Genomic DNA, 55,362 nt, shown 5'->3' on the forward strand with positions numbered 1-55,362 from the left:
CCCTTCTTGGAGGGGGGCTGGGGGGAGCTCAACGGAATAGGGCTCTGCCCACAGCGGCCTACGGCCGCTGTGGGCAGAAGCCAGCCACTGAGGACGCAGCCAGCGTGAGGGACAACTCAAGGGAAAACCCTTGTAATCAAGTGCATTCCCGTGCGACTGAAGAGGTGTCAGGCGATGTCTGGCATCCCTTCACTTCCTTCAGGAGATTCGCATGCAAGTCACCAAGACCACGTCGGCCGTTGCGCTGGCCGCCACCTGTGCCGCGTTGTTCGCCATGGGCGCCCCCGCCACGGCCCAGGCCGCCAGCGACAAGGGCGTGCAGTGTGCCGGCGCCAACAGCTGCAAGGGCCACTCCGAGTGCAAAACCGCCACGAACGAGTGCAAGGGCATGAACGGCTGCAAGGGCCAGGGCTGGACCCAGGCCAAGTCGGCCGAGGCATGCACCAAGGCCGGCGGCAAGCCGATGGCGGCCAAGTAAGCCGTTGACCATGGGCAGCGGTTTCGGCCTCGGCCTGCGCACCGAGCACTATGCTGACTTCCGTGCCCGTCCGCCCCGCGAGTGGGGGCTGGACTGGCTGGAGATCATCTCGGAGAACTACCTGGTGCCGGGAGGCCGCCCGCTGGCCCACCTGGATGCGATCCGGCGCGACATCCCGATCGCGATGCACGGCGTCTCGCTGGCGATTGGCAGCGCCGATCCGCTGGACCGTGGCTACCTGCGCGAGTTGCGCGCCCTGATCGACCGTGTCCAGCCCTGCCGCGTGTCCGACCACCTCTGCTGGGGCCGCGTCGACCACCGCTACCTGCATGATCTGCTGCCACTGCCCTACACCGAGGCCATGCTGCGCCATGTGGTGGACCGGATCGCGCAGGCCCAGGACCTGCTGGGACGGCGCCTGCTGCTGGAGAACGTGTCCAGCTACGTGGGCTGGCAGGCCGACGAGATGGACGAGGCGAGCTTTCTGGCCGAGGTGGCCCGTCGCGCCGACTGCGAGATCCTCCTTGACGTCAACAACGTCTGGGTCAGCGCCCAGCACCATGGCTTTGACCCCCGGGCCTTCATCGACGCCATGCCCGCCGCGCGCGTCACCCAGTTGCACCTGGCCGGCCATCAGATGACCGAGGACGGCCCGATCGACACCCACGACCACCCGGTCAGCGAGCCCGTCTGGGCGCTCTACGCCCACACCGTGCGCCAGCTGGGAGAGGTGCCGGTGATGATCGAGCGTGATGACCACATCCCGCCGCTGCCTGCGCTGCTGTCCGAGCTGGACACCGCCCGCCGCGTGGCCCGCGACGCCCTGTTGGAACCGGTCACCCCATGAGTGGATCACTCGAGCCCATGCTTCGGGCCTTCACCCGCGGCCTGACGGGCGACGATCCCGCGCCCGCGCTGGCGCTGCTGCGCCCGCTGCGTGGCCGCGCGCCGCTGCTGGGCGTCTACCGTCATGCCTACCGCGCCCGGATGAGCGCTGCGCTGCGCGACAACCACCCGGTGCTGCACCGGGTGCTGGGCGATGAGGCTTTCGACGCGCTGGCGGCCGACTACCTGGCGGCCCATCCCAGTCAGCGCGCCTCGATCCGCTGGTTCGGCGACGGCCTGGCCGAGGCCATCGCCATGGGCGGGATGCCACACGCGGCCGCCCTGGCCGACCTGGCCCGCTTCGAGTGGACGCTGGGCCAGGTGCTGGACGACCCGGACGCGCCAGCGCTGGATGCCCAGACGCTGCAGTCGCAGCCGCCCGAGGCCTGGGCCACGCTGCCGCTGCGCCTGCACCCGGCCGCCCGGCTGCTGGCGCTGGACTGGGACATCACGCCGCTGTGGCAGGCGCTGCAGGCCGATGAGCAGGCGCAGACCGCGCAGCCGGCGGCGCGCCCTCACCAGGTGCTGGTCTGGCGCCAGGGCCTGGCGCGCCACTGGCGCATCGTCGACGAGGACGAGGCCCAGCTGCTGCACACCCTGGCCGAGGGCACCAGCATCGGCGCACTGTGCACGGTGGCCGCCGCCCACAGCCCGGACGCCGCCGACGCGGCGCCGGCACGGGTGGCCGCCAGCCTGCACCGCTGGCTGGCCGACGGCGTGCTGACTTGACCAGCAGCAAGCCACGCGCGGGCAGGCCTCTGGTTAACCCTTAACCGGAGTATGCTGGCCAGATCGTGTCTCCCAGGGCCCTTCAACGCCCTGCCGCCGACGTGGACCAGCATTTCCTCACGCCGCTCTTCTCGCCCCGCTCGATCATCGTCTTCGCCGGCAACCCGGAGGATCTTGACAGCCAGGCGCCCATGGCGCGCGCCCTGCTGGCCGAGCTGACGACCAATGGCTTCAGCGGCCAGATCAGCTTCCTCGACACCGAGATGACCGGCACGCTGTCCGACCTGGCGCACACCCGGGCCGATCTGGCGGTGATCGCGCTGCCGCACGAGCAGATCGAGGCCGCGCTGGAGATCGCCGGCCGCATCCGCTGTCGCGCGGCGCTGGTGCTGTCGGCCAACCTGCCGGCACCGGCCTGCGCCAACCTGCACGCGGTGGCCAAGCGCCATGGCGTGCACCTGCTGGGCCCCAATTCGCTGGGCTTCCAGCGGCCGCTGCTCAAGCTCAATGCCAGTGCCGCCGGGCCGCTGGCGGCACCGGGGCCGCTGGCGCTGGTGTCGCAGTCGGGGGCGCTGACCTCGTCGATCCTGGACTGGGCGCGGCGCAATGGCGTGGGCTTCTCCACCGTGGTCTCGCTGGGCGCCAACACCGCGGTCGACCTGGCCCAGGTGCTGGACTTCCTGGCCACCGATGGCAGCACGCACAGCATCCTGGTCTACATGGAGGGCATCACCCACGCGCGGCGCTTCATGAGCGCGCTGCGCGCTGCGGCCTCGGTCAAGCCGGTGGTGGTGATGAAGGCCGGACGCATGCCGGCGGGCACCACCGCGGCGCTGACCCACTCGGCCGCGATCGTGGGTGCCGATGATGTGTTCGAGGCCGCGCTGCGCCGCGCCGGCGTGGTGCGGGTGCGGGCCTTCACGCAGCTGTTCTCGGCGGCGCGCTGCCTGGCCTCGCGCTACCGGCCGGTGGGCAAGCGCCTGGCCATCGTCACCAACGGCGGCGGCCCGGGTGTGCTGGCCGCCGACTGGGCCAACGACATCGGTCTGGAAGTGGCGCGGCTCGATCCGCAGAGCCGCAACACGCTGGCGCCGCTGCTCTCACCCAACGCCACGCTGAACCAGGTGCTGGACCTGGGCGAGGACGCCACCGAGGCCCACTACAGGGCCGCGGTCGAGGCCTGCGGCAAGGACAGCCACGTCGACGGCGTGCTGGTCATCTACGCCCCCAAACCCGCCTGCTACCCGGGCGCCGACCCGGTGGTGATCGCCCAGGCGGTGATCGACGGTTCGGCCCGGCTGGGCAAGCCGGTGGTGGCCTGTTGGATGGGCGACGACAGCGTGCGTCCGGCGCGCGAACTGCTCAATGCCAAGCCGCTGCCGAGCTTCCGCACCCCCGAGGCGGCGGTGGACGCCTTCGGCAACATCGCCAGCTTTTACCAGAACCAGCAGCTGCTGACGCAGACGCCGCCGCCGTTGTCCACACTGGCCACGCCCGACACCGAAGGCGCACGCCTGCTGATCGAGGGCGTGCTGGCCGAGCGCCGCCGGGTGCTGACCGAGATGGAATCGAAGGCCCTGCTGGCCGCCTTCCACATCCCGGTCACCCGCACCATGCTGGCCCGCACCGCCAACGAGGCGATGCTGATCGCCAGCCAGCTGGGCTACCCGGTGGCGCTGAAGATCGACTCGCCCGACATCAGCCACAAGTCCGACGTGCAGGGCGTGGCGCTGGGCGTGATGACCGCCACCCAGGTGCGCGACACCTTCAACGACATGCTGGCCCGCGTGGCCAAGGCCAAGCCCGGCGCACGCATCAATGGCGTGACGATCCAGCCGATGAGCGGCAAGCCGCGCGGCCGCGAGCTCTACATCGGCCTGACCACCGACGACCCCTTCGGCCCGGTGATCACCTTCGGCGCCGGTGGCACGATGATCGAGCTGATCAACGACCAGGCGATGGAGCTGCCGCCGCTGAACCAGTTCCTGGCCCGGCGGCTGATCGAGCGCGCCCGCGTGGCCGAGACCCTGGGCCACTGGCGCGGCGCGCCGCCGGTGAACATGGAGTCGCTCGAGCAGGTGCTGCTGCGCCTGTCCGAGATGGTCTGCGCCCTGCCCCAGCTGCAGGAGATGGACATCAACCCGATCATCGTCGACGAGGACGGTGCGGTGGCGGTGGACGCGCGCGTGGTGATCGAGCACGCCGGCCCGCAGAACCAGGCCTTCCACCACCTGGCCATCCTGCCCTACCCGGCCGGCCTGGAGCGCGAGTGGCCGATGAAGGGCGGCGGCCTCTACACCATCCGCCCGATCCAGCCGGATGACGCCGAGATGCTGCAGGCCCTGGTCAAGGGCCTGTCGCCCGAGAGCCGCTATTTCCGCTTCGTCAGCTCGATGCAGGAGCTGCCGGCCAAGATGCTGGCGCGCTACACCCTGATCGACTACGACCGCGAGATGGCCCTGGTCGCCGTGCACACCGACCGCGTGCTGCAGGACGACGGCAGCTTCGTGGAAACCGAGCAGATCATCGGCGTGTCGCGCTACATCACCAACCCCGACCAGACCAGCTGCGAGTTCTCGCTGGTGGTGTCGGACGCCTATGCCGGCCAGGGCCTGGGCTCGCGGCTGATGCTCAGCATCATGGACGTGGCCCGCACCAAGGGCCTGGCCGAGATCGAGGGCCTGGTGCTGGCCAACAACGACGGCATGCTGCGCCTGATGCGCAGCCTGGGCTTCCAGATCAAACCCTTCGCCGACGACGCCGACTTCAAGCTGTGCACCAAGACGCTGTAAGCGAGGTGGCGCCCGGCCCGCCTAGAATCCGGGGCTGACCCGAACGAAGAACCCCGGAGGATTTCCATGCTCGACGACATCGACGACGGCGCCCGTGTTGGCGTCTGGACCACCATCGGCATCATTGCGCTGCTGCTGTTCGGGCTGATCGGCGGCCTGGGCATCCGCCAGCTGCACAAGTCCGCCGCCGCCCAGGCCCCGGCGCCCGCGGTGGCCGCTGACGAAGCGCTGATCGACGGCCCGCTGACCGGCGAGCTGGCCGGCACGCTGTTCTTCGCCGTCGGCTCGGCCGAGCTGCCCGCCGAGGCCGCCGCCGAGATCACCAAGGCCCAGGCGGCCGCCACCGCGGCCGCGGGCAAGAAGCTGGTGCTGTCGGGCTTCCACGACGCCAGCGGTGACCCCGCCAAGAATGCCGAGCTGGCCAAGAACCGCGCCAAGGCCGTGCGTGCCGCGCTGGTGGCCGCCGGCGTCGATGCCGCCCGCATCGGCCTGCGCAAGCCCGAGTCCACCACCGGTGACGGCACTGCCGACCAGGCCCGCCGCGTCGAGATCCGACTGGTCGACTGACAAAGCACCCCGCGCACCGCGGGTCGAGCCAACCCGCTACCATCGCCAAGCCGCCCGCCGAGGCGGCTTTTTCGTCTGCATCCTCGCCCATGGCCGGCATCCACATCACCGACATCGAGCGCGCCATCAACTGGTGGCGCGCCCGCCAGCCCTCGCCCGACGGCCTGCAGGCCTGCGCCGAGGTGCGTGCGCTGGCCGAGGTGTATGCGCTGATGGTCTACTACCGCGAGTCCGAGGCCGACGAGGCCACGCTGCCCGCCGCCGCGCGCGAGGCCTGGCTGGCCTGGTACCGCAGCACCCCGGATGCGCCCTGCATCGCGATCTGCTCCACCGCCCAGGGCGATGCGCTGTGCAAGGGCTGCGGCCGCACCGAACACGAGGTGCAGCACTGGCCGCAGATGTCGCCGGGCGAGAAGCGCGCGGTCTGGCGGCGCATCAGCCTGGAGGCCACCGCCTGGCGCTTCAACCGCTATGCCGAGCGCGCCCGCCTGGCCACGGGCAGTGACCATCCGGACCCGCACAGCCTGGACGGCACCGCCCGATGATCCGCTTCAGCGACAGCGTCCGCCGCCTGGTGCCGCTGGCCTGGCCGGTGCTGGTGGGCCAGCTCGCGGTGCTGGCCTTCAGCACCATCGACACCTTGCTGGTGGCGCGCCACTCGCCCGCGGACCTGGGGGCCTTTGCCGTGGGCGCCGCGGCCTACATCACGGTCTTCGTCGGCCTGATGGGCGCGGTGCTGGCGGTGTCGCCGGTGGTGGGCCAGCTCTTCGGCGCCGGCCGGCTGGAGGCCGCCGGGGACGAACTGCACCAGGGCATCTGGCTGGCCCTGGGCCTGTCGCTGCTGGGCTGCACGCTGCTGCTGTTCCCTCAGCCCTTCCTGGCGCTCTCGCGTGCCACGCCCGAGATGGAAGCCAAGGTGCGCGGCTACCTGCTGGCGCTGGCGCTGGCGCTGCCGGCCTCGCTGCTGTTCACCGTCTACCGCGCCTTCAACACCGCGGTGTCGCGGCCCAAGGCGGTGATGGTGCTGCAACTGGCCGGGCTGGGACTGAAGCTGCCGCTGTCCACCGCGCTGGTCTTTGGCTGGCCGGCACTGGGCCTGCCCGCGCTGGGGGTCACCGGCGCCGGCCTGGCCACGGCGGCGGCGATGTGGTTGCAGCTGGCCGCCGCGGCCTGGATGCTGCACCGCGACCGCTTCTACGACCGCTTCGCGTTGTGGGGCCGCGGCCTGCACCCGCCCAGCCGCGCCGCCATCCTGGGCCTGCTGCGCCTGGGCGTGCCGATGGGCATGGCGGTGCTGGTGGAGGTCAGCGCCTTCTCGTTCATGGCCTTCTTCATCGCCCGGCTGGGCACGGTGCCGGTGGCGGGGCACCAGATCGCCATCAACCTGGTCTCGCTGATGTTCATGCTGCCGCTGTCGCTGGCCAATGCCGGCAGCACGCTGGTGGCCCAGCGCGTGGGGGCGGGTGATCTGGCGGACGCCCGCCGCCTGGGCTGGCATGCGATGGCGCTGGCCCTGATCACCTCCGGCGTGCTGGCCGCGGCGGTCTACCTGGGCCGGGTGCAGGTGGTGGGTCTGTACACCGGCGACGCCGCGGTGGCGGCGGTGGCGCTGTCGCTGCTGTCCTGGCTGGTGGTGTTCCATGTCTGCGATGCCGCGCAGACCATGGCCGCCTTCGTGCTGCGCGCCTGGCGCGTGGCCACGGTGCCGATGGTGATCTACGCCGGCACGCTGTGGGGCATCGGGCTGGGCCTGGGCTCGCAGCTGGCCTTCGACGATGGCACCCGGGTGCCTGACACGCTGCGCGGTGCGCCGGGATTCTGGGCCGCGTCAACGCTGGCGCTGGTGCTGTGCAGCGTCTTCCTGGTGGTGTTCAAGGCCTGGGTGCTGCGCCGGCGCGGCTGATCACAGCCGGCGCGCCGCCGGCAGCGTCAGCACGAAGCAGCTGCCGCCGCCCTCACGCGGCTCGCAGCGCACGCTGCCCTGGTGGGCCTGCGCGATCTGCCGCACCAGCGCCAGGCCCAGGCCGACACCGCCCTCGCGCTCGGCATGACCGGGCAGGCGGTAGAAGGGCTCGAAGATGCGTTCGCGCAGGTCCTCAGGCACGCCCGGGCCGCGGTCGCAGACGCGCACGCGCGGGCCCTCGGGCGACTCGGCCAGCAGCAGCGTGACCTCGTCGCCGCCATAGCGGCGGGCGTTTTCCAGCAGGTTGCGCAGCCCCCGGCGCAGCAGGCGCTCGCTGCCGCGCACGCGCAGCGCGGCGCCTTGCACCTCGGCCTGCACCCGCGCCGCCTCTTCCGCGGCCAGCGCCGCCAGGTCGATGCTGTCGTCCAGCTCCTGCGGCGCGCCAGCCTCCAGGCGGCTGGACAACAGGACCTCTTCGACCAGCGCGTCGAGCTCGGCGATGTTGGTGTGGATCTCGCGGCCGAGCTTCTCGCGCATCGCCGGCGGCGCATCGTCCAGCATCGACACCGCCATCTTCAGCCGCGCCAGCGGCGAGCGCAGTTCATGGCTGGCATTGGCCAGCAGGCTCTGGTTGGACTGCAGCAGCGCCTGGATGCGGTCGGCCGCCTGGTTGAAGCTGGCCGCCACCGCCGCCACCTCATCGCGGCCCTGCACCGGCACGCGCTGGTCCAGCGCACCGCCGCCGAAGGCCTCGACGCCCTGGCGCAGGCGCTCCAGGCGGCGGGTGAGACCGCGCACCACCGGCCAGGCGCCGGCCGCCACGGCCACGAACAGCGCGGCCAGCAGCCCCGCCAGCGCGGCACCGGCCGGCCAGTCGCGCGGCAGCATCAGGCGCCACCACGCCGGATGGCGGTCGCCCCGGGGGCCGCGCGGGCCATCGGCCAGGTCGCCCTCTCCGGGCAGGCCGGGCGGACCGAAACGTCCCTCCGGGGGCTCCAGGCGAAGGGGCGGGTCGCCGCCCGGGTCACCCACCGGGCCACCACCCGGGCCGCCGCCGGGGCCACGTGGGGGTCCGCTGCCCGGATCGGCCAGGTCCGGCGGCGCATCGCCGCCGCCCAGCTCCGGCGGCCTGGGGCCGCGGCCGCCCGAGGCTTCGCGCAGCAGGCGGTCCAGGTTGGGGCGGATCAGCCACAGCGTGCGGCCATCGTCCAGCCGGGTGCTGATCGCGTTGCGCGGCACCTCGCCGCGGTTGGCCGCCTGGCGACGCTCGAAGCTCTCGGACGCGGCGATGCGCCGTCCATCGGCGGCGTCCAGCGCCAGCGGCAGGCGCAGGCGCTGCGACCACTCGGCCAGCATCGCCGCCTGGACCGAATCGGGGGCGCCGGGCTCGGGCAAGGCGTTCTCGATCAGTTCGGCCCAGCTGGCCATGCGCTCGCGGATGCGCTGCTCGAACTGCGCCCGCTCCTGCTCCAGGTGGCGCTGCACCATCCAGCCGCCGGCCAGCGCGAACAGCGCCAGCGCGGCCACCACCGTGAGCCAGATGCGCAGGTACAGCGTCTTCACGCGCGCGGGGCTATTCGCCGTCCTGCTTGCGGGCGAAGACGTAGCCGGTGCCGCGCACCGTCAGCACCCGCTTGGGATTCTTCGGGTCTTCCTCGATCACCGCGCGGATGCGCGAGACGTGCACGTCGATCGAGCGATCGAAGGCCTCCAGCGGGTGGCCCTTCAGCGCATCCATGATCTGGTCGCGCGAGAGCACCCGGCCGGCGCTCTGCGCCAGCACCACCAGCAGGTCAAACTGGTGGCCGGTGAGGTCGCAGCGCTGGCCGTCCAGCCGCGCTTCGCGCGCACCCAGGTCGATCTCCAGCCGTCCGAAGGACAGCACCTCGTCGGGTTGGGCCTCGGGCGCGACGCGCCGCAGCAGCGCCTTGATGCGGGCCAGCAGCTCGCGCGGCTCGAAGGGCTTGGGCAGGTAGTCGTCGGCACCGATCTCCAGGCCCAGGATGCGGTCCATCGGCTCGCCGCGCGCGGTCAGCATCAGCAGCGGCAGACGGCGGGTGCGGGCATCGGCGCGCAGCTCGCGGGTCATGTCCAGGCCGTCGCCGTCGGGCAGCATCAGGTCCAGCACCAGGGCGTCGTAGGCGACGCGGCGCAGGCGCTCGCGGCCCTCGGCCAGCGAGGCAGCGGTGTCGACCTCGTAGCCGTGGCCGCGCAGGTAGTCGCCGACCATCGCGGTCAGGCGGCTGTCGTCGTCGATCAGGAGCAGGCGGGCAGGCAGCATCTCGTCGGCCCGCAGCGGGGCGCGCACACGGGCGGGGTAGGCGTGGGCCGAAGCATAGGTCATCGCGGTCTCCAGGCAGGCAATGCCCCGATGCTGGGGCCCGGCCGTTGGGCCCGCTTGGCCCGTGCGTGAAGAACTGTGAAGCGCTGGCCCAGCGGCGGTGCACCGCTCAGCGCGGGAAGGTCACCACATGCTCGACCCGCGGCCGGATGCCGATCCACTCGCCCGGCGCATGGTCGTGGTGCGAGGGCACATGGGCCAGCACCTCCAGGCCATCGGCCAGCGCCAGCGTGTAGAGGAACTCGGCGCCGCGGAAGTCGCGCCGCAGGATGCGCGCGCGCACCGGGGCGGCGTCGTCGTGCTCGATGTCGTCGGCGCGCAGCAGCACCAGGCACTCGCCGCCGGGGTAGGCATCGGGCAGCGGGCACTCGTCGGCGTCGGCCAGCAGGCCCAGGGGGGTGTCGACGCGGGGCCCCTGCGGCGTGCTGACAATGCGGGCCGGCGCCAGCACGCCGTGGCCGATGAAGTCGGCCACGAAGCGCGTGGCCGGGCGGTGGTACAGGTCGTAGGGGCGGTCCCACTGCTCCAGCCGGCCGGCCTGCATCACGCCCAGGCGGTCGGCCAGCGCAAAGGCCTCCATCTGGTCGTGCGTCACCACCAGCGCGGCGGTGCCGCTGGCCTTGAGGATGGCGCGCACCTCGTGGGCCAGGCGCTCGCGCAGTTCCACGTCCAGCGCCGAGAAGGCCTCGTCCAGCAGCAACAGGCGCGGCGCCGGGGCCAGCGCCCGCGCCAGCGCCACGCGCTGCTGCTGGCCGCCGGAGAGCTGGTGCGGCATCTTGCCGGCCACCTCGGGCAGGCCCACCAGCGACAGCATCTCCTGCACCCGCCGCGCGCGCTCGGCCCGGCCCAGCGCGTGCAGGCCGAAGGCCACATTGGCCGCCACGTCCAGGTGCGGAAACAGCGCGTAGTCCTGGAACACCATGCCGACGCGGCGCTGCTCGGCCGGGCGGTGCAGGCCGGCGGCCGGGTCGGAGACGATATCCCCCGCCAGGCGGATGCGCCCTCCGGCCAGCGGCTCCAGCCCCGCCACGGCACGCAGCAGCGAGGTCTTGCCGCAGCCCGAGGGGCCGACCAGCACGCCGATCTCGCCGGCGGCCAGGCCCATCGAGACCTCGCGCACGGCGTCGAGGTCGCCGCCGGCGGCCGCAGAGCCGCGGTAGCGCACCACGATGTGTTCAAGCAGCAGTGCCATGCGATGATCGTACCAGAATGACAATCATTCTTACTTAGAATGACTGGCATGCGCCTGCTCCTTGCCCTGGTCTGCGTTCTGCTGCTGCTGCCCCTGGCCGCGCTGGTGTCGCGCTGGGCGGCGCTGGACGCCGACGGACTGGCGCTGTGGCAGCACCTGGCCAGCACAGTGCTGCCGGGCTACCTGGGTCAGTCGCTGCTGCTGTCGGCGGCGGTGGCGCTGGGGGTGGCGCTGGTGGGCGGCAGCACGGCGGCGGTGGTCACGCTGTTCGAGTTCCCGGGACGGCGCTGGCTGTCGTGGGCGCTGCTCCTGCCGATGGCCATGCCGGCCTATGTGCTGGCCTACGCCTGGACCGACACCCTGCAGTACAGCGGCCCGCTGCAGACCGCGCTGCGCGCCGCCTTTGGCTGGCAGGGCGCGCTGTGGCCGGACATCCGCAGCCTGGGCGGCGCGGTGCCACTGTTCGTGCTGTGCCTGTATCCGTACGCCTACCTGCTGGTGCGCGCCGCGCTGGCCGAGCGCTGCGTGCCGCTGATGGAGGCCGCGCGCCTGCTGGGCGCCGGCTGGTGGCGCCGCGTCACGCAGGTGGCGCTGCCGATGGCCCGGCCGGCGCTGGCCGCCGGCGTGGCGCTGGCGCTGATGGAAACCCTGGCCGACTATGGCGTGGGCGCGTACTTCGGCCTGTCCACCTTCACCACCGGCATCTTCCGCGCCTGGCTGTCGATGGGCGACCGCGATGCCGCGGCCCAGCTGGCCACGGTCCTGCTGGTGCTGGTGGCGCTGCTGGTGTGGATGGAGCAGCGCGCCCAGGCGCGGCTGCGCTTCGCCGCCGCGCGCCAGGGCGCGCTGCATGGCGGCGACGCCCGGCCGCTGGCGCTGGGCTGGCGCGGCTGCGCGGCCGCCTGGGCGGTGTGCCTGCTGCCGGTGCTGCTGGGCTTCGTGCTGCCGGTGCTGGCGCTGCTGCGCCTGGCCAGCACCGAGGGTGATGCCGACGCCCCGGGCCTCGACCTCTCACGCTTCGCCGGCTGGGCCGTCAACAGCTTTGTGCTGGCGGCCGCAGCGGCCTGCCTGGCCGTGCTGCTGGCCATGGCCCTGGCGGCCGCGCGGCGGCGTCAGCCCGGCCGCTGGCTGGACGCGCTGGCGCGCGGTGTGGGCCTGGGCTATGCGGTGCCGGGCGCGGTGATCGTGATCGGTCTGCTGTGGCCGCTGGGGGCCTGGCAGGCGCGATGGCCCGAGTGGCCACTGGCCGGCTGGCTGACGGCCGGCGTGGCGGGCCTGCTGTACGCCTACCTGGTGCGCTTCTCTGCCGTGGCGATGCAGTCGGTGGATGCCGGCTACGCCCGGCTGCCGACCAGCTTCGACGAAAGCGCCCGCCTGCTGGGCCACGGCCCCTGGGCCACCTGGCGCCGGGTGCACTGGCCGCTGCTGCGCGGCGCCGCCGGCACGGCCTGGCTGCTGGTCTTCGTCGATGTCATGAAAGAACTGCCCGCCACGCTGGTGCTGCGCCCCTTCAACCACGACACGCTGGCCGTGGTGGCCAACCAGCTGGCGCGCGACGAGCGCCTGGGCGAGGCGGCCTGGCCCTCGCTGGCCATCGTGGCGGTGGGCCTGCTGCCGGTGCTGCTGCTGGGCCGTGGCCGCGGCGCCACCGGCTGCTGAGCGCCGGACCGGACGCTGCTGGAGCCGCATCAATATGTGATTGCGAATTGTTCGCGTTTGCTATTACACTCCAGTGCATCGTTGACCTTCCCGTGAGCCGACCATGCGTCCGACCCGCCTGCTGCCCGCCCTGCTCGCCGCCTGCCTGCTGCCCCTGGGCGCCGCCGCACAGGACAAAGTGCTGAACCTGTACTCCGCCCGCCACTACCAGACCGACGAGGCGCTCTACAAGGACTTCACCGCCGCCACCGGCATCACGATCAACCGCGTCGATGCCGACGACGCCGGCATCCTTGAGCGCCTGCGCACCGAGGGCGCGGCCAGCCCGGCCGACGTGATCCTGCTGGTGGATGCCGCCCGGCTGTGGCGCGCCGAAGAAGCCGGCCTTTTCCGTCCGCTGAAGTCAGCGGTGCTGGACAAGGCCATCCCGGCCCGGCTGCGCGGCGCCGACAAGGGCGACGGCCCGTCCTGGTTCGGCTTCTCCACTCGCGCCCGGGTCATCGTCTACAACAAGGCCAGCGTCCAGCGCGCCGATGCGGACACCTATGCCGAGCTGGCCGACCCGAAGAACAAGGGCAAGGTCTGCACCCGCTCGGGTGCCCACCCCTACAACCTGAGCCTGTTCGGCGCGGTGCTCGAGCACATCGGCCCGCAGGCCACCGAGACCTGGCTCAAGGGCGTGGTCGACAACATGGCCCGCCCGCCCAAGGGCGGGGACACCGACCAGATCAAGGCGGTGGCCTCGGGCGAATGCCAGATCGCGCTGTCGAACAGCTACTACGTGGCGCGCATGATGCGCTCGACCAACCCGGCCGATCGCGACGTGATGGACAAGGTCGGCGTGGTCTTCCCCGACCAGGACGGCAAGGGCACCCACGTGAACATCGCCGGTGGCGCGGTCGCCCGCAACGCCCCGCACCCCGAGGCCGCGCGCAAGTTCCTGGAGTACCTGGCCAGCCCCTCGGCGCAGGCCTACTTCGCCAACGGCAACAACGAATACGCCGTGGTGGACGGCGTGGGCGCCGACAACCCGGCGCTCAAGGCCCTGGGCCCGTTCAAGGCCGAGGTGATCCCCGTGGCCACGATCGGCACCAACTCGGCCAAGGTCCAGCAGATGCTGGACCGTGTGGGCTACAAGTGATCAGCGCGGCGCGAGCAGCTCGAAGCGGGCCTCGCCGCAAGCCAGTTCAGCGCTGCTCCACGGCTGGCCCAGGCGCGGCCCGTCGCGCCCCTGCTGCACCTGCACGTCGCCCAGCGTGATCGCCGGCTGCAGCAGATAGCTGCCGGCGCGCCGCAGGTCGAAGGCCGGCGACAGCGGCAGCGCCGCGCGCAACGCCTGGCCCGGCGCCAGGTGCAGGTAGGCTGAGGCGTCCGGGGCCGCCCGCTTGACCATCGCGCCCTGGTAGTCGAGTGGCTGGCCGTCGCGGCTCAGCGTGGCAAAGGGCGCCATCCAGCGCCCCTCCCAGGGCGTGTTCCAGCGCAGCACCCACAGCGGCTCGGCGCCGGTGTTGGTCAGCGTGAACTGCAGCAGCACGGCATGGCCCAGGGCCTGGCGCGGCGGCACCTGCAGGCTGCAGGCCAGCGTGGCCGCCTGCGCGCCCGCCGCCCAGGCCATGCCTGCCACCAGCAGCGCCAGCGTCCGCCGCCTCATCAGGGCTGCGCCGGGGTGTTCTCGGCGAAGTACTCGTGGCTGTCGGCGTTGTCGACCGCACGATCGGGGTTGCTGATCGCCAGGGCCTTGGCCGCCGTCTGGCCGTAGGCCCAGTCATTGGTGCCCGCCACCACGGTGAAGTGGGACATCTCGTGGATCAGCGTGCCGGCCTTGGAGTCGGTGCCGGTCATCGGTGCCGCCCAGAAGGCGCCGCACAGGTAGATCTTGTACGGATCGTTCGGGTAGACATAGGCGTAGACGCCGTTGTCGGTGCACGAGCAGTCCAGCGTCAGCGGCTTCTTCTTGAACGCCTGCGTGATCTTGTTGTAGTGGGTGCGCACGGTGTCGTAGCGCGTGGCGGTGTAGGCGCCGAACCAGGTGGTGTACCGCGTGGTCGGCGTGGTCATCACCTTCAGGTATTTCTTCGACTCGCTGGCGTAGCCGGTGGCCTTGCCCACCGCGGTGGTCAGGTCATTCTGCTCGCTGACGGTGCAGTTGCCGGTGAAGGTGATCGGGCCGCTGGTGGCCGCTTCCGGCGCCACGCGCTGCACCGCTTCGCTGCGGCCGGAGAGCCACAGCGACAGCGATTCCGTGGACGCCAGGTCGGCCCGGCCCGGCGCGCGGGCGCGTCCGAGGTAGGCCACCGAGTAGCGGCCATCCGGCAGCGCGTAGTGGCGCGACAGATCGACCCGGTAGCTGCGCTGCTCGCCCGGCGCCAGCACCACCTGGTCTTCAGGCCGGGGCGCGGCCCGCTTGACCAGCGGACCGTGGTAGGCGGCCTCGGCGCCATCGGCGCCGCGCACGCGGAACAGCGGGCCGTGCAGCGTGCCCTCGGGCAGTTGCCAGCGCAGCAGCTTCTGTGGCTGGGCGCTGGTGTTGCGCACCACCACCTCCACCGTCACCTCGGCATCGCCCTGCATCACCTGGGCGGGCGCCCGCAGCTCGACCTGCAGGCCCTGGGCGGCCAGCGCGCTGGAGCTGGCCAGCGCACAGGCGGCCAGCGTGGTGACGGACAGCAGGGAGGTGGGGGCGGCAAGGCGACGCATCGGCGGACTCCGGTCAGACAACAGAGCGGCGACTATCGCGCCTGTCCGGCGGGCTGTCGATCCCCAGTTGCGCGGGCGCGGAACGGGCGCGGGTGAACGCCGCCGGCCTGCTCAGCCGATCCGGATCACCTTGGCCATCGACGGCACGCCCGCCGCATCCAGCGCGAACAGCATGTAGAAGCCCGGCGGCGCCACCGCGGCCGAGGCCGGCAGCTGGTAGCTCAGCCGCTTGCCGCGCTGCGCGAAGCTGAGTTCCTGGAAGCGCTGGTCGCTGTGGAAGGCGTGGGTCACCGCGCCGAAGCGCACCAGGGTCAGCCGGGCCACCGGCCTCGGATCGGCCATCTCGAGCTGCTGCGCCTGCCCCCAGGTGCCTGCCTGAGGCGCCGACGCGATCACTGGGCGCCGCGCCGGGCGGCCGCTGCCGTCGGGGTGGTACAGGTAGGGCGGGTAGTAGATCTCGCCATTGAGGTTGTTCACCGGACCGGGCGCCCCGCCGCCGTTGGTCAGCACCGTGGCGTCGGGCAGCAGCATCGCGGTGGAGTGGTACAGCCGGGGCTTGGCCGCGCTGGCGGTGGTGGTCCAGGTGCCGGTGGCCGGATCCCAGGTCTCGGAGTGGTAGGCCGCACCGGCCAGGCTGTTGCCGGTGGACGAACCGCCGTTGACGAACACCTGCCCATTGGGCAGCACCGTGGCATTGCCGTACTGGCGCTCGAGAGACAGATTGGCCGTGGCGCTGACCACCGGCGGAGTCACGTTCAGATCCACCAGCTTCGCCACACCACCCACGCGCAGGCTCAGCACCTTGCCGGGCTGGTACATCACCGCCGGCAGGATGTGCCGACCGGCCCCCAGGCCGCTGGCCAGTGTGCGCTCCAGCGTGCCGCCCGCCTCGGTGTCCAGCGCGTAGATCTCGCCCTTGGGCGTGAGGATGGCAATCCGGCCGTCCGGCGCCAGCCAGGCGCGCGGATAGCTCCACGACGAGCTGATGCTGCCGTAGGCCAGGTCGCTGGTGGCCGCGTACAGCGTGCGCCAGCCGCCGCCACTGAGGTAGACCTCGGGCGTGGAGGCATGGCTGGCCACGGTGGAGGTGCCGTCGTCAAAGTTGTAGGCGCGGTCGATCAGGCCGCCCAGCGCCACCTGCTCGCCCTTGGTGTTCGTCAGCAGCGTCGCGTACCAGCGCTGCCAGACCATCGGCGACTCCTTGGTCAGGCTGTTGTTCAGCGGGCTGAAGCGGTTGACGTCGTTGTTGCCGTAGTTGCGCACGCCCTTGACGGTGCGGTCGCCGCCCACCAGCAGCACGTCGCCGCTGCCCGGCAACAGGGTCTGGCCGGCGCAGAAGATGTCGGTGCCGGTGCTGTTGGGCAGCAGTTGCATCGAGGTCTCACCCGTGCCCTGGGCCGGATCCCAGACCGCATAGTTCATCAACGCGCCCTGCAGGCCATCCGGGCCGGTGCCGAAGGACAGCACCCGCCCATCGGCCAGCAGCACGCTGTGCAGCGGAATCAGCGACCACGCGAACGCCGGGCCGAACACCCCCTTGAGGTGCGCGTCCGGCGGCCCGATGGGCACGGCAAACGGCCGCAGCACCGGTGTCTGCACCCCCAGGGCCTTGGGCCACCCCGGGCCCGGGCCCCAGTCCACCGGGCCATCCAGGCGCGGCGGCATCCATTCCGGCGCCTGGGACAGATCCCGCAGCGGCCCCGCCTGGGCGACGCACAGGCCCAGCAGGGCGCCAGCGAGCGCCAGCGCAGGCCCGGGCCGAGCCCCGAGCCCTGGCCGGCGACGGGCCGGCCTGGTCAAACGGTGCGCCGTCGTGGCGGCATGGTGCATGGTGCAGCTCCCTCTTTCGCGGGGATTCTGAGCCAGTAACGGCACCGCCGGGGGCCTCCCCGCTAGATCGTGGGGGACGCGCCGGCAGCCCGGAAAAGAAAAGGGCCTTCGCGTGGCGAAGGCCCTGATCTGGCGGAGAAGGAGGGATTCGAACCCTCGATACGGTATAACCGTATACCGGATTTCGAGTCCGGCGCATTCGACCACTCTGCCACCTCTCCTGGTAAGCGATGCACCCGTGGTCTGTCTGGGTGAAGCCTTGCATTCTAGCGCAACTTTTCGCTCACCCCGCCCGAGATGCCTGACACCCTCCCCACCGCGTGCCCCTGCGGCAGCGGCCGACCGCTGGCCGACTGCTGTGGCCGCTGGCACGCTGGCCCGCTGCACCTGCAGGCCCCCGACGCCGAGTCGGTGATGCGTTCACGCTACAGCGCCTATGTGCTGGACCGGCTGGACTACCTGAGGGACACCTGGCATCCGCGCACGCGGCCCGGTGACCTGTCGCCAAACCCGGCCGGGCTGCGCTGGCTGGGCCTGGAGGTGCGCCGGCACCGTGTCACGGCGCCGGACCATGCCGAGGTGGAGTTCGTCGCGCGCAGCAAGCTGGGCGGGCGGGCGCACCGCCTGCATGAGACCAGCCGCTTCGAGCGCGCGGCCCTGGAGGGCGCGCCGCGCTGGTACTACGTGGACGGCGACCTGCGCTGAGCGGGACTCAGGCGACGAACTGCTCGCGCACCGCGTCGGCCGCCAGCCGGCGCGCCAGCCAGGCCAGCGCAGCGGCCACCGGCAGCGCGGCCAGCAGGGCCCACAGCGCCTGGCCGGCCAGCAGCCAGACCAGGGCGGCGCTGCCCGCGCCCGCGGCCAGCAGGCAGGCCATGCTGGCCCGGCGCGCCCACTCCAGACGCCACCACAGGCCGGCACCGGTGACCGAGAACAGCGCGGCTGTCACGCCGGCGGCGGCGATCCACCACGCGGACGCGGTGCTGCCCCACCACCCCACCCAGGCGGCCAGCACGGTGGCCAGCGCCCAGAGCAGGCAGGCGGTCCAGGTCACGAGCGGCGTGCGGCCGCCGAGATAATAGGTCTGAGGCATGGTCGGTCCCTCCTTGCGCGGTCATGGTGCCGCGGTTCGATGACAGGCATTTTTCAAAAAGACCCGTGATCAGCGCCCTCCCCAGTTCATCGGGGCATCCCCAGCCTGTGGGACAGGCTGGCGCTGCACTGTCGCCCGTGCGCCACGACCTGGTGGTGCTGTGCGCGACCGAGGCGCTGCTGGTCGTCGACAAGCCCCCCGGTCTGCTGGTGCACCGCAGCGGCCTGGACGCCCACGAGACCGACACCGTGCTCGACCGCCTGCGCCCCGCGTGGGGCCCGCTGTCGCCGGTGCACCGGCTGGACAAGGGCACCTCGGGCGTGCTGGTGCTGGCCCGCCAGGCCGATGCCGCCCGGGCGCTGGGCCAGGCCTTCGAGGCCGGCCAGTGCCGCAAGCGCTACCTGGCGCTGGTGCGCGGCTGGCCGGCGGATGAATGGTCCGTCGATCATCCGCTGGCGCGCGACCCCGAACGCCCCAGCCAGGGCCAGCCGATGCTGGATGCCTGTACCCGGGGCCGCACGCTGGCGCGGGCCGAGTGGCCGCTGTCCACCCGGCCGGGCTTCGACGGCACCCGCGTCGCGCTGGTCGAGGCCTGGCCGGAAACCGGACGGCGCCACCAGATCCGCCGCCACCTGAAGCACCTGGGCCATCCGCTGATCGGCGACAGCACGCATGGCAAAGGGCCGCTGAACCGCGCGCTGGCCGACTGGCTGGGGGTGCAGCGGCTGTGGCTGCATGCGCTGTCGCTGGCCGTCCCGGCCCTGGACGACTGGCCGGCGCAGCAGTGGCTGGCCGCGGCCGGTCCGGAGTGGAAGTCCCTGCCCGACTTGGGCGCCGCCGTGCCGCCACAATAGGGCCCCGTTGTTCTGCCGCCGACCCTGCGGCCCGCCCATGCCGCCCGGTCTGCTGAGTGCCGCCACCGCCTACATCATCTGGGGCCTGTTTCCGCTGTACTTCCACCGCCTGGCCTCGGTGCCGCCGCTGGAGATGGTGGGCCACCGCTCGGTCTGGTCGCTGGTGATGGTGCTGGGATTGCTGGCCTGGCAGCGGCGCTGGGCCTGGTTGCGTCAGCTGACGCCCAAGGCCATGGGGGCCTTCGCCGCCAGCACCGCGCTGCTGGCCGCCAACTGGCTGCTTTATGTGTGGGCGGTGCAGCAGGGCCGCGTGCTGGAAGCCAGCCTGGGCTACTTCATCAACCCACTGTTCAACGTGCTGCTGGGCGTGGTGGTGCTGGGCGAGCGCCCCAAGCCGATGCAGTGGGTGGCCGTGGCCGTGGCCGGCCTGGGCGTGCTGTGGCTGGGCTGGACGGCCGGCGCGCCGCCCTGGATCGCGCTGGGCCTGGCGGCCAGCTTCGGCCTGTACGGCCTGCTGCGCAAGACCGCGCCGCTGGGTGCGGTGGAAGGCCTGGCGCTGGAAACCATGCTGCTGGCGCCGCTGGCCGTGCCGGCACTGGCCTGGCTGGTGGCCAGCGGTGGCGCCCCGCACAGCGGCGGCGACTGGTTCTGGCTGGTGCTGGCCGGCCCGCTGACCGCCGTGCCGCTGCTGCTGTTCGCCCATGGCGCGCGGCAGATCACGCTGGCCACGCTGGGCCTGCTGCAGTACCTGGGTCCGTCGATCCAGTTCATGCTGGGTCTGTGGGTCTTCCACGAGCCGCTGCAGCCGGCGCGGCTGCTGGGGTTTGGCCTGATCTGGGCGGCGCTGGCGGTCTACACCGCGGCGGCCTGGCGGCGCTGATCAGCGTGCAGTTGCAGCGGGCTCGCGGTAGGACGCAAACACGTCGCGCAGCGCGGCTGCAGCAGGCGTCTGGGCCAGCGAGCGAGCCAGCTCCTGCAGGTGGCGGCGCATCTCGGCCGCTGCGCGCGCCGGCGGGCCGCTGGCCAGCGCCTCGACCAGGTCCTCGTGCCGGTGCGCCACGCAGCCCGGGTGGCCGTGGCGCTGGTAGAGCATGATCAGCAGCGAGGTGATCGGCAGCAACTCGTCGATCCAGCGCAGGAAAACCGGGTTGCCGCCCAGCGCCGCCAGCTCGCGATGGAACTGACCCGACAGCCGCACCGCGGTGGCGTGGTCGCCTCGCTGCAGCGCCTCGGCCTCGGCGATCACCAAGGCGCGCAGGGCGGCCAGCTGCGCGGGCGTCAGTCGGCCCGCCAGCTGGCGCGCGATCTCGCATTCCACCACCTGCCGCGCCGCGAACACCGACGCCGCCTGCGCCAGGTCGGGCTGCGGCACCTGGGCACCGCGGTTGTGCTGCAGTTCGATCACCTGGTCGGCCGCCAGGCGCTGCAAGGCCTGGCGCACCACGGTGCGCGAGACGCCAAAGCTCTCGGCCAGTTCCTCTTCGCGCAGGCGCAGGCCGGGCGCCAGGCGGTGCTCGACGATCGCCTGGTAGATGCCTTGGTAGACGCGGTCGGTGGCGGTGTCGGCCGACCGGGCCCGCTTCAGCCGCGTCGCCGCCACAGCGCCACCAGGGCCAGGCTCAGGCCCATCACCGCAAAGGAAATGGCCGTGGTCACCGTGCCCAACGCATAGATGACCGGCGTGGTCACCGTGGTCGTCAGGCCCTGCAGCTCCAGCGGCAGGGTGTTGAGGTCACCCATGGCCTGCGAGCTGCGGGCGATCTCGTCCCAGCTGAGCGTGAAGCCGAACATGCCGATGCCCACCAGGCTGGGCGCGATCAGCGGCAGCACCACATGGCGCTGGGTCTGCCAGGCGCTGGCGCCCAGGTCGCGCGCCGCCTCTTCGTAGGCCGGGTTGAAGCGGTTGAAGATCGCGAACATGATCAGCAGGCCGAAGGGCAGCGTCCAGGTCAGCTGCGCGCCCAGGCCCGAGCTGAACATGCCCAGCGTGGTGGTGAAGCCCTCCAGCGCCTCGGGCGACCAGGCTTCCAGCGCCCACTTCACGCCGCCATCCAGCAGCCGGAACATCAGCCCGATGCCCAGCGACACGATGATGCTGGGCATGATCAGGCTGGCCACCACCACATAGAACAGCGGCGCGCCGCCGGGCAGGCGCTTGCGGTAGGCCAGGCCGGCCAGCAGCGACAGCAGCACCGTCAGCGTCATCACCACCGTGCCCAGCAGCAGCGAGCGGCGCAGCGCGGCGCCGATGTCGATCACGCCGATGCCCTCCCACAGCTGGCGGAACCAGTGCAGCGACCAACCGCGCATCGGGAAGGTCAGGCCGCCCTCGGGGCCCTGGAAGCTCAGCACCACGATGGCCAGCATCGGCCCGTAGAGGAACAGCACGAAGGCGCCGAACACCACGGCCAGAGGCCAGAAGCCTGGGGCGCGCGGTTCGCGGCGAGCGGCGCTGGCCATGTTCAGAGCTCCCGCCGCAGGTCGACCAGGCGCAGCAGCGCCACGATCATCATCAGCACCACCGCCAGCAGGATCACCGCATTCGCGGCCGCCAGCGGAAACTGCAGGTAGCTGGTCTGCACCTGGATGATCTTGCCCACCGAGGCGATCTGCTGCCCGCCCATCACGCCCACGGTGACGAAGTCACCCATCACCAGCGCCAGCACGAAGATCGAGCCGATGATCAGCCCGGTGCGCGACAGCGGCAGCACCACATGCCAGACGGTCTGCCAGGTGCTGGCGCCGTTGTCGCGCGCGGCCTCGATCAGGCTGCGGTCGATGCGCATCATCGAGTTGAAGATCGGCACGATCATGAACATCGTGTACAGGTGCACGAAGGCCAGCACCACCGAGAATTCCGAGAACAGCAGCCACTCCAGCGGCTCATCCACCAGCCCTGCCGCCTGCAGCCCCTGGTTGACCAGGCCGTGGCGGCCCAGCAGCGGCACCCACGAGATCATGCGGATCACATTGCTGGTCCAGAAGGGCACGGTGCAGACGATGAACAGCAGCGTCTGCATCCACTGGCTGCGCACATGAAAGGCCAGGAAGTAGGCGATCGCGAAGCCCAGCACCGCGGTGATGGCCCAGGTCAGCAGACTGAAGCGCAGCGTCGAGCCATAGGTCTTGAGCGTGACGCACAGGTCCTCGCCCGAGGTGACCAGGCTGCTGCCGCAGCCGCGGAACACGTCCAGGTAGTTCTGCGCGCTGAAGGCCGGGATCAGCTCGTAGTCGGTGGCCTGCCAGAAGCTGACCGCGACGATCAGCCCCAGCGGCACGACGAAGAAGACCACGAACACCGCCGCCAGCGGGGCCGCCTGCAGCCACGCCAGCAGGGAGGAGTTCGGGGCCTTCGACATCACCGCGCGGTGCTCAGGCAGCGACGAACTCGTTCCACTTCTGCACCATGTACGCGTTCTCGTCCATGATGGCGTTCCAGCAGGCGATGCCGCCCATGCGCTGCTCGTAGCTGCCACCGTCGCGCACCGCGCCCACCTTGGCCAGCACGTCGCCGTTGGGCGACAGGATGTCCTTGGTGGCGGCCTTGCCCTCCATCCAGTAGGCCCACTCGTAGGCCTCCATCTTGGCCTTGGCGGTCTCCAGCACCGCGCTGTAGTAGCCCTGGCGGTTCAGGTAGGCGCCGGCCCAGCCGTCAAGGAACCAGTTGATGAACTCGTAGACGCCATCGGCCTTGCGGCCGGTCACGGTCTTGGGCACGCCGAAGCCGGCGGCCCAGGCGCGGTAGCCCTCCTTCAGCGGCTGGAACACGCAGGGGATGCCCTTGGTGCGCACCGCGGTGACGGCCGGGCTCCACATCGACTGGATCACCACCTCGCCCGAGGCCATCAGGTTGACCGACTCGTTGAAGTCCTTCCAGAGGCTGCGGAACTGGCCGGCCTTCTTGGCCTCGATCAGGGTCTTGATCGTCAGGTCGATCTCGGCCTTGGTCATGTTGCCCTTGTCGGGGTACTTGTACAGGCCCATGGCCTCGACCACCATCGCCGCGTCCATGATGCCGATCGAGGGGATGTTCAGGATCGCCGCCTTGCCCTTGAACTCGGGGTTGAGCAGTTCCTTCCAGCTCTCGATCGGGCGCTTGATCAGGTCGGGCCGGATGCCCAGCGTGTCGGCGTTGTAGACCGTGGGAATCAGGGTCATGAACTGGGTGGGCTCCTTGGCAAAGTCCTTGGCCGTGGGGTTGGCCACGTACATCACCTTCTTCGGGGCCGTGCCCTGGTCACCCACCTTCTTGCCGGCCACCTCGCCCTTGGTGAACAGGGTGGTGATCTTGTCGGCGTTCTTGATGCGCCGGGTGTCGATGCCCAGCAGGTTGCCGGTGGGCAGGATCTTCTTGAGCGAGAAGTACTCGGTGTCGATCAGGTCGAAGCTGTTGGGCGCGGTGACGGCGCGCTTGGTGACGTCGTCGGTCGTGACCGGGATGTACTGGATCTTGATGCCGGTGTCGGCCTCGAACTTCTCGGCGATCTTCTTGTCCTGGTTCACCGCGGTGCCCAGGTAGCGCAGCGTGATCTTCTCCTGCGCATGGACGAAGGGGAAACCGGTGATGCCGGTGGCCGCCACGCCAACACTGGCGGCCTGGCGCAGAAAGCCGCGGCGGTCGCCGGCGGCAGGGGCTTCGGGCTTCTCGGGGGTGGGATCGATCGCGCTCATGGCAGGCTCCTCGTGGCGTGGGGGTGGACGGGATGGGTAGAGTGCTCAGCCCACCAGCAGGTGGGCGTCGGCCTCATGCCAGCGCAGGCTCAGGCGCTGGCCGGGTTCCAGGGGTTGGCGGTGGTACAGGTCGTCGGGCAGGCTGGCCACCCAGGCCGGCGGTGTGGCCTCGTCGTCGGCCTCGTCCGTGGCGGGCTGGTCGCCCGGGGGGACCAGGTGGACCAGCACCTGCTGGCCCTGGTACTCCACGGCCCGCACCTGCACGGCCAGTCCGTTCTCTTCAGGTGCGGCCAGCGTGCAGCGGTCGCTGCGCACCGCGATGCGCCCGCCGGGGGTGGCGAACACGTTGTGGGCGCCGATGAAGCGGGCAACGAACTCGGTGCGCGGGCGCTCGAAGACCTCGCGCGGCGGCCCGGCCTGCTCGATGCGGCCGTGGTTCATCACCACCACCAGGTCGGCCAGCGCCATCGCCTCTTCCTGCGAGTGGGTCACATGGACGAAGGTCATGCCCAGTTCGCGGTGCCAGCGCTGCAACTCGGCCCGCATGCGGATGCGCAGGAAGGGGTCGAGCGCCGACAGCGGCTCGTCCAGCAGCAACACGCGCGGGCGGGTCATCAGCGCGCGCGCCAGCGCCACGCGCTGCTGCTGACCGCCGGAGAGCGCCGCGGGCAGGCGCTGCGCGTAGGGCTGCATCGCCACCAGGTCCAGCAGCGCACGCGCCTGGGCCAGCCGCTCCTCGCGTGCCACGCCCTTCATGCGGGCGCTGAAGGCCACGTTGTCCAGCACGCTCAGGTGCGGGAACAGCGCATAGCTCTGGAACATCATCGCCGTGCCGCGCTCGGCCGGCGACAAGCGCGTGATGTCGCGGCCGCCCAGCAGCACCTGACCGGCGGTGGGCTGCTCATGGCCGGCGATCATGCGCAGCGTCGAGGTCTTGCCGCAGCCCGACGGCCCCAGCAGGCAGCAATAGGCGCCGGCGGGCATCGCCAGGTCGATGCCGGCCACCGCCACGGCCTCGCCGTAGTGCTTGCTCAGGCCGGTCAGGGCCAGGTCGGTGGGCTCACTCATGCCGCGGCGTGTATGCAATGCATGTGCCAAGTCCCACCACACCGCCGCCACCTGCGGCCCGTCTCTTGCAGCAGTGCTGCCAGACATGGCGCGGGGCGGATCGATGCACCAGCATCTGGCGCCGCGCACCAAAGTCCGCCGGATCACCCCGCCGTTTTGTATGCAAAGCGCACCAACATGAACCTGCTGCTGATCAACCCCAACACCACCGCCAGCATGACCCGCTCGATGGCCGAGGCCGCCCGCCGCGTGGCCCGGCCCGACACCCGCATCACCGCGGTCCAGCCCAGCTTCGGGCCGGTGTCGATCGAGGGCCACCATGACGAGGTGATCGCCGCGGCCGGCGTGCTGGAACAGGTGCGGCAGGCCGGCACGGGGGCCGACGCGGTGGTCCTGGCCTGCTTTGGCGACCCCGGCCTGGACGCCGCCCGCGAGGCCACCGAGGCGCCGGTGCTGGGCATCGCCGAGGCGGCCTTCCATGCGGCGTCCTTCGTCAGCACCGGCTTCTCCGTCGTGACCACGCTGGTGCGCACCTGCGTGATCGCCGAGCACCTGGTGCTGAAGTACGGCTACGAGCGTCGCTGCCGCGGCGTGCACGGCACCGACATCCCGGTGCTGGCGCTGGAGGAGGACGACGGCCTGGCGTGTGTGCCGGCCCTGGAGGACGCCTGCCGCGCCGCACTGGCGCGCGACCGCAGCGGCGCGATCGTGCTGGGCTGCGGCGGCATGGCACCCGTCAGCGCCGAATTGCAGCGCCGCCTGGGGGTGCCGGTGATCGATGGCGTGGCGGCGGCCGTGGTGCTGGCCGAAGCCCTGGTGCAGCTGGGGCTGCGCACCAGCAAGCAGGGCGACTACGCGACCCCGTTGCCCAAGCGCTACCTCGGCTGGGCCGGCGCGCTGGGCTGGTGAGGCTCAGCGCTCAGCGCTGGCTGTGGCAGACCGCGGGCACCGCATACTCGCGGCCGACCACGGCGCGGGCGTAGAGGTAGTTCTCGCGGGCGCGCTCGCTCAGCGCGTCCAGGTCCACATGGCCCTCCGCATCGCAGGGGAAAGCCATGGCGCGGCCCTGGTGGAACAGCGACTGGAAGCGCAGCTCGAAGCCCGCGTTGGCGGGCAGGGTCTGGCACTGGTAGGCGTGGTGCACGGCGATCTCCTGAAATGCACGGTCACCATGCTGCGCCGATGGGCCCGACGGCGCAGCCGGAGGACACCGGCTTGCACTGTCGGCGCCTGGCGCCGTGCCTTGTCAGAAAACGCCTGACGGGCTCGCCCGGTTGTCAGCGGCGCAGCCGCCGTGCGACTTCCACCACCGCCAGCACCACTGCGCCAGCCACCACGCCGAACAGGCCGTCCAGCACCCAGGTGGCGTGATCGCCCAGCGGCCAGGCGTGCAGCAAGGCGTGGTGCAGGCTCTCCCAGCCGTGCAGCGCGATGCCGCCGCCGACCAGGAACATCGCCACCGTGCCGACCACCGCCAGGGCCTTCATCAGCCAGGGGGCGAAAGCCAGCAGGCCGCCGCCCAGCCAACGCAGCAGGCGCGCCAGCGCCCCGTCGCCGCTCCGCCGCTGCCAGTGCAGGCCCAGGTCGTCGAGCTTGACGATGCCCGCCACCAGGCCATAGACGCCCACCGTCATCAGCACCGCAATGCCCGAGAGCACCAGCACCCGGGTCAGCATGGGCTCGCCGGCCACCGTGCCCAGCGCGATGACGATGATCTCGGCCGAGAGGATGAAATCGGTGCGGATCGCCCCCTTCACCCGCTCCTGCTCGAGCGTGGCCAGGTCCACCGCGGTGTCGGCCACGTGGGCGCGGAGTTCGGCGTCATGGGCCTCGGCTTCGTCGTGGTGCAGCCAGCGGTGGGCCAGCTTCTCCACCCCCTCGAAGCACAGGTACAGGCCGCCGATCATCAGCAGCGGCGTGATCGCCCAGGGCAGGAAGGCGCTGATCGCCAGCGCCAGCGGCACGAGGATGGCCTTGTTCATCAGCGAACCCCGCGCCACCGCCAGCACCACCGGGATCTCTCGCTCGGCGGCGAAGCCGGTGACCTGCTGGGCGTTGAGCGCCAGGTCGTCACCCAGCACGCCGGCGGTCTTCTTGGCCGCCACGCGGCTGAGCAGGGCCACGTCGTCCAGGACGGTGGCGATGTCGTCGATCAGGGCAAACAAGCTGGCGGCAGGCATGGCCTGACGATAGCCTATCGCTGCGGTCCACAAGACCCCACCCGCCACCCGGGTCCACCCACTCTGGAGAATGCCATCATGACCTGCCTGCCCCGCGCCGCCTGGCGCCTCACCACCGCCGCCAGCCTGCTGGCCCTGAGCGCCACGGCCAGCCTGGCCGGCGAGCGGCTGTGGATTTCGCTGGGCGACGATGCCTACCGGCTGCTACGCGCCGCCCAACCCCAGGCCGTCAGCGTCACCGAGGTGAGCGTGCCCGTGCGCGTCGGGCGCCTGGGGGCCACCGCCCAGGACCGGGTGCACGTGGTGCAGGTCGACGAGGACTGGCTGCCCGCGCTGTCCGACGCCGTGCACCGCGACCTGCACCGCTGCGGCGGCTTCATCGTCCACGATTCGCTGTCCAGCGCGCGTGCAGCAGTGCAGCAGGTGCAAGCGCGTGCTCTGCAGCCCGAGGCCGTGGCCGGCGGCACCTACCTGATCAACCAGCAGGCGCTGGTGCAGCCGATGGTGGCGGCGGTGCAGGACAGCCTGATCCTGCAGACCATCGACAGCCTGTCGGCGATCCAGAACCGCTACTACACCACCAGCCACGGCGTGAACGCCTCCAACACGATTGCCGCGCAGTGGGCGGCGCTGGCTGCCGGGCGCAGCGACGTGTCGGTCAGCCAGTTCAGCCACCCGAGCTGGCCGCAGAAGTCGGTGATCCTGACGATCCAGGGCACCACCAAGCCCAAGCAGCACGTCATTCTGGGCGGGCACCTGGACTCCATCCTCTCGGGCGGCACCACCGAGACCAGCCGGGCCCCCGGCGCCGACGACGACGCCTCCGGCATCGCCAGCCTGACCGAGGCGCTGCGCGTGCTGCTGGCCAGCGGACACCGTCCCCAGCGCACGATCCAGTTCATGGCCTATGCCGCCGAAGAGGTGGGGCTGCGCGGCTCGTCGGCGATCGCCGCCGACTACCTGGCCAAGGGCCGCAAGGTGACCGGCGTGCTGCAGCTGGACATGACCAACTACAAGGGTGGTACGCGCGACATCTACCTCTACACCGACTACACCAGCGCGGCGCAGAACGACTTCGTGGCCCGGCTGGCCGCCACCTACCTGCCCGACCTGACGGTGTCCACCGACCGCTGCGGCTACGCCTGCTCCGACCACGCGTCCTGGTTCAACCGCGGCTACCCGGCCTCGTTCCCGTTCGAGTCCGATTTCAACCACCACAGCCCCTTCATCCACACCACCAACGACACCCTGGCCAACAGCGGCAACCAGGCGGCGCACGCCGCCAAGTTCGCCCGGCTGGCCGTGGCCTTCGCGGTGGAACTGGCCAACTGAGCATGCACCACACCCCTGCCCTGTCGTCCTTCCGTCGCGTCGCCCTGGCGGCGCTGGCGGCCTGTGCACTGGCAACTGGCCCGGCCCAGGCCGCGCTGGCCGTGGGCGCCGCCACGCCCGACTTCACGCTGGACGCGGCGGTGGGCGGCAAGGCCTTCCGCTTCACGCTGTCCGAAGCGCTGCGCCAGGGCCCGGTGGTGCTGTACTTCTACCCCAAGTCCTTCACCAGCGGCTGCACCGTCGAGGCCCACCAGTTCTCCGAGGCCACGGCGAAGTTCAAGGCCCTGGGCGCCACCGTGGTGGGCGTGTCCAACGACAGCCTGGCCACCCAGCAGCGCTTCTCGGTCGAGGCCTGCCGCGGCCAGTTCGCGGTGGCGGCCGACGAGGGCGGCAAGGTGATCAAGCAGTTCGACGCCGGCTTCACGCTGGCGCCCGCCGTGGCCGACCGCATCTCCTACGTGATCGAGCCGCCGGGCCGGGTGCTGGCGGTGCACGCCAGCATGGACCCGGACGGCCATGTGGGCGCGGCGATGGCCGCCGTCCAGGCCTGGCAGGCCCGCCAGGGCAAGCGCTGAGCCCGGCCTCGCGCACAATCGGGGCGATGGACGAGATCGACTTTCAGCTGCGCGGTGACCACATTCCGCTCGATGCCCTGCTCAAGGCCACCGGCCTGGCCGACAGCGGCGGGCAGGCGCGTGCCTTGATCGTCGACGGCCAGGTGCGCGTGGACGGCCAGACCGAGCTGCGCAAGACCCGCAAGCTGCGCGCCGGCCAGCAGGTCAGCCTGGGCGATGTGCGGGTCAGCGTGCGCGGAGAGGCCTGATGCCGATGTCCCAGGGCGTGCATTGCCTGCTGGTCGATGACCATGCGCTGTTTGCCGATGCCCTCGGTCTGCTGATCGCCCACCGCCACCCGACGGCGCAGCTCAGCACGGCCAACCGCCTGTCCGGTGCGCTGGAGCAGCTGCGTCAGGCGCCGGACATCGGCCTGGTGCTGCTGGACCTGAACCTGCCCGACAGCCGCGGCCTGGACACCCTGGCCCAGTTGCGCGAGGCGGCGCCGATGGCACGCGTGATCGTGCTGTCGGCCGACGACCGCGCAGAGACCGTGATGGCTGCCCTGGACGGCGGCGCCAGCGGCTTCATTCCCAAGAGCGCCGATGCCTCCGCGCTGGACCAGGCGCTGCGTACGGTGCTGGGCGGCGGTGTCCATGTGCCGCCGGCGTTGACGCGCAGCGCCGAGAGCGCCAGCGGCAGTGAATTGCCGCCGCTCACCGCGCGCCAGATGGATGTCTTCCGCTGCCTGGTCGGCGGCCTGTCGAACAAGCTGATCGCGCGTGAGCTGGCGCTGTCCGACTCCACCGTCAAGACGCATGTGCAGGCCATCTTCGACAAGCTGGGCGTGACCTCGCGCGCCCAGGTGGTGCTGCACGCCGCGCGCATGGGCTGGCTGCCCTGAGCCGGCGCGGCCTCAGCGCCGCAGCGCCGCCACCACGGCCGAGAACAGGGCGTCGGTGCCGAAGGGCTTGTGCAGCACCGGCCAGCCCAGGGCCTCCAGCACGGCCAGATCGGCGGGTGCGGTGTCCCCCGTGATCACCAGCACCGGCACGTCGGCGTGGCGCGTCGCCAGGCAGTCGACCACAGCACGGCTGTCACCGTCGGGCAGGCGCTGGTCGGTCAGCAGCAGCGCCGGCGCCTCGTTCAGCGCGCCCCGACCCAGCGCCGCCCGCAGCGCGCCCAGGTCGCGGTAGGCCTGCACCAGCGCCCCCCAGCGCTCCAGGCGCAGGCGCAGGGTTTCACGCAGCGTGTCGTCGTCGTCCACCACCACCATCCGGCGGCCGCCCAGGCTGCGCACCGACAGGCGCTGCGGCACGGGCGGCGCCGGTGGCGCACCGACCAGCGGCAGCAGCAACCCGAAGCAACTGCCGCGACCCGGCGCCGAGCGCAGGTCCACCGACGTGCCCATCAGCGCCGCCGCGCGCCGCACCAGCGCCAGCCCGAGGCCCAGGCCGCCGGCATGGCCCTGGCCCGGTTCCAGCTGGACGAACTCCTCGAAGACCTGGGCCTGGCGCTCGGGCGCAATGCCCACGCCGGTGTCCCAGACCTGCAGCAGCACCGCCGAGCCGCGCCGCCGCGCCGACACCAGCACCCCCCCCTGCGCGGTGTGGCGCACCGCATTGCCCACCAGGTTGCGCAGGATCTGCTCCAGCAGCACCGGATCGGCCTGCACCGTCCAGCCACCGGCGCGCGCGCGCAGGCGCAGGCCGCGGGACTGCGCGGCCGCGGCCTCGTCGGCCAGCACCGACTCGACCAGGGCCTGCAGCGGCACGGCACGGGGCCGCGACTCGACCTGCCCGGCGTCGAAGCGCGACAGATCCAGCAGGCCCTTGAGCAGCCGCTCCAGCGCCTGGGCCGAGGCGGCCAGGCGGTCCAGCAGGCTGCGCTGCCCGGCATCGATGTCCTCGCGCTCGCGCATCAGGCCGGCCAGCAGGCCGATGCTGGCCACCGGCTGGCGCAGGTCGTGGCTGGCGGCGGCGATGAAGCGGGTCTTGGCGGCGTTGGCCGCCTGCAGGTCGCGGGTGCGTTCGGCCACCCGCAGCTCCAGCTGCTCGCCGTGGCGCTCGGCCACCTCCAGCGCGTGCACGAAGCGGCGCAGCAGCACCAGCGCCACACCGGCCATCAGCACCGGTGTCAGGTAGGGCAGCCAGAAGCCGTCGTCGGGCGACAGCCAGCCGGCGTAGTACAGGTAGTCGTGGCCGGCCGACAGCAGCAGCAGCGCCAGCGCCGCTTCGATCACCCGGCGTGGCCAGGGCGGCATGCGCCGCACCAGCGACCACAGCCGCCAGGCCGACAGCGCGGTCAGCACGATCGCGGGCGGGTACATCCAGATCCGCAGCTCGTCGAGCCGACCGCTCAGCGTGCCCGCCACACCGGCCAGCGCGTACAGCGCCCAGGTCAGCCCCACCACGCGCAGCGCGCGCCGATGGGGTGGTGGCTGGCTGGCCACCCAGGCGAAGGCGACGATCAGCGCCACCGAGGTGCCCTGCGCCAGGAAGAAGCCCAGCGAGCCCAGCATCGACGGCTGCGCGCTGGCTTCACCGTAGTAGGCCAGGTTGCGCAACGACACGATCAGCATCAGCAGGCCGAAGAAGCCCATCAGCCGCTCGTCGCGCCGCAGCCACCAGACCAGCAGCGTGAACAGCGCCAGGCCGCTGACCGCCAGGTTCATCGCATAGGGCAGCGACTCGCGCCACCAGCGCATCCGGCGGTCCAGCGGCTCCAGTTGCTCGGCCGGCCCCACCCAGGGCGCGCTCAGGCCGGCGGCCGACCGGTGCAGGTCGGCGCGCAGCAGGATCTCATTGGGCCCGGCCCGCAGCAGGCCGGATGGCACGGTGATCCAGCGCGAACTCACGGTGCGGGGCAGCGCCGGGCGCCGGCCGATCTCGCGGCCGCTGACCCGCTCGCCGTTGATCAGCAGTTCATGCTCGGTGGGCAGGCGGTCGAAGCGCAGGGCCCACAGGCCCTGGGGCCGGGCCTGCAGCGTCAGCGACAGGCGCAGCTCGATGCGCTCGGCCTGGCCGGCGCGCCACTGCAGCGGCAGCGCCACCGGCTGCCAATCGTCCTGGCCATGGCGCTGCTCGGCCTGCAGCAGTTGCAGTCCCGACGGCGCCTCGACCGCCTGGGGCCAGGCCATCAGCGGCCACATCAGCGCCGCCAGCACCAGCACCCAGGCGCTGCACCAGCCCTGCAGGCCTGCCCGGTTCATGCCGGGATTGTGCGCCGCAGGCGCCCCGCGGGCCATCGGCCCGATGGGTGAGGCGGGCGCGCTCTAGAGCTTCAACTCCAGCTGGGAGCGCAGACTGAGGTAGGTCTCGTTGCGCGACAGGCTGGTCTCGCCAAAGCTGGTGCTGCGGTTCAGCGCATCCTCGGCGGCCAGGTTGGCGGCGCTCAGGCGCAGCCGGGCCCACGGGGCGATCTGCCACAGCAGGTAGGCATCGACCGACTGCTTGCGGTTCTGGCTGACCCATTGCCGCTCGTCCAGGCGGGTGGCGTAGCCGGGGGTCCAGTTGACGCTGGCGCCCACCGTCAGCGGCGTGCCGGCGATGCGCCAGTCGGCGCCGGCATTGAGCGTGGCGCCGGGCTGCTGGTCCAGCCGGTTGTCGGGCCCGGGCACGCCGTCCACCTGCGAGCGGAACAGGCTGGCGTTGGCGCGCAGGTCCACGGCGGGCGCGTCGGGCCACCAGGTGCGCAGGCTGCCTCGCGCCTCCAGCTCCAGCCCGGTGGTCCAGGCGTCGCCCACATTGGCCGGCCGGGCCACCCAGCGCGGCTGGTCCGACCAGGGCACGGTTTCGAGCGTGGTCAGCGTGCGCATCAGGCCGCTGATGCGGCGGTGAAACAGGTTGGCACTGAGCAGCCCCCCCGCGGGCAGGTAGCGCTCGAGCGCGATGTCGATGCCCGACGCCAGTTCGGGCTGCAGGTTCGGGTTGCCGGCGCGGTCGGGGCTGGTCGGGGTGTTGGGCCCGGGTACCGGGTAGCGGTTCGACAGGTTGGGCAGGGCCATCAGCTGTCCCAGCTGGGGCGCCTTGTAGCTGCGGGTGATGCTGATGCGCAGTTGATCGCGTCCCTTGGGGTCGGGCTTCCAGACCGCATGCAGCAGCGGCGTCCACACCGAGGAGCGGTTCTCCGGGTCGCCGCCGCCGATGTCCTGGCCGCGGGTGGTGATGCCTTCCCAGCGCAATCCGCCGGACAGCGCCCAGTTCGGGTTCAGGTTGAACTCGTCCTGCACATAGGCCGCGGTGCGCAGCGAGCGCGCGCTGAGTTCGGTGCCCAGGGTCTTGAGCTGCGGCACGCCATCCTGCAGCGTCTGGCGCTCCTCGTTGCGCTGGGCGCCCTCCAGCTCCAGCCCGGCCACCAGCTGATGGTCGCCCTCGAGCAACTGGCTGAACTTGGCGTTCAGGTGCTGGCTGCGCTCACGGCTGTCGCTGCGTTCGTCGAGCGTGCGCCGCAGCTGTCCATCGGCCTTGAACTCCTGGCGTTGCGACAGACTCTGGCTGGTGTTCAGGCCCACGCCGCCACGCCACTCGATGCGCCCACCGCTGGCCAGGTTCTGGCGCCACTGGCCGTTCAGGCGCAGCATGCGGTGGGTGAAGTCACTGTCGGTGAGGCTGGTGGCGTAGCGTGGCGCATCGCCGTTGTCGTCGCGCAGCACCTGCAACTGGCTCTGGCGCAGGCTGTCATTGCCGGCCACCATGGCCGAAGGCATCAGCATCAGCTGGTCGCCGCCGGGCAGCTTCCACTGCAGGCGCGCGTTGCTCCACACACCGCGTCGGCGGCCATCGCTCTGGCTGTCTTCGAGCCACTGCTCACCGGTGGCGCTGGTCTCGGTGCTGCCGGCGTCGTAGCGCCGCGCGTTCCACAGCGAGACGGAGGCGCTGTAGGTGAGGTCCTCATCGATGCGGTCATCGCGCGACCACGAAACATTGCCGCCCCAGCGTCCGGCTTCAGTGCCCAGGCCCAGCTTGAGGTCGTTCAGGCGCTTGCGGTAGCCCTCTCGCGTGATCACGTTGATCGTGCCGGCGATCGCGCGGGCGCCGGTCTCGGCGGTGGGGGCGCGGATGATCTCGATGCGCTCGACCTGGTCCGGGTCCAGCTGGTCCAGCGACAGGCCGCCGCGCACCGCCTCGCCGTCGAGCAGGATCTGGGTGTAGCCGCCGCCCATGCCGCGCATGCGGATGTTGCCGCCGCGACCGCTGCGGCCATCCAGCGTGACGCCGGGCAGGCGCTTGAGCAGCTCGCCCAGGGTGCTGTCGCCATAGCGCTCGATCTCGTCGCGGCCGACGACGATCTTCGAGGCGGTCGAGCGCCGGCGCGCCTCCAGGTCCTCAGGGCGTGCCGCCTGCACCTCGACCTGCTGCACCGCACTGGCGGCCGGGGCCGGCTGGGGGACTGACTGGGCCAGAGCGGTGGACGACAGCAGCGGCAGCGCCAGGGAAGCCAGCGGCCAGGGTGTGGGACACGGACGGGGCATGCAGTTCGCCGCGGGGGCGGCACTCGTGACGGGGAGGGAAGGATGGGGCGACCCATTGTGTTCCAGCCGCCGGGGCAAAGTTCCGCCCGCTACCATCGGGCGGTGAACGAGTTCCCGCGCACGCTGAAACTGCTGACCATCTGGCTGCTGCTGGGCACCCTGGTCTTCCTGGGTGTCCAGGCGCTGCTGCACGAGCGCCAGCGCCCGCGGCTGACGATCAACGGCGGCCAGGTCACGCTGCAGCGCGGCCCGGACGGCCATTTCCACTGGCCCGGCACCGTGGACGGGCGCGAGGTGGTGTTCCTGGTCGACACCGGCGCCACGACCACCGCACTGCCCGGCGCACTGGCGGCCCAGCTGGGGCTGCGGCGAGAGGGTACGCTGCAATCGCAGACCGCCGGCGGCACGGTCATGGCCTGGCAGGCGCGCGCCGAGGTGGGCCTGGCCGGCGGGCTGCGCTTCAGCAACCTGACGGTCACCGTGATCGACCGCATGAACGGCCCGCCGCTGCTGGGCATGGATGTGCTCAAACGCCTGCGCCTGGTGCAGGACGGCGCCACGCTGCAGGCCAGCCTGCCATGAACGAGGCGGCGCTGCTGGCGGCATGCCGCCGGTTGGCGGCCACGCTCGGTCTGGGGGCCGTGCAGCCGCAGGTGATCGGTCGCCACAGCAACCTGGTGGTGCACCTGGCGCCCAGCCCCTGGGTGCTGCGGGTGGCCACCGGCACCGCCGGGCCGCGCGCCCAGGGCGGCCATGCCGAGCGCGAGTTGCGTCTGCTGCGCCACCTGGCCGAGCGCGGTGCCCCGGCACTGCCCCCGGCGCCGCGCGCGCTGGCCGGGCCGCACCGGGTGGACGGCTGGTCGATGACGCTGTGGCCGCTGCTGGCGCTGGCGCCGCAGCCGCCCGAGCCGCAGGCCGCCGGCCGCGCGCTGGCGCAGTGCCACGCCGAGCTGGCCGCCCTGCCCCACCGCGGCCGTGACGACGACCGGCCCTGGGCCCCGCTGGACGAGGCCCTGCGCCTGCTGGCGCACCCGCTGGTGCGCCAGCGCGCCGCAGCGCCTGACCTGGCCCTGGTGGGCCAGCGCCTGCAGGCCCTGGCCGAGCGACTGCGCGCCCACCCGGCGCCGCTGCAGTGGCTGCATGGCGACGCCCACCGGCAGAACGTGCGCCAGGGCACGGGCGGCGCCCTCTGGCTGGACTGGGAAGACGCCTGCCTGGGTCCGCTGGAGTGGGACCTGGCCGGTCTGGTGGCGGCCAGCCGCGTGCTGGGCCAGGAGGGCGACTGGCCCGAGGCCGCGCTGGCCGGCTGGCGCAGCGTCGGCCGGCCGGTGGACGAGGCGCTGCTGGCCGACTGCATCGAGGCGCGCACCGCGTTCGTCTGCGCCTGGATCTGGTGGCTGGGCCCCAACGATCCCCTGCGTGCGCCCCGGCTGGCGGGGCGCCTGCAATGGCTGCGTGCAAAAAATCCGGGTTTGTCCTAGAATGGCGGACTGCACTGAAAAAAGTCCTGTCGGATCCATCACCTCACCGAGCCTGCCGTCTTGCGGCCAGGCCTCGAGTGGCGGTGCCACCGCCGGTCAGCACTTTCCTCGTTGCTGATTCGCGCATTTCCCCTGACCTCCCCCTGGTTTTGTGGCTGTCTGGTTCACACCAGTGCAGTGCATTGAAGGCCTGACGACGCCCGCCGCGGTGATCGCAGGCGTGGTCGGTGGCAATGTAGTTTTGAGCCCCACCGCGCTCCGCGTCGTGTCCCACCGATGGGCCACGCCGGTCGCCTTTTTGCCAAGAAATCATGAGTTTTGAATCGCTCGGCCTCGACGAGGCCCTGGTCCGCGCACTGACCACCGCCGGCTACGAAAAGCCCACCGACGTCCAGGCCCAGGCCATCCCCGCCGCGCTGGCCGGCAAGGACCTGCGCGTGTGCTCCAACACCGGCAGCGGCAAGACCGCCGCCTTCGTGCTGCCCGCACTGATGAAGGTCATCGCCGCCCGCAAGGATCCGGCCAACAAGCCCAAGAAGGGTGAAGTCAAAGGCCCGCGCATCCTGGTGCTGGTCCCCACCCGCGAGCTGTCGATGCAGGTGGCCAAGGCGGCCTCCAACTATGGCCGCTACGTGCAGTGGCTGAGCGTCACCAGCGTGGTCGGCGGCGTGCCCTACCCGGCCCAGCTCAAGGCGCTGCGCGGCCCGCTGGACATCCTGATCGCCACGCCCGGCCGTCTGATCGACCACATCCAGAGCGGCAAGGCCGTGCTGGAGAATGTCGAGATGCTGGTGCTCGACGAAGCCGACCGCATGCTGGACATGGGCTTCATCGAGGACATCGAGCACATCGCCGAGCAGTTGCCGCGCCACCGTCAGACCCTGATGGCCAGTGCCACCTTCGCCGGTGAAGTCGGCCGTCTGGCCCAGCGCCTGCAGAAGGAAGACGTCGAGCGCATCGAGATCGCCGCGCACACCGAAAAGCACGAGAACATCGCCCAGCAGATCATGTGGGCCGATGACCTGGACCACAAGCATGCGCTGCTGGACCATCTGCTGACCGAGCGCGAAGTCGACCAGGCCGTGGTCTTCACCAGCACCCAGATCGACGCCGACCGCCTGGCCGACCGCCTGGGCGAGATGGGTCACTCGGTGGCCGCGCTGCACGGCGGCATGCCCCAGGGCCGCCGCAACCGCGTGCTCCAGGGCCTGCGTTCGCGCCACCTGCGCATCCTGGTCGCCACCGATGTGGCAGCGCGCGGCATTGACGTGCCCACCATCACCCACGTCATCAACTACGGCCTGCCGCTCAAGGCCGAGGACTATGTGCACCGCATCGGCCGCACCGGCCGCGCCGGCCGCTCGGGCCGGGCTGTGACGCTGGCCGAGCGCCGCGACGTGCCGATGATCAAGCGCATCCAGCACTACACCACCCAGGCCATTCCGGTCGGCACGGTGGTGGGCCTGGAGCCCCAGCGCCCGGCGCCTGATCTGGTCGGCCGCCCGCCGCGGGGCGGCGCACCGCGCGGCCAGAGCCGCAACTACGGCGGCCAGCAAGGTGGCGGCCGTTTTGCCAATGAGCGTCCGGGCCACTTCGGCGGCCGCGGCAGCCATGGCCCGCACGGCCAGCCCGGCCAGGGCCAGCGCGGCCCGCGCCGCGACGACGCCTTCGGCCAGGGCCCGCACGAGCGCACCAACCACGAGCGCCGCGAAGCCGCGCCCTGGGAGCGCCGTGGCGAGCCGCGCAACGACCGCCGCGACGACACCCGCTTCGACCCGCGTTTCGACCGTGGCGGCGAGGCCCCGCGCTTCGAGCGCAACGACGCGCCCCGATTCGAGCGCCGCGACGAGCGCCCCACCCCCGGCGGCCGCCCGTTCGAGCACCGCGGCCCGCGCCGCGAGGGCGACGGCGCCGCGCCGCGCCACCACGCGGGCGGCCCGCGTCCTCAGGCCGACGCCGGCTCGAGCAAGCCGCGCTGGGCCAGCAAGGGTTCGATGCCCGCCGGTCGTCCGCGGAAGTCGATGTAAGTCTGCTGCGGTGCGACCGAGTCGCCCGCCGCATAGACATGGCGCAGCAGCCGCTGCGCCACCTGCGGATCGAATGGATCACCGGCCTCGACGAAGGCGTTGAACGCATCCGCGTCCAGCACCTCGGCCCACAGGTACACGTAGTAGCCCGCGGCATAGCCGCCGCCGGCGAACAGGTGCTGGAAGTGGCACAGCCGGTGGTTCATGCCCACCACCTCGGGCAGGCCGATGCGCTCGCACACCTGCGCCTCGAAGGCGGTGATGTCCGCCGGCGGCTCGGCCGCCGCGTGGGCCTCCAGATCGACCAGCGCGCTGGCGGTGTAGCGCAGCGTCTCGTAGGCCTGGCACCAGCGCTCGGCCGCCTGCAGCTTGTCCACCATCGCCCGCGGAATCGGCTCGCCGGTCTGCCAGTGGCGCGCATGGCGCTGCAGCACGCCCGGCTCCATCAGCCAGTGCTCGTAGAGCTGCGAGGGCAACTCGACGAAGTCGCGCAGCACCTGCGTGCCGGCCAGCCGGTGGTAGCCGGTGACCGACAGCAGGCCATGCAGGCCATGGCCGAACTCGTGGAACAGCGTGCGCGCGTCGTCCAGCGACAGCAGCGTGGGCTCGCCCGGCGCAGCGCGCGAGAAATTGCAGTTGTTCAGGATCACCGGGCGCAACGCGCCGCGGTTGCGCGAGCCGTACTGGAAATCGCTCATCCAGGCGCCTGAGCGCTTGGTGGGTCGCGCGAAGTTGTCCTGCAGGAACAGGCCGCGGCTCTCGCCCGCCGCATCGAACATCTCCCAGGCCACCACGTCCGGGTGGTAGCCGGCGATGTCGGCGCGGCGCTCGAAATGCACGCCGAACAGACGCTGCGCGCAGTCGAACATCGCCTCGACCAGGCGGTCCAGCGACAGATAGGGTTTGACCGCCGCTTCGTCCAGGGCATAGCGCTCGGCGCGCACCTTCTCGGCCCAGAAGCGCCAGTCCCAGGCCTGCAGCGCATGCCCCGCGCCGTGCTGCCGCATGCAGTCCTCGACCAGCGCGCGCTCGCCGTCAAACGCACTGCGCGCGCGGCGCCAGACCTCGCCCAGCAGCTCGCGCACCGCGCCCTGATGGCCGGCCATCGCGTCGGTCAGCGCATGGTCGGCAAAGCTGGCCTGGCCGTGCATCGCCGCCTGGCGCTGGCGCAACTGCAGGATGCGGGCGGCGATCGGCCGGTTGTCGTGCTCGCCGGGGTGTTCGCCGCGCGCCACCCAGGCACGCCAGACCGTCTCGCGCAGGTCGCGCCGCTCGCTGAAGGTCAGGAAGGGCACGACCATCGAGCGGCTCAGCGTCACCAGCCGGCTGCCTTCGGGCAGGCCGCGATCGATCGCCGCCTGGCGACAGGCCTCTCGGAAGAAGTGGGGCAGCCCGGCCTGGTCGGCCTCGCCGTCCAGCAGCAGGCCATGGCCGTTCTCGTCGGCCAGCACGTTCTGCCCGAAGCGGGCGTTCAGCTCGGCCAGCTCGGCCACCAGTTCCTGGTACGCCTGGCGCTGGGCGGGCGCAAAACGCGCGCCGGCGCGCAGCGCATCGGTGTGCAGGCGCTCGACCAGCCGGCGCTGTTCCGGGCTCAAGCCCAGTTGCTCGCGCCGCTGGTGCAGCTGGTCCAGCCGGGCAAACACGCCGGGGTGGGTGCGCACCGCGGTGTCGTGGGCCGCCATCGGTCCGGCCACGGCGCGCTGCACCGCCTGCAGCTCGGGCGAGGTGTGCGATGCGGTGAGGTTGCCCAGCAGCGCATCCAGCCGGTAGAGCAGTTCGCCGGAGCGGTCGAGCGCGGCGGCGGTGTTGTCGAAGTCCACCGGCTCGGCCTGGGCCGCCAGCGCATCGAGCTCCTCGCGGTGTCGGCGCATCGCCTCGTGCAGGGCCGGCTCGAAGTGCTCGGCGCGCAGAAGGTCAAAGGGGGGCAGGCCGAACGGGCCATGCCAGTCGTTCAGCAGGGGGTTGTCGTTCTGGGTCATGCGCAGGCCCGCCGGCAGCGCGGGCGGTGTCGGAGGTGAGGGCCGGATGATGCCAGCAAGGCCCTTGACTGCAGGCCTGTCAGGGTTGATCCGGACGGGGCCCGTACACTCCCGGCCCACCATGGCCCTCAAGTCCACCATCTTCAAGGCCCAGCTGCAGATCGCCGACATGGACCGCTCGGTCTATGCCGACCACGCCCTCACGCTGGCCCGCCACCCCTCCGAGAACGACGAGCGCCTGATGATGCGCCTGCTGGCCTTCGCGCTGGCGGTGCCCGCCGATGAGCTGCGCGGCCGCCTGGAGTTCACCGCCGGCCTGTCCGACACCGAGGTCCCCGACCTCTGGCAGAAGGACCTGACGGGCGAGCTGGTGCAATGGATCGAGGTGGGCCAGCCCGATGACCGCCGGCTGGCCAAGGCCTGCTCGCGCGCCGAGCGGGTGCTGCTGTTCGCCTATGGCAGCTCGACGCCGATCTGGTGGCAGGCCCTGGCACCCAAGGTGGCGCGGCTGGACCGCCTGACGGTCTGGCAGGTGCCGGCCGAGGCCAGCAAGGCGCTGGCCGGCCTGGCCCAGCGCAGCATGCAGCTGCAGGTCACGGTGCAGGACGGCCAGATCTGGGTGGGCGACGGCCAGGAGACCGTCGACTTCGAGCCGCGGCGGCTGATGCCCGCATGAGGTTCGCGGGCGGCGGCGCTCGCCTATGATGGCCGGCGTCGCGCGGCGCCAACCCGGCGCTGCGTCCCCTGGCATCCCCTGACCGCCCACCGGCGCCCCGACGACGATGTCTCTTGCCCTCCGCCTGCTTGCGGCGCCCCTGATGGCGCTCGCCCTGACCATGAACGCACCGGCCCAGACCCCCGCCCCCGATCCCCACCTGTGGCTCGAGGACGTCAGCGGCGATGCCGCGCTGAACTGGGTGCGGCAGCGCAATGCCGCCAGCCGGCCCGTGCTCGAGGCGCACCCGGACTTTGCCGCCAACCGCACGCGCCTGAAGGCGATCATGGACTCGAAGGAGCGCATCCCCTCGGCCAGCCGCCGCGGTGAGCACTTCTACAACTTCTGGCAGGACGCGGAGCACCCGCGGGGTCTGTGGCGCCGCACGCCGCTGGACCGCTACGCCCAGCCGCAGCCCGAATGGGAGCTGCTGCTGGACCTGGACGCCCTGGCGCGCAGCGAGGGCGAGAACTGGGTCTGGAAGGGGGCGCAGTGCCTGGGCGGCCGCTCCAGCCGCTGTCTGCTGCTGCTGTCGCGCGGCGGCGCCGATGCCACCGTGGTGCGCGAATTCGACCTGGCCACGCGCGCCTTCGTGGCCGACGGTTTCCGCCTGCCCGAAGCCAAGTCCAGCGTGTCCTGGATCGACGAGCAGCAGGTGCTGGTCGGCACCGACACCGGCCCGGGCAGCCTGACCGACTCGGGCTACCCGCGCGTGATGTGGCTGTGGAAGCGCGGCCAGCCGCTGGCCGAGGCGCAGCGCGTCTTCGAAGCGCAGCCCACCGATGTCTCGGCCGACGCGATCGTCGACCACACCCCGGGCTTCGAGCGGGTGATGTTCCAGCGCGCGATCGACTTCTACCGCAACGAGCTCTTCCTGTGGGAGCGCGGCGCGCTGCAGCGCCTGGACAAGCCGGCCGATGCCGACCTGAGCTTCTGGAAGGAGCGCGTGCTGCTGCGCCTGCGCAGCGACTGGACCATCAGTGGCCAGCGCTGGCCCGCCGGCTCGCTGCTGGTGGGCGACGCGGCCGCCTACCTGGCCGGCAAGCGCCAGTTCACCGCGCTGTTCACGCCCACCGCCACCCGCTCGCTGGCCGGCTACTCCACCACCCGCAGCCGGGTGCTGATCGACGTGCTCGACAACGTCGCCGGCCGCGCCGAGGCCTGGACACCCGGCCCCGGCGGCTGGAGCCGGCGCGAGATCCAGGCCCCCTTCCCCGGCACCCTGTCCACCCGCAGCCTGCACGACCCGCAGGTGGCCAGCGACCCGCTGGCCGAGGGCTTCTTCGCCAGCTACACCGATTTCCTCACCCCCGACACGCTGTACCAGGGCGATGCCGGCGGCGGTGCGCTGCAGGCGATCAAGGCCCGGCCGGCCTTCTTCGATGCCAGCGGCATGCGCGTGGAGCAGCGCTTCGCCACCTCGAAGGACGGCACCCGCGTGCCCTACTTCATCGTCTGGCCCAAGGATGCCCGGGCCGATGGCCAGCACCCCACGCTGCTGTACGGCTACGGCGGCTTCGAGGTGTCGATGAACCCCTGGTACTCGGGCGGGTTCGGCACCGCCTGGTACGGCAAGGGCGGCGTGCTGGTGGTGGCCAATATCCGCGGCGGCGGCGAGTTCGGCCCCGCCTGGCACCAGGCCGCGGTGCGCGAGGGCAAGCAGAAGAGCTACGACGACTTCATCGCCGTGGCCGAGGACCTGGTCGCCACCCGGGTCACCTCGCCGCGCCACCTGGGCATCATGGGCGGCAGCAACGGCGGCCTGCTGATGGGCGCGGTGATGGTGCAGCGACCCGACCTGTTCAACGCCGTGGTCTGCCAGGTGCCGCTGCTGGACATGCGCCGTTACCACACGCTGCTGGCTGGGGCCAGCTGGATGGCCGAATATGGCGACCCGGACAAGGCCGAGGACTGGGCCTTCATCTCGCGCTACAGCCCCTACCAGAACGTCAAGGCCGGCGTGAAGATGCCCAAGCTGCTGTTCGTCACCAGCACCCGCGACGACCGCGTGCACCCGGGTCATGCGCGCAAGATGGCGGCGCGCATGATCGAGCAGGGCCATGAGGTCCTGTACTACGAGAACATCGAGGGCGGCCACGGTGCCGGCGCCGACAACGCCCAGCACGCCGACCGCATGGCGCTGGAGTTCGCCTTCCTGTGGCAGCAGCTGGGGCCGGCGCCGTGAGTGGCCTGGCCATCACCCACCACGCCGACATCGGCCGCTTCGAGGCCATCGTCGAGGGCCAGCGCTGCGAGGCCGACTACCGTCTGCAGGACGGCGTGATGGTCATGACCCACACCGGCGTGCCTCGCGCGCTGGAAGGCCGCGGCATTGCGGCCCAGCTGGTGTCGGCGGCGCTGGCGCATGCGCGCGCCCAGGGCTGGCGCGTGCGCCCGCTGTGCAGCTATGTGGCGGTCTACATGCGCCGCCACCCCGAGACGCAGGACCTGCTCGAGGCCCGCTGAGCCTACAGCGTGAGGACGCTGCAGCCGGTGGTGCTGCGCGCTTCCAGGTCGCGGTGCGCCTGCGCCACCTGCTCCAGCGGATAGCGCTGGTCGATGCGGATGCTCACCTGGCCCGACATCACCATGCCGAACAGGTCGTCGGCCATCGCCTGGGTGCGCTCACGCGTGGCGATGTGGGTGAACAGCGTGGGCCGGCTGACGTAGAGCGAGCCCTTGCCCCCCAGGATGCCCACATCCAGCGGCGGCACCTTGCCCGAGGCATTGCCGAAGTTGGCCAGCAGGCCGAAGGGCGCCAGGCAGTCCAGCGACTTCATGAAGGTGTCGGCGCCGACCGAGTCGTAAACGGCCTTGACGCCCTTGCCGCCGGTGATCTCCTTGACCCGGGCGACGAAGTCCTCGCGGCGGTAGTTGATGACATGGGCGGCGCCATGCTCGGCGGCCAGCGCGCACTTCTCGTCGCTGCCGGCGGTGCCGATCAGCACCAGACCCATCGCCCGCGCCCACTGGCAGGCGATCAGGCCGACGCCGCCGGCCGCGGCATGGAACAGGATGGTGTCGCCAGGCTGCAGCCCCCCCTGCGGCTGGGTGCCGCGCAGCAGGTACTGCACCGTCAGGCCCTTGAGCATCATCGCCGCGCCGGTCTCGAAGTCAATCGCCTCGGGCAGCCGCACCACGCTGCGCGCCGGCATCACGCGGCGCTCGCAGTAGGCGCCGGGCGGCTGGCTGGCGTAGGCGGCCCGGTCGCCCACAGCCAGGTGGCTGACGCCCTCGCCCACCGCCTCGATCACGCCGGCGCCTTCCATGCCCAGGGCCAGCGGCAGCGCGTTGGGGTACAGGCCGGTGCGCTGGTAGATGTCGATGAAGTTCAGGCCCACCGCGTGGTGGCGGATGCGGATCTCGCCCGGGCCGGGTTCGCCCACCTCGCGCTCGACGAGCCGGAGTTGTTCGGGTCCGCCGAAGGCGTCGATCTGGATCGCGCGGCTGCGCAGGCTCATGGGCTGTCTCCTGGGGGTCGTGGTCGGCATTCAGAACTCGGCTATCGTGCCACCCTTTGGGCCTGACCGCTGGCGTCGGGCCTTTGCCCTGTCTGCCGATGACCACACGCCTGAGCCCCAAGATCGCCCTGCTGCTGACCCTGCCCCCGCTGCTCTGGGCAGGCAACGCGGTGGTCGGCCGGCTGGCCGTGGGCACGGTGCCGCCGCTGGCCCTGAACTTCGTGCGCTGGCTGATCGCCTTCGCACTGCTGTGGCCGCTGGGCCGCGCGGCCCTGGCCCAGCGCGCGGCGCTGCGCCCGCGCTGGCGCCACCTGGCGCTGCTGGGCATCCTGGGCATGGGCAGCTACAACGCGCTGCAGTACATGGCGCTGCACACCTCGACGCCGCTCAACGTCACGCTGATCGCCGCCAGCATGCCCGTGTGGATGCTGGCCATCGGGCGGCTGCTGTATGGCGTGCGCCCGCGCCCGCAGGACCTGCTGGGCGCCGCCTGCTCGATGGCCGGCGTGCTGCTGGTGCTGGCCCAGGGGCGGCCGGCGCGGCTGCTGAGCCTGCAGTTCGTGCCGGGCGATCTGCTGATGCTGCTGGCCATCGTCAGCTGGGCGCTGTACAGCTGGATGCTGGCGCGGCCACCGGCGTCGATGCAGGGCGAGCAGCGGCCGGCCTGGAACTGGGCCGAATTCCTGCTGGTGCAGATCGGCTTTGGCCTGCCCTTCTGCGGCCTGAGCGCCGGCGCCGAGCTGCTGCTGGCTGACAACGCCCAGTGGCACTGGACACCCTGGCTGGTGCCGCTGCTGCTGTATGTGGCGGTCGGTCCGGCGCTGATCGCCTACCGCTGCTGGGGCCTGGGCGTGGCCACGGTGGGACCGGCGGTGGCGGGCTTCTTCGGCAACCTGACGCCACTGTTCGCGGCGCTGATGTCGGCCGCGCTGCTGGGCCTGTGGCCGCAGTGGTACCACGGCGTGGCCTTCGTGGCCATCGTCGCCGGCATCGTCATCTCCTCACGACGCTGAGCCGCGACGCAGCCGCAGCACCAACTGCCGCGCCGCCTCGGACGGCCTGGGCGTCAGCAGGCTGATCACCACCGTCACCACGAAGCCCAGCGGCACGCCGAACACACCGGCCGAGATCGGCTGGATGCCCCACCACAGCCGCACCGGCGCGGTCATGCCGAACAGGCCCCTCAACCAGGGGTCGGTGGTGGCCATGTACCAGAAGCACAGGCCCAGGCCGGCCAGCATGCCGCTGGCCGCGCCCCATTTGTTGGCGCGCTGCCAGAAGATGCCCAGCACCAGCGCCGGGAAGAAGGCCGAGGCTGCCAGCGAGAACGCCGCCGACACCAGGAACAGGATGTTGGCCGGCTTCTGCGCCGCCACGAAGGCCGCCGCCAGCGCCACCGCCAGCAGGATGACCTTGGCCAGCATCACCCGCCGTGCGGTGCTCGCCCGGTGGTCCACCATGTGGTAGTAGCCGTCGTGCGACAGCGCGTTGGCGATGGTCAGCAGCAGGCCGTCGGCGGTGGACAGCGCCGCCGCCAGGCCGCCTGCGGCCACCATGCCCGAGATCACATAGGGCAGGCCGGCGATCTCCGGCATGGCCAGCACGATGATCTCGCTGCCGATGGTCAGCTCGCCCAGCTGCAGGATGCCGTCGCGGTTGACATCCTCCACCGACAGCAGCGACGGGTCGACCTTGCTCCAGTGGGCGATCCAGGCCGGCAGCAGGTCGATCGGCGTGCCCACCAGCTGGCTGAAGACCTCGAACTTGACCAGCACCGCCAGCGCGGGCGCCGTCAGGTAGAGCAGCACGATGAACAGCAGCGACCAGCTCACCGACTCGCGCGCCTCGCGCACCGTGGGCGTGGTGTAGTAGCGCGTCAGGATGTGCGGCAACGCGGCGGTGCCCACCATCAGGCAGAACACCAGGGCCAGGAAGTTGCGGCGCGAGAGGTCGAACTCGCGGCGTTCGTCCACCGTGCCCTCGGGGTTGCCGGCAAAGGGCAGCGCGTGGTCGGGCATGCCGGCCAGCGGGCGCGCCTTCATCTCCAGCCGCAGGCGCTCGCGCTGCCAGGCCTCGGCCGCGGCAGCCTCGTTCTTCGGCAGCAGGGTCAGCGCGCGCTCGGCGGCCTGGATCTCGCGCTGCGGTGCATTGGCCTGCTTCAGGTCGCTGATGCGCCGCTGGGCCTCGGCGCGGTCGGCGGCCAGCGCCTGAGGCACGTGCTGCAGCTTGCGGCCCAGCTCGTCCGCCCGGGCGCGGTAGACGGCGATGACCTCGCGCTCGCGCGGGTCGGCCTTCAGCGCGCGCTCGGCCTCGCCCAGCTTCTGCAGCTGGTAGCCGTACACCGCCTGCGGCACCGGCACGCCGGTCTGCTCCCAGGCCAGCCAGGCCACCGGCACCAGGTAGGCGATCACCAGCACGATGTACTGCGCCACCTGGGTCCAGGTGACCGCACGCATGCCGCCCAGGAACGAGCACACCAGGATGCCGCCCAGGCCCAGGAAGACACCGATCTCGAACGAGGCGATGCTGGTCAGCCGGGTGGTGATCAGGCCCACGCCGTAGATCTGCGCCACCACGTAGATGAACGAGGCCAGGATGGCCGCCGCTAGGCCGATCACCCGTGTCAGGTGGCCCTCGTAGCGCTCGCCCAGGAAGTCGGGGATGGTGTAGCGGCCGAAGCGCCGCAGGTAGGGCGCGAGCAGGAAGGCCACCAGGCAGTAGCCGCCGGTCCAGCCCAGGATGAAGGCCAGGCCCTCGTAGCCGCTCATGTACAGCGTGCCCGCGAGGCCGATGAACGAGGCGGCGCTCATCCAGTCGGCCGCGGTGGCCATGCCGTTGTAGACCGCCGGCACCCGCCGGCCGGCCACGTAGTATTCGTCGGCATCGGTGGTACGGCTCAGCACGCCCACCACCGCATAGATCACCAGCGGCGCCGACAGGAACACGAAACCGATCGCCGCCCGCGGCAGGCCCATGCGCTCCAGCGCCATCATCACGCCGATGAAGACCAGGAAGCACACCGTGTAGGCGGCGTAGAACAGGTGCAGGCGCCGGCGCAGGCCGCTGTCACCCTCGCCGCTGGGCGCGTCAATCGGCTTCATCAACCGCCACCCGTTCGTCCAGCCGCCGCGCCGCCACCTGGTAGACCACGACCAGCGCCACGAACACCAGCAGCGCGCCCTGGGCGGACCACCAGAAGCCGAAGGTCCAGCCGAAGAAGCCGAAGGACAGCGTGCGCGCGAAATAGACCACGCCGAAGGCCGCCACCAGCCACAGCGCCAGCAGCACGGCGGTGAGCCAGCGCACCGAGCGCCAGTAGCGTCGCTGGGCGTCGCTCACCGGCAGCCCCCCTGGCCCAGACACAGGCTGATCTTGGCCGCCGTGGCCAGCAGCCACAGGCCCAGCAGCGCCGGCACCATCGCCCGGCCGGCCAACTGCTCGGCTGGACGCACCAGCCAGTCCAGCAGGCGCACAAAGGGGTTGGCCGCGGCATCCACACCCGGCAGCCGGCGCAGCACGGCGCGGCCCAGCGCGGCCATCAGCGCCACCTCGCACACCAGTTTCAGGCTCGTCGCCACCCAGAGCACGTCCTGGGGTCTCCTCGTCGTGGCCGCCCTCGGCATGGGAGGTCGGCCTGTTGGGTCGGTGCCCGATTGTGGCAGCCCCGGCCGGGGGCTGCGCCCGGGGGCGGCGCATGCGAAAATCCGCGGCTTTACCGAACACCGCCCATCACCCGAGGCCGCCCCATGGACATCGAACGCATCAACGCCATTGGCACCACCCTGTCCGACCTCAGCGCCCGCACCGAAGCGCTACGGGGGTATCTTTGACTACGACCGCAAATCGCTGCGGCTGACCGAAGTCAACGCCACCCTCGAGAACCCCGACATCTGGAACGACCCCAAGCGGGCGCAGGAGCTGGGCAAGGAGAAGAAGACCCTGGACGAGGTGGTGGGCACGATCGACCACCTCAGCAGCAACCTGTCGGACAACCTCGAGCTCTTCGAGATGAGCAAGGCCGACGAGGATGTCGACGGCCTGGAGGCCATCGAGGCCGAGGCCGCCAGCCTGCGCGAGATCGTCGAGCGCCTCGAGTTCCGCCGCATGTTCAGCAACCCGGCCGACCCGAGCAACTGCTTCATCGACATCCAGGCCGGCGCCGGCGGCACCGAGGCCTGCGACTGGGCCGGCATGCTGCTGCGTCAGTACCTGAAGTACTGCGAGCGCAAGGGCTTCAAGGCCACGCTGGAGGACGAAACCCCGGGTGACGTGGCCGGCATCAAGAGCGCCACGATCAAGGTGGAGGGCGACTACGCCTTCGGCCACCTGCGCACCGAGACCGGCGTGCACCGTCTGGTGCGCAAGAGCCCCTTCGACTCGGCCGGCGGCCGCCACACCTCGTTCGCCTCGCTCTTCGTCTACCCCGAGATCGACGACTCGATCGAGATCGAGATCAACCCCTCGGACGTGCGCACCGACACCTTCCGCGCCAGCGGCGCCGGCGGCCAGCACATCAACAAGACCGACTCGGCGGTGCGCCTGACGCACATCCCCACCGGCATCGTCGTGCAGTGCCAGGACGGCCGCAGCCAGCACAGCAACCGCGACGTCGCCTGGCGCCGGCTGCGCTCGCGCCTGTACGACCACGAGATGAAGAAGCGCATGGAGGCGCAGCAGAAGCTCGAGGACACCAAGACCGATGTCGGCTGGGGCCACCAGATCCGCTCCTACGTGCTGGACCAGAGCCGCATCAAGGACCTGCGCACCAACGTCGAGATCTCCAACACCCAGAAGGTGCTGGACGGGGATCTGGACACCTTCATCGCCGCCAGCCTGAAGCAGGGCCTGTGAAGCCAAGCCCGCGCCGGGGTTTCGACGCCCTGCTGTTCGACCTGGACGGCACGCTGATCGACAGCATGCCGCTGCACGCCCGCGCCTGGGTGCAGTGGGGCGCCACGGTCGGCCGGCCCTTGTCGGACGACCCGGCGCACTTCGCCAGCACCGCCGGCCGCAGCGGCCCCGAGATCCTGGCCGACATGTTCCCCACCGCCTCGCCGGCCGAGATCGAGCGCATGGCCGACGAGCGCGAGCAGGTCTACCGGGCGATGGCCCGGCAGGAGCTGCAGCTGGTGGCCGGCGCGCAGGCCCTGCTGCAGCGCGCCCATGCCGCCGGCAAGCGTCTGGCGGTGTGCACCGCCGCGCCGCCGGACAACATCGCCCTGGCTTTCGAGCGCTTCGGCCTGGCCGACTGGGTGACGGTGGTCAGCAGCCCGGCCGACGGCCTGCGCGGCAAGCCCCACCCCGACATCTTCCTGGCCGCCGCCGAGCGCCTGGCGGTGCCGCCCGAGACCTGTCTGGTCTTCGAGGACGCCCCGCTGGGCCTGGAGGCCGCCCACCGCGCCGGCATGGCCGCGGTCGCCCTGACCACCACGCTGGACGCCGACGCGTTCAGCGCCTTCCCGAACCGGATCGCCACGGTGAGCGACTTCACCGCCCTGGATCCGGCCCTGCTGTTCAATGGACCCCAAGGATGCCCACCATGATGTTGATGCGTGAAGGCTCTGCCCCCCTGATCCGTCGCGAGGACTACACCGCGCCGGCCTACACCATCCGCCAGGCCGAGCTGTGCTTCGACCTGGACGCCGCCAAGACCATCGTCGCCAGCAAGCTCAGCGTGCAGCGCGACACCGCCCAGGACAAGCAGCCCCTGCGCCTGCACGGCGAAGACCTGAACCTGCTGCGCGTGCTGGTCGACGGCCAGAGCGTGTCCTTCCGCCACGAGGACGGCCAGCTGGTGATCGACGCCCCCGAGGCCGACGCCTTCACGCTGGAGATCCGCAACACCATCGCGCCCGAGAAGAACACCCAGCTCAGCGGCCTGTACGCCAGCGGCTCGGGCCTGTTCACCCAGTGCGAGGCCGAAGGCTTTCGCCGCATCACCTACTTCCTGGACCGCCCCGACGTGATGGCCACCTTCACGGTGACGCTGCGCGCCGACAAGGCGAAGTACCCGGTGCTGCTGTCCAACGGCAACCTGGTCGAGCAGGGCGATCTGGATGGCGGCCGCCACTTCGCCGTCTGGAACGACCCCTTCCCCAAGCCCTGCTACCTGTTCGCGCTGGTGGCGGCCGACCTGGTGCGCCGCGAGCAGCGCGTGACCAGCCGCGGCGGCAGGGAGCACCTGCTGCAGATCTACGTCAAGCGCGGCGACCTGGAAAAGACCGAGCACGCGATGAACTCGCTGATCGCCTCGATCATCTGGGACGAGCACCGCTTCGGCCTGCCGCTGGACCTGGAGCGCTTCATGATCGTCGCCGTCGACGACTTCAACATGGGCGCGATGGAGAACAAGGGGTTGAACATCTTCAACACCAAGTTCGTGCTGGCCAGCCCGGCCACCGCCACCGATGAGGACTTCGACGGCATCGAGAGCGTGGTCGGCCACGAGTACTTCCACAACTGGACCGGCAACCGCATCACCTGCCGCGACTGGTTCCAGCTGTCGCTCAAGGAAGGCCTGACCGTCTTCCGCGACCAGGAATTCAGCATGGACATGAGCGGCAGCGCCAGCGCGCGCGCGGTGCGCCGCATCGCCGATGTCTGCAGCCTGCGCGAGCGCCAGTTCACCGAGGACGCCGGCGCCATGGCCCACCCGGTGCGCCCCGACGCCTACCAGGCGATCGACAACTTCTACACCCCCACCATCTACGAGAAGGGGGCCGAGGTCGTGCGCATGATGCACACGCTGGTCGGCCGCGCCGGCTTTGCCGCCGGCATGAAGCTCTACTTCCAGCGCCATGACGGCCAGGCCGTGACCTGCGACGACTTTGCGCAGGCCATCGCCGACGCCAACCCCGGCAGCACGCTGGCCACCCAGCTCGAGGTGTTCAAGCGCTGGTACAGCCAGGCCGGCACGCCGCGCCTGCAGGCCCGCGGCAGCTGGGACGCCGCCAGCGCCACCTACACCCTGACGCTGCGCCAGCACACCCCGGCCACGCCGGGCCAGCACGACAAGCAGCCGCAGTTGCTGCCGGTGCGCATGGGCCTGGTCGGCCACGACGGTCAGGCCGTGGCGCTGCAACTGCAGGGCGAGGACAGCGCCAGCGGCACCGAGCGCGTGCTGGTGCTGACCGAGGCCGAGCAGGTATTCGTCTTCACCGGCGTGACGCAGGCGGTCGTGCCGTCGCTGCTGCGCGGCTTCTCGGCGCCGGTGCTGCTGGACGATGGCCTGAGTGATGCTGAGCTGCTGGTGCTGCTGGCCCACGACGCCGACGCCTTCAACCGCTGGGAAGCCGGCCAGCGCCTGGCGGTCCAGCGCCTGCGCGCAGCCGTGCAGGACGGCGGCGCGGTGCAGATCGACGACACCCACCTGGCGGCGCTGCGGGCCCTGCTGCTGGACCCGGACCTGGACCCGTCCTTCAAGGCCCGTGCGCTGCAGCTGCCGGTGCAGACCTACCTGGCCGAGCTGATCACGCCGGTCGACCCGCAGCGCATCCACGCCGCCTGCGAGTCGTGGCAGGACCAGCTGGCAGCGCGGCTGCAGGCCGACTGGGCCACCACCTTCGAGGCGATGCAGGTGCGCGAGGGCTACCGCCCCGATGCCGCGCAGAGCGGCCGGCGCGCGCTGGCCAACCTGGCGCTGGCGATGCTGGTGCGCCAGGCGGTGGCCGCAGGCGATCCGGTGTGGCCCGGCCGCGCCTTCCAGCGCTTCAAGGACGCGACCAACATGACCGACCGCCTGGGCGCCCTCGAAGCCCTGGTGAACGCCCACGCCGAACTGGCCCAGCCGGCACTGGAGCGCTTCCTGGCGCTGGCCGGCGACGACGCGCTGGTGGTCGACAAGTGGTTCCAGGTGCAGGCCCGCGCCGCCGAGAAGGACGGCCGTGTCTTCGCCCGCGTGCGCCAGCTGCTGCAGCACCCGCAGTTCACGCTGTCCAACCCCAACCGGGCACGGTCGGTGCTGAGCTCGCTGGTGATGTTCAATCCGGCCGCCTTCCACCGCAGCGATGCTGCCGGCTATGTGCTGTGGGCCGACATGGTGATCGCGCTGGACGCCGCCAACCCGCAGCTGGCCTCGCGCATCGCCCGTGCGCTGGACCGCTGGACCGCACTGGCCGAGCCCTACCGCAGTGCCGCCCGCGAGGCGATCGCCCGCGTGGCCGCGAGCACCCGGCTGAGCGGCGACGTGCGCGAGATCGTCACCCGCGCGCTGGACGCCGCCTGATTTCACGTCTCACGAGGATCCACCCATGAGTTCACGCATCTCCCTCACCCGCTACCTGGTCGAGCAGCAGCGCGAGCACGGCCACATCCCGGCCCAGCTGCGCCTGCTGATCGAGGTGGTCGCCCGCGCCTGCAAGAGCATCGCCATCTCGGTCAACAAGGGCGCCCTGGGCGAGGTGCTGGGCTCGGCGGCCTCCGAGAACGTGCAGGGCGAGATCCAGAAGAAGCTCGACATCATCTCCAACGAGGTGCTGATCGAGGCCAACGAATGGGGCGGCCACCTGGCGGCCATGGCCTCCGAGGAAATGGACAGCATCCACGTGGTACCCAACCGCTACCCGCAGGGCGAGTACCTGCTGCTGTTCGATCCGCTGGACGGCAGCAGCAACATCGACGTCAATGTGTCGATCGGCACCATCTTCTCGGTGCTGCGCAAGGTCAACAACCAGCGCGGCATCAGCGAGGAGGACTTCCTGCAGCCCGGCAAGCAGCAGGCCGCCGCGGGCTACTGCGTCTACGGCCCGCAGACCACGCTGGTGCTGACCGTGGGCGAAGGCGTGGCCATGTTCACGCTGGACCGCGAGACCGGCTCCTGGGTGCTGACCGAAGACCAGGTGCAGATCCCCGAGGACACCAAGGAGTTCGCGATCAACATGTCGAACATGCGCCACTGGGACGCCCCGGTCAAGCGCTACATCGACGAGTGCCTGAGCGGCAAGGAAGGCCCGCGCGGCAAGGACTTCAACATGCGCTGGGTGGCCAGCATGGTGGCCGATGTGCACCGCATCCTGACCCGCGGCGGCGTCTTCCTGTACCCCTGGGACAAGCGCGACCCGGACAAGCCCGGCAAGCTGCGCCTGATGTACGAGGCCAACCCGATGGCCTTCCTGGTCGAGCAGGCCGGCGGCCTGGCCACCAACGGGCGCCAGCGCATCATGGACGTGGTCCCGGGCAAACTGCACGAACGCGTGGCGGTGGTGCTGGGCTCGAAGAACGAGGTCCAGCGCGTGACCGACTACCATCTCGCCAGCCCGACCTGACAGCCCCACCCGGCCCGCCTGCCCGCGCCGGCTGACGGCCGCTGCAGCCCAGGTGCGATGTGAACACGGATTACATCTACTGGACCTTCACCGCAGCCGCGCAGTGCGTGTCGACCTTCGTCGCACTGCTGCTGACGGGCTATGCCCTGGTGCTGTCGCAGATCGAGGCCGCGCGCGAGAACGACGACTCGCTGCAGGAGATCCACGCCGCGCTGCGCAAGAGCTACCACGCGCGCCTGACCGGCCTCGCCTGGCTGACCGCGCTGGCGGTGGGCCTGAGCCTGCTGGTGGTGTGGATCAACCGCAGCAACGAACCCACCCCCGGCCCGCTGCTGTGGCTGGCCGGCGCGATGGACGGCGTGGCCATGGTGGCCGGCCTGGCCTTCGTGGTCGCCATCATCGACCCCGACAAATACCAGAAGGCGGCCGAACGCGCGCTGGAGGCCCGCGCCGGCGCCGCCGGCGCCGCCGATGAGCGCCCGGGCGTGCCCGCGGCCGAGTTCTTCCGCGCCTTCCGCCGTCTGGAGCGCCAGCTGCGCGAGCTGCTGCGCCGCCAGGACAGCGACAACGCCGACGAGACCGCCCTGCGCGGCGCCTCCTTGCGCCGCCTGGCCGATGCGCTGCTGCAGGCCGAGGCCATCGGCGACGAGCTCTACGCCGACCTGAGCGAGCTGGCCCGCTACCGCAACCTGCTGTTCCACGGCGACATCAAGCTCAGCGACGCCACGATGATCGAGCGGGTGCGCGCGCTGCAGGCCCGGGTGCGCTCGCTCGCCGCGCCCTCCGCCCCGCGCCGGTTGGATCCGCTATAATCCGCGTTTTCGCCGGTGTAGCTCAGTTGGTAGAGCAGCGCATTCGTAATGCGAAGGTCGGGAGTTCGACTCTCTTCACCGGCACCAACAAAAAGCCCGAGCGCTTCAAAGACTCAGGCATCGCACTCAGCGCCCCGCAGGTCGGGGCGTTTTTCTTGGGGTCGCGGGCCAGCTCAAAGGCAGCTGCGCGCTCATCGGTCCCCGAAGCGGATCAACGGGGTGTGCTGTCCGGCACAGCGGGTCAGGCCGCGCCGCTGGCCAGCGGCAAGCGCAGCGTGAACACCGCGCCGCCCTCGGGGTGGTTGTCGGCGCTGAGCGAGCCGCCGTGCTGCTCGACGATGCCGTAGCTGATCGACAGGCCCAGGCCCGTGCCCTTGCCCACCGGCTTGGTGGTGAAGAAGGGGTCGAAGATGCGGTGCAGGTGCTCGGGCGCGATGCCCGGGCCGTTGTCGTGCAGGCGCAGCACCGCCTGGCCGTCCTGGCGCGCCAGCGTGGCCCGCAGCAGCGGCACCACGCCGCTGCGGCTGCCGGCGGCGTCGTAGGCGTTCTGCACCAGGTTCATCACCACCTGCAGCAGCTGGCCCGGGCTGCCCATCACGCTGCAGGGCTCGCCGCCCTGCCATTCGACCTGGAAGACCGGCGCCGTGCCCTTGCGCACCCAGTGGATCGCGCGCTCGACCACGCCGCCCAGGTCGACCTCGACGCGTTCCTCGCGGTCGACCGCGGAAAAGCGCTTGAGGCCGTTGACGATGTCGGCGGTGCGGTGCGCGCCCTCGAGCATGCCCTCCATCAGCGAGGGCAGGTCGGCCAGCACATGGTCGATGCGCAGCTGCGCCCGCAGCTCGTCCTGCTGCGCCAGGCTGGCACCGCCATGGATCGCGCCCAGGTACTGGCGCAGGCGCTCGCTGTAGCGGCGCATCGCGTGCACATTGCCCAGCACGAAGCTGATCGGGTTGTTCAGCTCGTGTGCCACGCCGGCCACCAGGCGGCCCAGCGAGGCCATCTTCTCGGAGTGCAGCAGCTGCTGCTGGGTGCGCTTGAGCGCCTCGTGCGCCTCGCGCAGCTGGTGGTAGGCGCGCTTGAGCTCGCCCATGGGCCGACCGACGAAGACCAGGCCGACACGCCGGCCGTCGGCATCCAGGCGGGGTGTGCAGTTGAAGTCGACCGGCACGCGCTGCCCGGCCTCGCCCTGCAGCTCGACCTCGACGACGGTGCCGCCGCGCTGCAGCGCCGGCGTTTCCAGCACGTGGCGGATGCGCGCGGCGCTGGTGTCGTCGGCCATCAGCGCGGCCAGCGCACTGCCACGCAACTGCGCGTCGCTGCGGC

At 71.4% G+C, this 55,362-nt stretch carries 51 protein-coding genes and 2 tRNA genes (1 of these 53 only partly in view); 30 read left to right on the top strand and 23 right to left on the bottom strand.

The features are described 5' to 3' along the window. The first annotated feature begins 211 nt into the window (after positions 1 to 211). The 7 genes from bufA2 (at position 212) to KAK03_RS14195 (ending at position 7,354) form a co-directional block, all read left to right on the top strand. Positions 212 to 478: a BufA2 family periplasmic bufferin-type metallophore gene (gene bufA2 / locus KAK03_RS14165; RefSeq protein WP_210854609.1), complete on the top strand. Its 267-nt coding sequence runs from the start codon at positions 212 to 214 to the stop codon at positions 476 to 478. Between the two features lie 10 nt (positions 479 to 488). Beyond that, on the top strand, positions 489 to 1,325 hold the full coding sequence (gene bufB / locus KAK03_RS14170) for an MNIO family bufferin maturase (protein ID WP_210854610.1): 837 nt from the start codon (positions 489 to 491) through the stop codon (positions 1,323 to 1,325). After that, positions 1,322 to 2,092, top strand: coding sequence for an HvfC/BufC N-terminal domain-containing protein (locus tag KAK03_RS14175; RefSeq protein ID WP_210854611.1), 771 nt, complete (start codon positions 1,322 to 1,324; stop codon positions 2,090 to 2,092). Before bufB ends, KAK03_RS14175 begins: the two co-directional genes overlap by 4 nt. 101 nt (positions 2,093 to 2,193) lie before the next feature. Continuing rightward, complete coding sequence (locus KAK03_RS14180; protein ID WP_210854612.1) at positions 2,194 to 4,884, top strand: bifunctional acetate--CoA ligase family protein/GNAT family N-acetyltransferase; 2,691 nt, start codon at positions 2,194 to 2,196, stop codon at positions 4,882 to 4,884. Positions 4,885 to 4,950: 66 nt separating this feature from the next. Next, entirely contained in the window at positions 4,951 to 5,451 is a 501-nt protein-coding gene (locus KAK03_RS14185) for an OmpA family protein (protein ID WP_210854613.1), read from the top strand. Positions 5,452 to 5,540: 89 nt separating this feature from the next. After that, positions 5,541 to 5,996, top strand: coding sequence for a DUF3717 domain-containing protein (locus KAK03_RS14190; protein ID WP_210854614.1), 456 nt, complete (start codon positions 5,541 to 5,543; stop codon positions 5,994 to 5,996). Continuing rightward, positions 5,993 to 7,354: an MATE family efflux transporter gene (locus KAK03_RS14195; RefSeq protein ID WP_210854615.1), complete on the top strand. Its 1,362-nt coding sequence runs from the start codon at positions 5,993 to 5,995 to the stop codon at positions 7,352 to 7,354. Before KAK03_RS14190 ends, KAK03_RS14195 begins: the two co-directional genes overlap by 4 nt. Here KAK03_RS14195 and KAK03_RS14200 read toward each other — a convergent pair whose 3' ends face one another. The 3 genes from KAK03_RS14200 to KAK03_RS14210 all read right to left on the bottom strand — a co-directional run bounded on the left by KAK03_RS14200 (position 7,355) and on the right by KAK03_RS14210 (position 10,887). Further along, positions 7,355 to 8,917 carry a sensor histidine kinase gene (locus tag KAK03_RS14200; RefSeq protein ID WP_310738604.1) on the bottom strand — a complete coding sequence of 521 codons (1,563 nt, stop codon included), beginning with the start codon at positions 8,915 to 8,917 and terminating at the stop codon, positions 7,355 to 7,357. 10 nt (positions 8,918 to 8,927) lie between these two features. Then, positions 8,928 to 9,632 (bottom strand): response regulator, encoded by a 705-nt coding sequence (locus tag KAK03_RS14205; RefSeq protein ID WP_210854721.1) that lies wholly within the window; start codon positions 9,630 to 9,632, stop codon positions 8,928 to 8,930. 172 nt (positions 9,633 to 9,804) lie between these two features. Continuing rightward, on the bottom strand, positions 9,805 to 10,887 hold the full coding sequence (locus KAK03_RS14210; RefSeq protein ID WP_210854616.1) for an ABC transporter ATP-binding protein: 1,083 nt from the start codon (positions 10,885 to 10,887) through the stop codon (positions 9,805 to 9,807). Positions 10,888 to 10,935: 48 nt separating this feature from the next. Between KAK03_RS14210 and KAK03_RS14215 the strand changes: the two genes are divergently transcribed. Both KAK03_RS14215 and KAK03_RS14220 read left to right on the top strand, forming a co-directional pair. After that, the gene (locus tag KAK03_RS14215; protein WP_210854617.1) at positions 10,936 to 12,546 is read left to right on the top strand and encodes an ABC transporter permease; all 1,611 of its coding nucleotides are present in this window, start codon (positions 10,936 to 10,938) and stop codon (positions 12,544 to 12,546) included. 103 nt (positions 12,547 to 12,649) lie between these two features. Continuing rightward, positions 12,650 to 13,687, top strand: coding sequence for an extracellular solute-binding protein (locus KAK03_RS14220; protein WP_210854618.1), 1,038 nt, complete (start codon positions 12,650 to 12,652; stop codon positions 13,685 to 13,687). Here the strand turns inward: KAK03_RS14220 and KAK03_RS14225 are convergent, their stop codons facing one another. The 4 genes from KAK03_RS14225 to KAK03_RS14240 all read right to left on the bottom strand — a co-directional run bounded on the left by KAK03_RS14225 (position 13,688) and on the right by KAK03_RS14240 (position 17,294). Beyond that, the gene (locus KAK03_RS14225; protein WP_210854619.1) at positions 13,688 to 14,197 is read right to left on the bottom strand and encodes a hypothetical protein; all 510 of its coding nucleotides are present in this window, start codon (positions 14,195 to 14,197) and stop codon (positions 13,688 to 13,690) included. Continuing rightward, complete coding sequence (locus tag KAK03_RS14230) at positions 14,197 to 15,243, bottom strand: M35 family metallo-endopeptidase (RefSeq protein ID WP_210854620.1); 1,047 nt, start codon at positions 15,241 to 15,243, stop codon at positions 14,197 to 14,199. Before KAK03_RS14230 ends, KAK03_RS14225 begins: the two co-directional genes overlap by 1 nt. 111 nt (positions 15,244 to 15,354) lie before the next feature. Next, positions 15,355 to 16,908 carry a galactose oxidase early set domain-containing protein gene (locus KAK03_RS14235; protein WP_210854621.1) on the bottom strand — a complete coding sequence of 518 codons (1,554 nt, stop codon included), beginning with the start codon at positions 16,906 to 16,908 and terminating at the stop codon, positions 15,355 to 15,357. A gap of 295 nt (positions 16,909 to 17,203) precedes the next feature. After that, a tRNA-Ser gene (locus KAK03_RS14240) sits at positions 17,204 to 17,294 on the bottom strand. A 76-nt stretch (positions 17,295 to 17,370) separates the two neighbouring features. Here KAK03_RS14240 and KAK03_RS14245 point away from each other — a divergent pair. Continuing rightward, positions 17,371 to 17,778, top strand: coding sequence for a YchJ family protein (locus tag KAK03_RS14245; RefSeq protein WP_210854622.1), 408 nt, complete (start codon positions 17,371 to 17,373; stop codon positions 17,776 to 17,778). 7 nt (positions 17,779 to 17,785) lie between these two features. On the opposite strand, the gene KAK03_RS14250 is transcribed toward KAK03_RS14245, so the two are convergent. Continuing rightward, positions 17,786 to 18,166 carry a hypothetical protein gene (locus tag KAK03_RS14250; protein ID WP_210854623.1) on the bottom strand — a complete coding sequence of 127 codons (381 nt, stop codon included), beginning with the start codon at positions 18,164 to 18,166 and terminating at the stop codon, positions 17,786 to 17,788. A gap of 137 nt (positions 18,167 to 18,303) precedes the next feature. Here KAK03_RS14250 and KAK03_RS14255 point away from each other — a divergent pair, with 137 nt between their 5' ends. Both KAK03_RS14255 and rarD read left to right on the top strand, forming a co-directional pair. Further along, positions 18,304 to 19,020, top strand: coding sequence for a pseudouridine synthase (locus KAK03_RS14255; protein ID WP_310738605.1), 717 nt, complete (start codon positions 18,304 to 18,306; stop codon positions 19,018 to 19,020). Positions 19,021 to 19,057: 37 nt separating this feature from the next. After that, the gene (rarD, locus tag KAK03_RS14260) at positions 19,058 to 19,900 is read left to right on the top strand and encodes an EamA family transporter RarD (protein WP_210854625.1); all 843 of its coding nucleotides are present in this window, start codon (positions 19,058 to 19,060) and stop codon (positions 19,898 to 19,900) included. Here rarD and KAK03_RS14265 read toward each other — a convergent pair whose 3' ends face one another. Genes KAK03_RS14265 through KAK03_RS14285 form a run of 5 tightly spaced genes read right to left on the bottom strand, consistent with a single transcriptional unit; the run spans position 19,901 to position 24,759 of the window. Beyond that, positions 19,901 to 20,620, bottom strand: coding sequence for a GntR family transcriptional regulator (locus KAK03_RS14265; protein ID WP_310738606.1), 720 nt, complete (start codon positions 20,618 to 20,620; stop codon positions 19,901 to 19,903). It abuts the gene before it with no gap. Beyond that, positions 20,602 to 21,480 (bottom strand): ABC transporter permease, encoded by an 879-nt coding sequence (locus KAK03_RS14270; protein WP_210854626.1) that lies wholly within the window; start codon positions 21,478 to 21,480, stop codon positions 20,602 to 20,604. Before KAK03_RS14270 ends, KAK03_RS14265 begins: the two co-directional genes overlap by 19 nt. Before the next feature lie 2 nt (positions 21,481 to 21,482). After that, positions 21,483 to 22,379, bottom strand: a complete 897-nt coding sequence (locus tag KAK03_RS14275; protein ID WP_210854627.1) for an ABC transporter permease — start codon at positions 22,377 to 22,379, stop codon at positions 21,483 to 21,485. 13 nt (positions 22,380 to 22,392) lie between these two features. Further along, positions 22,393 to 23,691, bottom strand: a complete 1,299-nt coding sequence (locus KAK03_RS14280; RefSeq protein ID WP_210854628.1) for an ABC transporter substrate-binding protein — start codon at positions 23,689 to 23,691, stop codon at positions 22,393 to 22,395. Positions 23,692 to 23,736: 45 nt separating this feature from the next. Next, entirely contained in the window at positions 23,737 to 24,759 is a 1,023-nt protein-coding gene (locus tag KAK03_RS14285; RefSeq protein ID WP_210854629.1) for an ABC transporter ATP-binding protein, read from the bottom strand. Between the two features lie 177 nt (positions 24,760 to 24,936). Here KAK03_RS14285 and KAK03_RS14290 point away from each other — a divergent pair, with 177 nt between their 5' ends. Then, positions 24,937 to 25,668, top strand: a complete 732-nt coding sequence (locus KAK03_RS14290; RefSeq protein WP_210854630.1) for an aspartate/glutamate racemase family protein — start codon at positions 24,937 to 24,939, stop codon at positions 25,666 to 25,668. A 10-nt stretch (positions 25,669 to 25,678) separates the two neighbouring features. On the opposite strand, the gene KAK03_RS14295 is transcribed toward KAK03_RS14290, so the two are convergent. Both KAK03_RS14295 and KAK03_RS14300 read right to left on the bottom strand, forming a co-directional pair. Continuing rightward, the gene (locus tag KAK03_RS14295) at positions 25,679 to 25,903 is read right to left on the bottom strand and encodes a hypothetical protein (protein WP_310738607.1); all 225 of its coding nucleotides are present in this window, start codon (positions 25,901 to 25,903) and stop codon (positions 25,679 to 25,681) included. 133 nt (positions 25,904 to 26,036) lie between these two features. Beyond that, positions 26,037 to 26,939 carry a DUF808 domain-containing protein gene (locus KAK03_RS14300; protein WP_210854631.1) on the bottom strand — a complete coding sequence of 301 codons (903 nt, stop codon included), beginning with the start codon at positions 26,937 to 26,939 and terminating at the stop codon, positions 26,037 to 26,039. 78 nt (positions 26,940 to 27,017) lie between these two features. On the opposite strand from KAK03_RS14300, the gene KAK03_RS14305 reads away from it, so the two are divergent. Genes KAK03_RS14305 through KAK03_RS14320 form a run of 4 tightly spaced genes read left to right on the top strand, consistent with a single transcriptional unit; the run spans position 27,018 to position 29,729 of the window. Beyond that, the gene (locus KAK03_RS14305; RefSeq protein WP_210854632.1) at positions 27,018 to 28,271 is read left to right on the top strand and encodes a M20/M25/M40 family metallo-hydrolase; all 1,254 of its coding nucleotides are present in this window, start codon (positions 27,018 to 27,020) and stop codon (positions 28,269 to 28,271) included. 2 nt (positions 28,272 to 28,273) lie between these two features. Next, entirely contained in the window at positions 28,274 to 28,846 is a 573-nt protein-coding gene (locus KAK03_RS14310) for a peroxiredoxin (protein WP_210854633.1), read from the top strand. 26 nt (positions 28,847 to 28,872) lie between these two features. Beyond that, a complete protein-coding gene (locus tag KAK03_RS14315) occupies positions 28,873 to 29,094 on the top strand; it encodes an RNA-binding S4 domain-containing protein (protein ID WP_210799822.1) in 222 nt (73 codons plus the stop codon). Beyond that, positions 29,094 to 29,729 (top strand): response regulator, encoded by a 636-nt coding sequence (locus KAK03_RS14320; RefSeq protein ID WP_210854634.1) that lies wholly within the window; start codon positions 29,094 to 29,096, stop codon positions 29,727 to 29,729. The genes KAK03_RS14315 and KAK03_RS14320 overlap by 1 nt, the downstream gene beginning before the upstream one ends. Before the next feature lie 12 nt (positions 29,730 to 29,741). On the opposite strand, the gene KAK03_RS14325 is transcribed toward KAK03_RS14320, so the two are convergent. Both KAK03_RS14325 and KAK03_RS14330 read right to left on the bottom strand, forming a co-directional pair. Next, complete coding sequence (locus KAK03_RS14325; protein ID WP_210854635.1) at positions 29,742 to 32,036, bottom strand: ATP-binding response regulator; 2,295 nt, start codon at positions 32,034 to 32,036, stop codon at positions 29,742 to 29,744. A 63-nt stretch (positions 32,037 to 32,099) separates the two neighbouring features. After that, positions 32,100 to 34,298: a TonB-dependent receptor plug domain-containing protein gene (locus KAK03_RS14330; RefSeq protein WP_210854636.1), complete on the bottom strand. Its 2,199-nt coding sequence runs from the start codon at positions 34,296 to 34,298 to the stop codon at positions 32,100 to 32,102. A gap of 102 nt (positions 34,299 to 34,400) precedes the next feature. Here KAK03_RS14330 and KAK03_RS14335 point away from each other — a divergent pair, with 102 nt between their 5' ends. From KAK03_RS14335 to KAK03_RS14345, 3 genes are all read left to right on the top strand, one after another. Beyond that, on the top strand, positions 34,401 to 34,880 hold the full coding sequence (locus KAK03_RS14335) for a retropepsin-like aspartic protease family protein (RefSeq protein ID WP_210854637.1): 480 nt from the start codon (positions 34,401 to 34,403) through the stop codon (positions 34,878 to 34,880). Next, positions 34,877 to 35,779 (top strand): aminoglycoside phosphotransferase family protein, encoded by a 903-nt coding sequence (locus tag KAK03_RS14340; RefSeq protein ID WP_210854638.1) that lies wholly within the window; start codon positions 34,877 to 34,879, stop codon positions 35,777 to 35,779. Before KAK03_RS14335 ends, KAK03_RS14340 begins: the two co-directional genes overlap by 4 nt. A 311-nt stretch (positions 35,780 to 36,090) precedes the next feature. Continuing rightward, positions 36,091 to 37,806, top strand: a complete 1,716-nt coding sequence (locus KAK03_RS14345) for a DEAD/DEAH box helicase (protein WP_210854639.1) — start codon at positions 36,091 to 36,093, stop codon at positions 37,804 to 37,806. Here the strand turns inward: KAK03_RS14345 and KAK03_RS14350 are convergent. Continuing rightward, on the bottom strand, positions 37,725 to 39,785 hold the full coding sequence (locus KAK03_RS14350; protein WP_210854640.1) for a M3 family metallopeptidase: 2,061 nt from the start codon (positions 39,783 to 39,785) through the stop codon (positions 37,725 to 37,727). The two genes, KAK03_RS14345 and KAK03_RS14350, sit on opposite strands and share 82 nt — an antisense overlap. A gap of 121 nt (positions 39,786 to 39,906) precedes the next feature. Between KAK03_RS14350 and KAK03_RS14355 the strand changes: the two genes are divergently transcribed. From KAK03_RS14355 to KAK03_RS14365, 3 genes are all read left to right on the top strand, one after another. Continuing rightward, entirely contained in the window at positions 39,907 to 40,461 is a 555-nt protein-coding gene (locus KAK03_RS14355) for a YaeQ family protein (protein ID WP_210854641.1), read from the top strand. A gap of 142 nt (positions 40,462 to 40,603) precedes the next feature. Then, positions 40,604 to 42,685: a prolyl oligopeptidase family serine peptidase gene (locus KAK03_RS14360; RefSeq protein ID WP_247661172.1), complete on the top strand. Its 2,082-nt coding sequence runs from the start codon at positions 40,604 to 40,606 to the stop codon at positions 42,683 to 42,685. Positions 42,686 to 42,690: 5 nt separating this feature from the next. Further along, on the top strand, positions 42,691 to 42,966 hold the full coding sequence (locus tag KAK03_RS14365) for a GNAT family N-acetyltransferase (protein WP_210854724.1): 276 nt from the start codon (positions 42,691 to 42,693) through the stop codon (positions 42,964 to 42,966). Positions 42,967 to 42,968: 2 nt separating this feature from the next. Here the strand turns inward: KAK03_RS14365 and KAK03_RS14370 are convergent, their stop codons facing one another. Then, positions 42,969 to 43,961: a quinone oxidoreductase family protein gene (locus tag KAK03_RS14370; protein ID WP_210854643.1), complete on the bottom strand. Its 993-nt coding sequence runs from the start codon at positions 43,959 to 43,961 to the stop codon at positions 42,969 to 42,971. Positions 43,962 to 44,059: 98 nt separating this feature from the next. Here KAK03_RS14370 and KAK03_RS14375 point away from each other — a divergent pair, with 98 nt between their 5' ends. Next, a complete protein-coding gene (locus tag KAK03_RS14375; protein WP_210854644.1) occupies positions 44,060 to 44,974 on the top strand; it encodes a DMT family transporter in 915 nt (304 codons plus the stop codon). On the opposite strand, the gene KAK03_RS14380 is transcribed toward KAK03_RS14375, so the two are convergent. The 3 genes from KAK03_RS14380 to KAK03_RS25025 are packed head-to-tail and all read right to left on the bottom strand — an operon-like array spanning position 44,963 to position 47,539. Next, the gene (locus tag KAK03_RS14380; RefSeq protein ID WP_210854645.1) at positions 44,963 to 47,062 is read right to left on the bottom strand and encodes a sodium:solute symporter family protein; all 2,100 of its coding nucleotides are present in this window, start codon (positions 47,060 to 47,062) and stop codon (positions 44,963 to 44,965) included. The two genes, KAK03_RS14375 and KAK03_RS14380, sit on opposite strands and share 12 nt — an antisense overlap. Next, on the bottom strand, positions 47,049 to 47,300 hold the full coding sequence (locus KAK03_RS25020) for a sodium/substrate symporter small subunit (RefSeq protein WP_310738608.1): 252 nt from the start codon (positions 47,298 to 47,300) through the stop codon (positions 47,049 to 47,051). The genes KAK03_RS14380 and KAK03_RS25020 overlap by 14 nt, the downstream gene beginning before the upstream one ends. Continuing rightward, complete coding sequence (locus tag KAK03_RS25025) at positions 47,297 to 47,539, bottom strand: hypothetical protein (protein WP_247661173.1); 243 nt, start codon at positions 47,537 to 47,539, stop codon at positions 47,297 to 47,299. Before KAK03_RS25025 ends, KAK03_RS25020 begins: the two co-directional genes overlap by 4 nt. Positions 47,540 to 47,707: 168 nt before the next feature. Here KAK03_RS25025 and prfB point away from each other — a divergent pair. The 6 genes from prfB (at position 47,708) to KAK03_RS14415 (ending at position 54,123) form a co-directional block, all read left to right on the top strand. Further along, positions 47,708 to 48,812 (top strand): peptide chain release factor 2 gene (gene prfB, locus KAK03_RS14390; protein WP_210854646.1). Its coding sequence is split into 2 segments (ribosomal slippage): positions 47,708 to 47,788 and positions 47,790 to 48,812, totalling 1,104 coding nucleotides; the frame shifts between segments, so codons are not numbered across the junction. Further along, a complete protein-coding gene (locus KAK03_RS14395) occupies positions 48,809 to 49,504 on the top strand; it encodes an HAD family hydrolase (RefSeq protein ID WP_310738609.1) in 696 nt (231 codons plus the stop codon). Before prfB ends, KAK03_RS14395 begins: the two co-directional genes overlap by 4 nt. 5 nt (positions 49,505 to 49,509) lie before the next feature. Further along, complete coding sequence (gene pepN / locus KAK03_RS14400) at positions 49,510 to 52,185, top strand: aminopeptidase N (RefSeq protein ID WP_210854647.1); 2,676 nt, start codon at positions 49,510 to 49,512, stop codon at positions 52,183 to 52,185. A 25-nt stretch (positions 52,186 to 52,210) separates the two neighbouring features. After that, positions 52,211 to 53,224, top strand: a complete 1,014-nt coding sequence (locus KAK03_RS14405; protein ID WP_210854648.1) for a class 1 fructose-bisphosphatase — start codon at positions 52,211 to 52,213, stop codon at positions 53,222 to 53,224. Positions 53,225 to 53,283: 59 nt separating this feature from the next. Further along, positions 53,284 to 54,036, top strand: a complete 753-nt coding sequence (locus KAK03_RS14410) for a hypothetical protein (protein WP_210854649.1) — start codon at positions 53,284 to 53,286, stop codon at positions 54,034 to 54,036. A gap of 11 nt (positions 54,037 to 54,047) precedes the next feature. Beyond that, positions 54,048 to 54,123: transfer RNA gene (locus KAK03_RS14415), tRNA-Thr, on the top strand. A 154-nt stretch (positions 54,124 to 54,277) separates the two neighbouring features. Here the strand turns inward: KAK03_RS14415 and KAK03_RS14420 are convergent. After that, positions 54,278 to 55,362, bottom strand: the 3' portion of a protein-coding gene (locus KAK03_RS14420; RefSeq protein WP_210854650.1) for a sensor histidine kinase. It continues 295 nt past the right edge of the window; 1,085 of the gene's 1,380 nt are visible here — the last part of the coding sequence; its start codon lies off the right edge, out of view — the gene reads right to left on this strand; the stop codon is at positions 54,278 to 54,280.

The organism is Ideonella alba (assembly GCF_018069845.1).
Lineage (GTDB): Bacteria > Pseudomonadota > Gammaproteobacteria > Burkholderiales > Burkholderiaceae_C > Ideonella > Ideonella alba.

What these genes read in the sequence shown, in the direction of transcription:
- bufA2 (WP_210854609.1), top strand. Translation starts at nt 212, where the DNA reads ATGCAAGTCACCAAGACCACGTCGGCCGTTGCGCTGGCCGCCACCTGT.
- bufB (WP_210854610.1), top strand. Translation starts at nt 489, where the DNA reads ATGGGCAGCGGTTTCGGCCTCGGCCTGCGCACCGAGCACTATGCTGAC.
- KAK03_RS14175 (WP_210854611.1), top strand. Translation starts at nt 1,322, where the DNA reads ATGAGTGGATCACTCGAGCCCATGCTTCGGGCCTTCACCCGCGGCCTG.
- KAK03_RS14185 (WP_210854613.1), top strand. Translation starts at nt 4,951, where the DNA reads ATGCTCGACGACATCGACGACGGCGCCCGTGTTGGCGTCTGGACCACC.
- KAK03_RS14190 (WP_210854614.1), top strand. Translation starts at nt 5,541, where the DNA reads ATGGCCGGCATCCACATCACCGACATCGAGCGCGCCATCAACTGGTGG.
- KAK03_RS14195 (WP_210854615.1), top strand. Translation starts at nt 5,993, where the DNA reads ATGATCCGCTTCAGCGACAGCGTCCGCCGCCTGGTGCCGCTGGCCTGG.
- KAK03_RS14210 (WP_210854616.1), bottom strand. Translation starts at nt 10,887, where the DNA reads ATGGCACTGCTGCTTGAACACATCGTGGTGCGCTACCGCGGCTCTGCG.
- KAK03_RS14215 (WP_210854617.1), top strand. Translation starts at nt 10,936, where the DNA reads ATGCGCCTGCTCCTTGCCCTGGTCTGCGTTCTGCTGCTGCTGCCCCTG.
- KAK03_RS14220 (WP_210854618.1), top strand. Translation starts at nt 12,650, where the DNA reads ATGCGTCCGACCCGCCTGCTGCCCGCCCTGCTCGCCGCCTGCCTGCTG.
- KAK03_RS14225 (WP_210854619.1), bottom strand. Translation starts at nt 14,197, where the DNA reads ATGAGGCGGCGGACGCTGGCGCTGCTGGTGGCAGGCATGGCCTGGGCG.
- KAK03_RS14230 (WP_210854620.1), bottom strand. Translation starts at nt 15,243, where the DNA reads ATGCGTCGCCTTGCCGCCCCCACCTCCCTGCTGTCCGTCACCACGCTG.
- KAK03_RS14235 (WP_210854621.1), bottom strand. Translation starts at nt 16,908, where the DNA reads ATGCCGCCGCGCCTGGATGGCCCGGTGGACTGGGGCCCGGGCCCGGGG.
- KAK03_RS14245 (WP_210854622.1), top strand. Translation starts at nt 17,371, where the DNA reads ATGCCTGACACCCTCCCCACCGCGTGCCCCTGCGGCAGCGGCCGACCG.
- KAK03_RS14250 (WP_210854623.1), bottom strand. Translation starts at nt 18,166, where the DNA reads ATGCCTCAGACCTATTATCTCGGCGGCCGCACGCCGCTCGTGACCTGG.
- rarD (WP_210854625.1), top strand. Translation starts at nt 19,058, where the DNA reads ATGCCGCCCGGTCTGCTGAGTGCCGCCACCGCCTACATCATCTGGGGC.
- KAK03_RS14270 (WP_210854626.1), bottom strand. Translation starts at nt 21,480, where the DNA reads ATGGCCAGCGCCGCTCGCCGCGAACCGCGCGCCCCAGGCTTCTGGCCT.
- KAK03_RS14275 (WP_210854627.1), bottom strand. Translation starts at nt 22,379, where the DNA reads ATGTCGAAGGCCCCGAACTCCTCCCTGCTGGCGTGGCTGCAGGCGGCC.
- KAK03_RS14280 (WP_210854628.1), bottom strand. Translation starts at nt 23,691, where the DNA reads ATGAGCGCGATCGATCCCACCCCCGAGAAGCCCGAAGCCCCTGCCGCC.
- KAK03_RS14285 (WP_210854629.1), bottom strand. Translation starts at nt 24,759, where the DNA reads ATGAGTGAGCCCACCGACCTGGCCCTGACCGGCCTGAGCAAGCACTAC.
- KAK03_RS14290 (WP_210854630.1), top strand. Translation starts at nt 24,937, where the DNA reads ATGAACCTGCTGCTGATCAACCCCAACACCACCGCCAGCATGACCCGC.
- KAK03_RS14300 (WP_210854631.1), bottom strand. Translation starts at nt 26,939, where the DNA reads ATGCCTGCCGCCAGCTTGTTTGCCCTGATCGACGACATCGCCACCGTC.
- KAK03_RS14305 (WP_210854632.1), top strand. Translation starts at nt 27,018, where the DNA reads ATGACCTGCCTGCCCCGCGCCGCCTGGCGCCTCACCACCGCCGCCAGC.
- KAK03_RS14310 (WP_210854633.1), top strand. Translation starts at nt 28,274, where the DNA reads ATGCACCACACCCCTGCCCTGTCGTCCTTCCGTCGCGTCGCCCTGGCG.
- KAK03_RS14315 (WP_210799822.1), top strand. Translation starts at nt 28,873, where the DNA reads ATGGACGAGATCGACTTTCAGCTGCGCGGTGACCACATTCCGCTCGAT.
- KAK03_RS14320 (WP_210854634.1), top strand. Translation starts at nt 29,094, where the DNA reads ATGCCGATGTCCCAGGGCGTGCATTGCCTGCTGGTCGATGACCATGCG.
- KAK03_RS14325 (WP_210854635.1), bottom strand. Translation starts at nt 32,036, where the DNA reads ATGAACCGGGCAGGCCTGCAGGGCTGGTGCAGCGCCTGGGTGCTGGTG.
- KAK03_RS14330 (WP_210854636.1), bottom strand. Translation starts at nt 34,298, where the DNA reads ATGCCCCGTCCGTGTCCCACACCCTGGCCGCTGGCTTCCCTGGCGCTG.
- KAK03_RS14340 (WP_210854638.1), top strand. Translation starts at nt 34,877, where the DNA reads ATGAACGAGGCGGCGCTGCTGGCGGCATGCCGCCGGTTGGCGGCCACG.
- KAK03_RS14345 (WP_210854639.1), top strand. Translation starts at nt 36,091, where the DNA reads ATGAGTTTTGAATCGCTCGGCCTCGACGAGGCCCTGGTCCGCGCACTG.
- KAK03_RS14350 (WP_210854640.1), bottom strand. Translation starts at nt 39,785, where the DNA reads ATGACCCAGAACGACAACCCCCTGCTGAACGACTGGCATGGCCCGTTC.
- KAK03_RS14355 (WP_210854641.1), top strand. Translation starts at nt 39,907, where the DNA reads ATGGCCCTCAAGTCCACCATCTTCAAGGCCCAGCTGCAGATCGCCGAC.
- KAK03_RS14360 (WP_247661172.1), top strand. Translation starts at nt 40,604, where the DNA reads ATGGCGCTCGCCCTGACCATGAACGCACCGGCCCAGACCCCCGCCCCC.
- KAK03_RS14370 (WP_210854643.1), bottom strand. Translation starts at nt 43,961, where the DNA reads ATGAGCCTGCGCAGCCGCGCGATCCAGATCGACGCCTTCGGCGGACCC.
- KAK03_RS14375 (WP_210854644.1), top strand. Translation starts at nt 44,060, where the DNA reads ATGACCACACGCCTGAGCCCCAAGATCGCCCTGCTGCTGACCCTGCCC.
- KAK03_RS14380 (WP_210854645.1), bottom strand. Translation starts at nt 47,062, where the DNA reads ATGAAGCCGATTGACGCGCCCAGCGGCGAGGGTGACAGCGGCCTGCGC.
- pepN (WP_210854647.1), top strand. Translation starts at nt 49,510, where the DNA reads ATGCGTGAAGGCTCTGCCCCCCTGATCCGTCGCGAGGACTACACCGCG.
- KAK03_RS14405 (WP_210854648.1), top strand. Translation starts at nt 52,211, where the DNA reads ATGAGTTCACGCATCTCCCTCACCCGCTACCTGGTCGAGCAGCAGCGC.